Genomic DNA, 54,948 nt, shown 5'->3' with positions numbered 1-54,948 from the left:
ACGCATCCGCCCCGTCACCCTCACGCGGGTGGATCCAGGCGCGATCCGGACCGCCCACCGCGACCCCCTGGACGACCGGCCCGAGCAGCCGTGCGAGGTGTGGCTGGCCCTGGAGTTCATGCAGCACACCGGCTCGTTCAAGGCCCGTGGCGCGCAGAACTTCATCCAGGCCCACCGCGACGCGGGCACCCTGCCCGAGGCCGGAGTGACCATCGCCTCCGGCGGCAACGCCGGCCTGGCATGCGCCTGGGCCGCCCAGCAGCAGGGCGTTCGGGCCACGGTCTTCCTCCCCGAGACCGCTCCGGCGGTAAAGGTGGCCAAGCTCCGCGGCTGCGGCGCCGAGGTCCGGCTGACCGGCTCCGAGTACGCCGAGGCGCTGGCCGCGTGCGAGGAGTTCGTCGCGGCCACCGGCGCGCTCGCCTCGCATGCCTACGACCATCCGCTCATCGCCGCGGGCGCCGGCACCCTGCTGGAGGAGATCCACCAGCAGATCCCCGGGCTGGACACCGTGGTGGTCGCCGTCGGTGGCGGCGGCCTGTTCGCCGGAGTGGCCACGGCCGCCCGGCACCACGGCATCCGCACCGTCGCCGTGGAGCCGGAGAACTGCCGTGCGCTGAACGCTGCCATCGAGGCCGGCCGCCCGGTCGACGTCGCCGTGGACTCGATCGCTGCCGACTCCCTCGGTGCCCGCCGAACCTCCGCCATGGCCCTGCATGCCGCCCAGCAGGACGGCGTCCACTCCGTGCTGGTGCCGGACGGCGAGATCGCCCGGGCCAGGCAGGCGCTGTGGGACCATCGCAAGGTCGCCGTGGAGCACGGCGCCGCCACCGCGCTGGCCGGACTCACTGCTGCGGACCGGCACGGCCCCGACCGTGCTCTGCCGAACCACCCCGCCGGCCCGAGCCGCAGCTACCGGCCGGGCAATGGCGAGAAGGTCTGCGTGGTCCTCTGCGGTGCGAACACCGACCCGGCCGACCTGGTACAAGGGCCCGTCGTACCGTGACCGCATGTGGGTTCGAGGGATCGTCGACCCGGGAGTGGTGGGCAGCCGACCCTCCGAGCGCCCCCGGCAGCGCGGAACGCGCGCCGTGCCCGGGTGTCCTGGAGGACGCCCGGGCACGGCGCCGTGGGTGGGACGGCTCACCCGCCGTTTGGGCTCACCCGCCGTCGGGCTCGCGGCGCGCGGGGAGCTGCTGGGTGATGCAGTGGACGCCTGCGTCGCCGAGGGCGAGCGCCCGGGCCTCGACGCCGACGACGCGGTGGGCGGGGAAGGCCTCCTGGGCGGCGGCGAGGGCTTCCTCGTCGGCGTTCGTGCCGGCCAGCGGCATGATCACCCCGCCGTTGGCGATGTAGAAGTTCATGTAGTTCACGACGGCTTCCCGGCCGTGGACCCGGATCTTCTGCTGCGGGGGGAGTTCGAGGATCTCCAACGCGCGGCCCCTGGCGTCCGTGGACGCCTCGAGGACGGCGCGGTTGGCCTTCAAGCGGGCGTGGTCGGGGCGGCCGGGGTCCCCGCACGCCTCGACCACGACCCGCCCCGGTGCCGCGAACTGGCACACGTGGTCGACGTGTCCGTCGGTGTCACCGGCGAGGTGCCCGTACGGAAGCCAGATCACCTTGGCGGCGCCGAGCAGGGCCGCGAGCTCGCGTTCGATGTCGCCTCGGCCGAGCCGCGGGTTGCGGTTGGCGTTGAGCACGCACTGTTCGGTGGCGATGAGCGTGCCCTCGCCGTCGACGCTGACGGCGCCGCCTTCCAGGACGGTCATCGTGGCGCGGCGCTCGAGGCCCAGGGTGAGCAGGAGGCGCTCGGCGATCCTGTCGTCCTGGGCGTACGGGTGGAAGCGTTCGCCGAAGGAGTTGAACCGGAAGTCGACGCCGACCCTGCCGTCCGGGCCGTGCACGACGATCGGCCCGGAGGCACGGAGCCAGGAGTCGTCCATCGGCAGCTCGATGGTGGTGATGTCGGCTTCGCACAGGGCGCGGACCCGGTCCGCGTGGCCGGGCAGCACCAGCACCGTCACCGGTTCGAAGGCGGCGATGGCGCGCACGACCGCCGCGTACTCCCGCTCCACATCGGCGAAGCTGTCGCCCCACAGTGCCTCGTACGTCGGCCAGGCCAGCATGCAGGACTCGTGCGGTTCCCACTCGGCGGGCATCAGCAGACCGGTCACCGGGTCGCCTTCCCGGCGGGGAAGGCGCGGACGGCTTCCTCGGCTGCGTGCCAGTCGCCGCCGAACCGGCCGTCGAGGACGTGCAGCCACCGCTCGATTCCGAAGGCAACACAGGACGTGTGGGCCGTGTCGCCGGCGTGCGTGATGCCGGCGCGTTCGCCGAAGAAGTTGCGGTGGTAGTTGACCGAGGCGATCGCGAGGCCTTCCTCGCTGACGAACTCCTCCTTGGTGGGGAACAGCCGTTGCATGACGGCCCGGGAGCCGTCCGCGTCGAAGAACGGGTCCGTGGCGACCTCGGTGGTCAGCGCCAGCCCCAGATGCGCCGCGAATGTGTGGATGAGTTCCTTGTGGGTCTCCAGGTGGCTCTTCACCGTTCCGGCGTCGCCGACGGCGACGATCTCCCGCATGGTGAAGCCGTGCAGGCGGCGCAGCCCGTGGTACTCGTTCTCGCGGCGGAAGCACTGCGCGACGGTGGTGAGCCGGACCGGCCGGTCGAGCCGCGCCCCGGAGAGCGACAGGTACGCGTTGTAGCAGGCGGCCGACGGGAGGGCGAGACCGGCAGGTCCCAGCAGCTCACCGGAGAGCACGGCGTCGGGCGCCGCCGGATGTGCAGGCAGTTCGGCCGTGGCGGACGTGTCGAGGGGTGCCGCCGCGAGGGCCAGATGCGGGAAGTTGGTGAAATAGTCGAACCGGGCGAGGTCGACGACACGGATGAGCGGCGGGTAGCGGACCTCCGCCGCTCCGGCCGCGGCGGCCCAGCCGGTGAACACGGCGTCGAGCGCGGCCTTGAGGCGGACCGCCTCGGGGCCCAGGGTGACGAGGCCGTCGGTGACGACGACGGGCGGGAGGATCCGCGCTCCGGACGGTTCAGACGTGCTCACGGCCGGACCTTTCCGTGATCAGCGCGTTGATGCGGTTGAGCGTGCGGAAGTTCTCCACGTCCGTCTGTCCGAGGTCGATGGGTTCGCCGACGATTTCCTCCATCAGCAGCAGGAATTCGGCGAAGGCCAGGGAGTCGAGGATGCGGGCCTCGATGAGGTCGCTGTCCCAGTCGATGGTGTCCACGGCGGAGTTGAGCTTCCGCAGGAATTCCAGGACCGTTTCCATGGACTCGTTCTCCTCGTCCTTCCGGGGTGCTCGGCTCATTGCGGGCGACTCGTCGTGCTCAGGCGCTGACATGGTCGGCTCCCCATGCGGTGCGGAAGATGTCGCTCGCGACGAAGAACCGGTCGACACGGGCCATCACCTTGGTGTGGAAAGCCTCGCGGACGGGGTGGGACAGGGCCTTCCGGCGGACTTCGAGAGGCTTCTCCACCCCGGAGTCGCGGAAGATCTGGGGGTTGTACAGACTGCGGACCGAGTACGTCATGTAGTCCTTGATGTACTTCTCGATCTCTTCCCGGCGGCCGGGCTCGGCGGCGCACGCACGGTCGTGGAGGCGCTTGACGAGCTGCTTGCCGAAGGCGACATGGCGGCTCTCGTCGTGGTGGTGGGCCGCGTGGATCTCCCGGAGGATGTCCGGGATCATGGGGTCCTTGCCCATACGGCTGTTGTAGTAGTCGAAGATCTCTTCGAAGATGAGGATGCGCGAGAAGACGACGACGTCGTCCCAGAGGTCTCCGTAGCCCTCGCGCCGCAGCGGCGACCCGGGCTCCGGGTAGATGCCCCCGGCGTACCGGTAGCAGAACTCGGCGAAGAACCACATGTGCGCGTTCTCTTCGCCGATGAAGTGGTGCAGGTATTCGTTGTACTCGGCGAAATCGGGCGTGTGGATGCGTTTGGATACCTCGATCATCAGCTCCCGGATGCCGTGCACATGGAGACTGAAGAAGTTGACGGTCTCGTGGCGCGCGAGGGCCTTGAGCGTCTTCTCGTCCTCGATCAGTCCCGTGCCGGCGACGGTGAGGTAGTCCGGGTTCATCCACCAGGCGTCCTCGGACACCGTGTCGGGCCAGGTGAACTTGGTGTATGGGTTGTAGTGGTCGTGGCGCGACTTCTCGGAAAGCCGGGCGAGCATGACGCCGAAGCCGGATTCGTCCATGGTTCTCAGGTCTTTCGGTTGGTGCTTCTTCTGGTGCTTTTTCTTGCGGGTGTGCGTGCTGTGCGGGCGGCCGTGGGTCTCCCCGAGGCTCCGGGGCGGGGTCAGGTGAGGGTGTCGGCGAAGCGGACGAGGGAGCCTTCGAGTCCGCGGAGGAAGTGCTCCATGCCGGCTTCGGTGAAGTGCCGGGTGTCGCAGGTCAGCGAGAGTTCGAGGCGGGTGCCGTCGTCGTCGACGACCAGATAGAAGGCCTCTTCCTCGGTGACCGGAGGCCGGCTGAACTCGGTCTCGGCGAGCAGGTCCGCGAGAGCGGAATCCTCCCTGTCCGTGGGTGCGGCAGGGGTCCCCGGCAGACTGCGTTTGTCGTTGATGCAGTAGTGGAAGCGCAGCGGGTCGTCGGGGCCGTTCCCGAGGCGGGCCAGGAGCTGGTTCATGCTGTCGGCGTCGCACCCGGAGTTCTGGTAGGCGGTGATCGCGGACCGCCAGGAGCGTTTGACGGCGTCCAGCAGGTCCGCGTCCGCGACGTCGACCGAGAAGTACGTCTCCTGCATCAGGGTGGCGACCATCCGGCGGGCCTCACCGGTGAAGCGCTGTGAACTCGTCAGGTGGAAGTCCACATGGCCGCTTCCGGTCATGTCCCGGAGCATGAGCGCGGTTCCTCCGTGGAGGGCGGCCGAGGTGCTCACGCCGGCATGTGCGGCGATCCGGGCGACTGCCTCGTGGGCGGCCCGCGAGCGCAGCCTGGCCTGCCGGAAGACCGTCCCGGCGGGAATGCCGGAGACGGGTACGGGCAGTGCGAGGGGCTGCCGGTCGCGGTAGAGGGACTCGACGTGCCGCAGCGTCCGCTCGCGCCTGCGGATGCCGTCCGGCGACGCCTGGCGGGCGGCGAGGTCCGCGGGCGTGAGAGCGTCGTCGGGCAGCGGTGGCAGGTACTCCCCCTGCCTGAAGTACTCGGTCACCTCCGTGGTGAGGTGTTCCAGGCCGTACCAGTCGATGGCCATGTGCGAGAAGGCGTAGACCATCCCGAGGACCCCGTCCTCGGTGACCAGCAGGGCTGCGTGCAGTGGCAGCTCGTCCGCGAGGGAGAAGCGCCTGGTGTCGAAGGAGGCCCGGAGGGCGGCGGCGGTGGCATCGGCCTCGCTCGCCGTCGTCCTGACGACCCCGACGGGCAGTCGCCCCTCGCGCTGGACGGACTGCACGACGCGGCCGTGCCGGTCGCGCGGGAACAGCGTACGCAGGGACTCGTGGCGGCTCAGGAAGAACGACAGGGCCCTCAGGCACTGCGTCTCGGTGAGCCGGATGCCGTCGGGGACCCTGAGCTCGCCGACCACGTTGTAGACGTACTCGTGGGGCAGGGCCTTCTCGACGAGTGCCCGGATCTCCTGCTGGCTCCAGGTGAGTCCGGCCTCGATGCCGCGTGTTCCCCGGAAGGGGGCGTACGCCACCTCGGGGTGGCCGAGCTGTGCCGGGTCGTGGGAGTTCACTGCGTCACCCCTTTCCGGGCGTGCGGGCTCGCGGCGAGTGCTTCGGAGACGGCGGTCGAAAACGCCGTGACGTCGTCGTCGGTGGTGTCGAAGGAACACATCCAGCGGACCTCGCCGGTGAGCGGGTCCCTGACATAGAAGGGGAATCGTTTCTGCAAGCGTTCGGTCGCATCGGCGGGCAGGGTCGCGAAGACCGCGTTGGCCTCCACCGGGCGGACGATCCGGACCCCCGGCAGATCGCCCACGGCCTCGGCGAGGCGTCTCGCCATGGCGTTGGCGTGCCGCGCGTTGTCCAGCCAGAGCCCGGACTCCATGAGCGCGATGAACTGCGCCGATACGAAACGCATCTTGGAGGCGAGCTGGGTCGCCGCCTTGCGCAGGAAGGCCGGCCCGCGTACGGCGTCGGGATCGAGGACGACCAGGGCCTCGCCGAGCAGCAGGCCGTTCTTGGTGCCTCCGAACGTCAGGACGTCGACGCCCGCGTCGGTCGTGAAGGCGCGCAGCGGCAGGTCCAGGGCCGCCGCGGCGTTGGCGAGGCGGGCACCGTCGAGGAACACGCGCATGCCGTGTTCATGGGCGCAGGCGCAGATGTCGGCGATTTCCTGCGGTGTGTAGAGCGTGCCGAGCTCGGTGGACTGGGTGATCGCGACCACGCCGGGCTGTGCCCGGTGTTCGTCGCCCCAGCCCCAGGCCTGGCGTGCGATCGACTCGGGAGTGAGCTTGCCGTCCGGAGCGTCGACCGTGAGCAGCTTGAGGCCGGCGACCCTTTCGGGGGCTCCGCACTCGTCGGTGTGGATGTGAGAGCTTTCCGCGCAGATGACGGCGCCCCAGGGTTCGCTCATCGCTTGCAGACCGACGACGTTGGCGCCGGTGCCGTTGAGGACGGGCCAGACGGTCGCACGCTCACCGAAGTGCGAGCGGAACACCTGCTGGAGGTGGGCGGTGTAGACGTCCTCTCCGTAGGCCGGCTGGTGCCCTTGGTTGGCGACGGCGAGGGCGGCGAGGATCTCGGGGTGGACTCCGGCGTGGTTGTCACTGGCGAAGCCTCGTGACCCGGGGTCGTGCAGTCGCTGGATCAATCCTTCGTCCGTTCACGTTGTGCGGCGGGGCCGGTCATTCGGGCCCGCGAGGGGGAAGGCGGAGAAGAGGCCAATGGGTGTACGGGGCGCGGGAATCGGCACGCGTCCGCGGCCGGACCTCTTCGTTGTGCACGGGTTCCTCGTCGGCGTACGAGTCCCATGGCCACGCACACGCAAGCAGCTCACCGAAGCAGTCGGCCGGACCACGATGACGGTCCGTCGACGCATGGTCCTCATGACCATGCGTCAGGAATCACGCCGGTATCAACTCCCCCGTCGACCTTGGCAGATGTGAAGATGCTACGGGATGATCTAGTGATGAGCGCAAGCCTTCCGGCAGACTTCCTGATCAAGAAAGAACGTCCTGCCTTCGAAGTGTGACGTCACGGGCAGGCACGTGTCGCATCGAACAGGAAGACCACCATGCTGAGTTCTCCGGCAAGCTCCCTGCGGCGCGCCCACAGAGGAGTGGCCGCCACCTTCGCGCTCGTCGGGATCGTGAACGGCATTCTGGCGGCCCGGCTGCCGGGACTGGCGGCGAAGCTCGGCCTGGACACCGGTGACGTGGGGCTGGTGATCCTCTCCTGGGGCGTGGCCGCCTCGCTCACCATGCAGTGCATGCGCTGGCTGGTCGCGGTGCTCGGGAACCGCCTGCTGCTGCGCGTCGGCACTCCGCTGGTCACCGTCACGGTGGGTCTGATCGCCCTCAGCACCTCCTTCCCGATGCTGCTCGCCGCGGCCGCGGCCTTCGGCGCCGCCTCCGGTGTCGCGGAAGCGATGATGAACGCCCAGGGCAGCCTGGTCGAACGCCGTGCCGGGCGACCGCTGATGAACGGCTTCCACGCCGGGTGGAGCGCCGGCGCCGTCGCCGGCGGACTCCTCGCGGTCCTGCTCGCTGTGCTGGAAGTCCCCTACACCGCCTCCGTGTTGGCCACCGCAGCAGCAGCCTTCCCGCTCGCCGTCGGAGTGGGCTGGACCTACCTGGACGAGCCGGCCGACGACGAGGAGGAGACCACGCAGCGCCGGGACCTGCCCCGGATCGTGTATCTGGTCGGCGCCGTGGCCTTCCTGGCGCTCCTCCTCGAAGGACTGGTGGCCGACTGGAGCGGCCTCCTGCTCACCAGGGAGCTGCACGCCTCCGAGGCCCTCGCGGCGGTCGCCTACCCCGTGTACGAGCTCGCCACGTTCTGCGGAAGGCTCTTCGGTGACCGGCTGCGGCTGCGTTTCGGCAGCCGGTCGCTGCTCACCGCCGCGGGCACGGCGACCGCGCTGGGCATCCTGCTCGTGGTCACCGCACCCTCCGCGCCGTGGGCCATCGCCGGGTTCGGCCTGACAGGACTGACCGTCTGCACCGTCGTGCCCGTGTGCATGTCCCTGGCGGGCACCCTTGCGCCGGGCCGCTCGGACGCGGCGGTGGCGCAGGTGTCGGCACTGGGCTACACGGGACTGCTCGTCGGCCCCGTGGTCATCGGCTTCCTCGCCGAGGCCACGACGCTCCGCACCGGGATCGCGGCGGCGATCGGTGTGGCCCTGCTCATCGCCGTCGGGTCACGAGGTCTGCCCGCCCGGTCGGGTGAGTCGGGCGGGGACGGCGAGGCGGCCGGGGAGGGCAAGGCGGCCGGGGAGGGCAAGGCGGCCCCGGAGGCCGGCTATGCCAAGTCCCGGTGATCTGCCGGCCTTTGTCGTGATCGTGAGCCCCGAGTGTCGACGGCGCTCGTGAGCCTTACGTCCGGGCCGCCAGATCGCCGGCCCGGACGTCGACCTTCACGGAGCACGGCTTCGCCACTGCGAGCCGGCCACTCGCGGACGCTGACTGTTCGATGAGGTCGGCTACCGCTAGCGGTTGTGACACGTGGACGGTATGGCTGCCCGCCGTCCCGAGGTGGTCAAGCGGGCTCGCCCGGACATTCTGCGCTGGGCAGGCGGGGGACTCATCTTGTCGTCGGTGGCGACCATGTACCAGCCCGGTTCGGTCCGCCAAGCCGACTCGGTGACATGCCCGCCGAGGGCGGCGCCCCTTGGGTTCGCCCGGCGCAACATCTCCTGCGTTCCGCCGTAAAGGGTGACAGGCGAGGAAAACGGCGGTCGTCGAGGTCGCGGCTAGACGTCGACCGCGCCGACAGAATGAATGTCGAGCCCCGCCGGATACCCACGGTTGGACTGATTCACGGCCGTCCGCACGTGGAAGTCGTCAACATTTGGCCATCGCCCCGATAAGCGTGTTGGGCGACATCGTCACGGGTCACCCCTGTTAATCTGCGGGCGCCCCAGAAATCGTCCACGAAAGACTGAACGCGCCAGCTCGCGGACCAAATGTTTTTTAGCCGGATTCTGGCGTACCGCGGTCGGGAGGATACGGACCATGCACGATTTTTCTCGTCGCGGCCTGCTCAGGGCCACGGCGGCTGCCGGCACCGGCGCGGTCCTCGTTCCCGGCGTCGCGGCGGCAGCCGCCCCGGGTGCGAGCGCCGCGAGCCCAGTGAGCGCAACATGCGCCGCGAGCAAAGGGCCCGGTGGCGGGAAGTGCCCGACGGCGGAGCTGACCGGCCGCATCGTCCGCCCCGACGACCCGGCGTACGCGGATGCGAGCCTGGGCTGGGACGAGCTCTTCTCCCACTATCCGTTGGTCATCGTCTTCGCCCAGAACACCCAGGACGTGGTCAACGCCCTTACGTGGGCGCGGCAGAACGACGTCGCGCTGCGGGTGCGGAGCGGCCGCCACAGCCTCGAGGGCTGGTCGAACGTGGACAACGGCATCGTGATCGACATCAGCGAACTGAAGTCGGTCGACATCGACGCCGACTCACGTATCGCGACGGTCGGCGCCGGGCTCAACCAGTTGGAAGCGGTGACCGCGCTCGCCCAGCAGGACCTCGCGGTGACGACCGGAACGGAGGGCAGCGTAGGCCTGTCCGGCGCGACGCTCGGCGGCGGCTTCGGCTTCCTCACCCGCTGGCTCGGCATGGCATGTGACAGCCTCGTGGGGGCCGAGATCGTCGTCGCATCCGGTGAGGACTGCGCCAAGGTGATCAAGGCGGATCCGAAGAACAACTCGGACCTGCTCTGGGCGCTCCGCGGGGCGGGAAACGGCAACTTCGGGATCGTCACGTCACTCACGTACAAAGTGGCTCCGCTGAAGAGCGTCACTTATCTGCAGGCGACGTGGGACGGCCTCGGGGATCTGCACGAGGTCTTCGAGGCATGGCAGAGCACGGCTCCGGTCACCGACGACCGCCTGGGAACCCAGCTCGAGGTCCACAAGCCGGAGATCCTGCTGTTCGCGGTCCTCGCGGAGGGGACGCCGGAGGAGGTGGAGGAGCTGCTGGCCCCGATCCTGTCCGTCGGCAACCCCCAGGTCACGGTACAGGTGGGCAACTGGGGTGAGGTATACGCGGGATTCCAGATCCCGACCGAGGACGAGCCCGCGAACTGGAAATTCTTCTCACAGTTCACCAGAAAGCCGTTCCCGGAGGAGGCGATCAGTGTGATTGCCTCGTTCATTCAGAACGCCCCCACGGATGACAGCAACTTCTTCACCCAGGCCTTCGGCGGGGCGGTCAGGAAGAGCCCCCGCGGCGGCACTGCTTTCCCGCACCGCGACGCGCTCTTCTACTCCGAGCCCGGCGCCGGATGGGGGACTCGTGGAACTGGGGAACCAGGTATCTGCGACCCCCTCACCCCGGAGGCCCAGGCCTGGATCGCCGAGTTCAGCCAGGCGCTGCGGCCCTACGTGAACGGCGCTTACGTCAACGTGCCGAACATCGGCCAGCAGGACTGGGAGACCGCCTATTGGGCGGACAACTTCGACCGGCTGCGCGAGATCAAGGCGAAGTACGACCCCCACAACGTCTTCCAGTACGAGCAGAGCATTCCGCCCGCGTCACGCGACCACAAGCACCCCTGACGCAGGCCCGTCAGGCAGCCCCGGTCCCGACGGCCGGGGCCGATGGCGTGTCCGTCCATCACCGCGACGTCAGGACCGTCCCTCCCGTGCCTCGACGGCTTTTCCGCCAGTCCTCGGGCTCTGACTCCAATGCCCTTTCCAAGAAGGGGTGTTGGGGATAGTTGAGCATGCAGGGACAACGGGTATGAGACCGGGACCAGAGCACAGAACCCTTGATGAACCGGTCCTGTGGAGGTGTCCCGCTGTGGCGATCCGACCCGTCTCCCTCGGCATACCCCTGTCCGACGTCCTTCTCATCGGCGGCACGGTCGCGCCGGGGCCCAACGGCAAACCCGCCATCTGGAACGTGTCCAGCGGCAAACCCGCCCATCTCAACGCCATCGACCCCGCCACCGGAGCACCGTTGGTCTCGGCGCCCCTGCCGGGCGGCGATGGCGCCTGGGCGGTCACCGCCACGCCCGACGGAGCCGTCTACGCGGGTACGTACGGCAACGGCCATCTCTACCGCTGGCGTCCGGGCGGCGGCAACACCACCGAGATCCTCGGCAGGCCGGTCGAGGGGCAGACGTTCATCTGGCGGCTCGCCACGGACGCCGCCGGCAAGGTCTGGGGCGGCACCTTCCCCGGCGGCCGTGTCTTCCGGTACGACCCGGTCACCGGTGCCGTCCGCGACTACGGCCAGGTCCTGGCCGGTCAGACCTACGTGAAGTCGCTGGCCTGCGCCGACGGCAAGGTGTACTCCGGCGCGTACGCCCAGGCGCGCATCGCCGAACTCGACCCCGCCACCGGTGCCGTCACCGAACTGCCCAAGCCGCCCGGCGTGACCACGGTCGAAGGAAAGGCCGTCTACGACATCGACGCCCACGACGGCAGACTCTACGTGCGGATCGGCGGCGTCGACCCCGCGGCCCTGCACATCTACGACCTCGCGGCCCGCAGATGGACCGGTGAGATACCCCTCGCGCACGGCTTCAACGTCGCGCCGCCCGACTCCGGTGGAGGCGTCCACCTCATCCAGGACGGCGAACTGCGCCGCTTCGACCCCGCCACGGGAACGTTCACCGGCACCGGACTCACCTTCAGCGGCCGGGTGCAGAGCGCACGCTCGATGGGCTGGGGGGAACTCGGACTGAGAGGCTACCGGGGACGCAGCATCGTCGGGACGCTGTGGCGCGGTGACATGTTCCGCTACAACCCCTCCAGCCGCTCGTACGCCATCGTGCCGAGCAAGGTCCGCAAGGAGCCGACGGAGATCCTGGCGCTCGCCCCCGGGAAGCCGGGCACGATCCACACGGGCGGATTCCTCAGCGGCGGTCTCGGCTCCGTCGACAGCTCCACCGGCGCCTCCGTCTTCCGCAGCTTCACCCAGATCGAATCCATTCTGCGCACCGCCGACGGCACCGTCTGGCTGGGTGCCTACCCGGAGGCCCGTCTCTACCGCTACAACCCCGACCGGGCCTGGAACAGCTGGGAGTACTCGCCGAGCCGTACGGACAGCCCGCAGAACCCCGAGCGCGTGCTCATCCTCAAAGACCAGTTCCAGTCCCGGGCGAGATGCCTCACCGAGTCCGAGGGCAGGATCTTCGTCGGCACCCTCCCCGAGGGCGACCGCCTCGGCGGCGGACTCGCCGTGTACGACAGGGCCACCGGAACGTCGCGGTTCGTCCGGCACGTGGTGCGTGACGAATCGGTCTTCTGTCTGACATCCCGTCAGGGGATCGTGTACGGCGGCACGTCCGTCATCGGCGGGCTCACCACCACCCCGCACAGCCGGACCGAAGGGACCGTCTTCGCCTGGCACGCCCGCGAGGGCAGGAAACTCTGGGAGCTGGTGCCCGTTCCCGGCGAGGGAACCGTGCACGGCATCCTCGCCGGGCCCAGCCGGAAGATCTGGGGCATCGCCGGTCGCACCGTCTTCGCCCTCGACGCCGTGAGCCGCGCCGTCGTACGCCGGCACACCGTCGGCAAGGGCCGCAGCGGAGGCGACCTCGCCATGGCGGGCGGCATGCTGTACGCGAGCTTCGACGGCAGGTACATCTACCGGCTCGACCCCGCACGTCCCAGCCTGGCGCCCCGCCTCGTCCTCGACCACAAGCACCGCCGGCTGACCGCCGACGCGGCGGGCATCCTCTACTTCTCCTCGGGGGCCGAGCTGTTCCGTCTCGACCCGAACGGCTAGTTGGCCGGGGCGCCCCGTCCCTGCCCCTTCCGTCACCGTACGAATTGAAAGCGGCCGCCGGGAGTCCCCGCGGCCACGGGCGGGCAGCGTCTCGTGCGGCGGGTACCTCCGCCGGACGCCTCGGCCGGCGGCCCAGGCTTCGATGACGTGGCTGACCGCGTTGAGATGGTCCGGCGGAGTGACTATCTTCGTGGGGTGAGTGAGCGCGCGATGCAAGAGCCCACCTTGATGGTGCTGACAGCCCTCGCGGACGCACCTCGGCACGGATACGCCATCGCGCAGGAGGTCAAGGCGATGACCGGCGGCCGTGTCGTGCTGCGTACAGGCGCCCTCTACGGGGCCCTGGATCGTCTGCTGGCCGACGGCCTGATCGGCGTCGAGCGCGAGGAGGTCGTCGATGGCCGGGCCCGGCGGATCTTCACCTTGTCCTCGGCGGGGCGGGAGCGGCTGGCGGCGGAGGCCGAGCGCCTGGCGGTGGCAGTAAGGGAGGCTACTCGCCGCCTGTCCGTCACGCGGCCGTCGGCGGACGCCACATGATCGAGCACGTGCTGCGGCTGTATCCCGCTGCCTACCGACGGGCTCATGGCGGGGAGATCGCCGCGACCTATCGCGAAATGACCGCGGGCGAGCCGCTGAGTTCGCGGCTGCAAGAAGGTGCAGGTCTGGCGGCGCACGCGATGCGGATGCGGATGGGACTGGGGTCGGCTGCACCTGTCGCGCAGGTTCTTGCGCTGGCGTATCCCTTCGCCCTGGCCGCCTCGGCCGCTGCGTGCGGCCTGCACCTTCTGCGCTGGTACGCAGGTCTGGTCTCCTCACCCGCCCCGTTGAGGGTGCAGCTTGGAGTCGACCTGTCGGGGGCGTGGGGTGTGCTGCTCGTCTCATCGCTGATCGTGTTGGCAGGAGCGGCGTCGGCGCTGGCCGGCCGGTGGCGTGTGGGGGTGCCCTGCACGGTGGCCGGGCTGCTCTCCTTCGCGGTTGCAGCGGTGGTCAGCGGGCCGGCGTTCGGTGACCCGGTCGTCACCCCGGCCGCGGTGGCCCTGGCTGCGGCCGTGGTGCTCGCATGCCCGCCGGACCGGCGCGTGGAGAGCACTGCGGCGGGGTGGGCGGGCATGGCTGGTGCCGTGATCGCGCTCGTGGTCGTGCCACGGGCTGTCATCGGCGCGCACGCGGTGCCGTGGGTCAGCACCGACTACGGGTGCTGGCCCCTGCTCGTCCTCGCCGCGACCGGTGTCGTGCTGACCCGGCGCAGTGGATCACGAGGCGGCCGCGAGCTGGGGGCGATGGTCTTGGCATCCCCGCCCCTGCTCGCCCAGGCCTACACCACAGCGTGGGGGTGAGGCGGCCGTTGTCACGTGTCTGGCGGCCGTCTGCCGGCCACCGCGGTGACTGCCCTTCTGGCCCGCCGCCGTCTGGGGCGAACCGGACGCACCTTCCTCTGAATGGCACACCGCGGCCGAGCATCAAAACGGGCGCAGTGGCCCCGTAGTCCGTTTGACGTAGTATTCCGTTCGACGGACTATCGGGAAGAGGATGCTGATGCCATTCACCCTGTCCCACCCCGCGGCCGTACTGCCGTTGATGCGGCAGCCCTTCAGCCGGGCCGCGCTGGTTGCCGGAGCCTTCGCACCGGACATGCCCTACTTCGTTGTCGCTACAGGCCTGCCCGTCAGCGCGCAGTCCTGGTACGAACCCTTCGTCAACGCCACGACCTCGCACACCGCTCTCGGTGCCGTCACCGTCACCCTGCCGTACGCCCTCACGCTGTGGGGCCTGTCCCGAGCCGGCCATCGCCCGCTGGCGTCCCTGCTGCCGCTGTCGCTCTCCCCGTCACCGCCCCGGACGGTCGGCACGCTGATATGCCGAGCCGGGTGGATCGTCCTGTCCGCTCTGATCGGCATCGCCACGCACCTGGTCTGGGATGCCTTCACCCACCACGACGGGTTCGTGGTCACCCATGCGCCCTGGCTCGCCTCCGAACTGGCGGGCAGCCTCACCTGGGCGCGGGCGCTGCAGCATGTGAGCACGCTCGGCGGCCTGGCCGCCATCGCGGTGTATGTGTGGCGCAGGCGAGCCCGCCTCCTTGCTCATCAAGTCCGTACCGGCCCCAGTGGCGCAACGCGGCGCCTTGTCCTCCTCGCAGTGGCTCTGGCCACGGTCGTCGGAGCCGTCGCCCACGCCTGGTGGTGGCTCGCCGGCCCGGAGGCGACGACGACCGGACTGCCGCTGAGCGTCGTGGTTGAAGGGGTGCTGTCCGACGCGGCGAAAGGCGCGGGCTCCGGCCTGATCGGCACCGTGGTCCTCTACGCAGCTGTGTGGTGGATCTGGCGCGCCGTCACGGCAACCCGCCACCGCGGGAGCGGAGCCGACTCCGTGTACCACGACGCCCCGCGGGCGAACACGACCGTCTGACTCGCCACGAGCGAGGCCCGGTGCCGTGAGTGCGCCGGTCCCTGACCCGGAATCGGCTTGGTGGTCAGCCCGGTGTGGGGCGTGTGCGGCGTGCAGTGCGTGTGGGGTGCTCGGCCGCGGTGTACCAGAGCAGGGCTGCGCACACGAAGGCCGTGGCTGAGTCGATCAATGAAAGCGCGAGGGAGTCGCTCCGTACGCCGGCGGCGAGTGCGACGGCCGCGGACGGTGCCAGGATGACGGACGGCAGCGTACGGGGGCCGCGCGTGACGTCCGGTCCGGCGGCGGTGGGCAGCAGCCAGACCACGAGGCTGTAGCAGACGCAGGCCAGCAGTGTCGACCCCAGCACGTCACTGGGCCGATGGTGACCGAGAGCCTGGACGGCGGCGGCGATGCAAGCGAGCCACAGCACGCCGACCGCGGTGACGTAGGGGCGAATGCGGGGGGACGCGACAAGGATGACGCCGAGGGTCAGCGCGGCGGGGATGGCCGCGTGCCCGCTGGGAAAGCTCCCCTCGATGAGCGATTCTGGTGCGTCTACCAGGTGCGGGCGGGGCAGGACCGCCTTGAGCACCTCCTTGCCCCCGATCGTGGCCACAACGACCCCGACCGCCGCACACCCCCGCCACCAGCACCTGCGCACCAGGGTCACGACCGCTATGACGCCCAAGCCCACGATCAGGGTGCTGATGTGGCTCGATTCCATAGGTGGCAGGGGCGTCGAGCCGTAAGCCGCTCCCGACCAGGGATAGATCCATGCCTTCCTCCGGTCGCCTGCCCCGAGATCGAACAGGGCGTTCTCCGCCCTTTGCCCGACCGGCGTGCAGACAGCGAGCAGGTAGACCGCCAGGAACCCCAGGAAATACAGCAGAGCTGGGGTCCACGGCCGTGTCGTCCGCGAGGGGCTGGTGCCGGCCGGTGCTTCCGAGGCCTTGCCGGGGCCGTCCGGCCGGTGCGTGGGCAGGGTCGAGGAATCGTGCTGAGGCATCGCTTGCCTTCTTCCGTGGGGGAGTTCGTTCACGCGCTTCTTGCTGCACGCGGCGGGCCGACGGGCTCGGTCGGCGCACCAGGGATCTGCTCCTATTCGAGGAGCGCCCGGCTCCGTCGGCGCTGGGCGGTGATCGCCAGGACCGGGAGGGGTGCGATCAGGAGGAGGAGGACGACCAGGTCCGGCAGGGACTGCATGAACCCGTTCGGCTGGTTGACGATCGCCTGCGTGCGGATGAACGCGAACGCCGCGACGGGGATCAGCCACCGGTAATCCCCGGTAGCGGCCGTTGTCACCCACGCGGCGATCAGTGCGGCGACTTCGAGGGCGAACAGGCCGCGTTGGAAGGCCGGACTGATGGAGATGATGTGCAGGTTCCCCGCCACGAACATGGCGAGCACGACGGGGACCAGCCAGCGGTACGAGCGGCGCCGCAGCCGGCCAGGACGGCAGGCCGCCAGCACGGCGCATGCAGCGCACAGGGCCCCGGACAGCACCAGGTCACGGGCCGTTATCGGGGCGCCCAGCCCGTAGTAGCCCAGGCCCGCCTTGCCCTCGTCGCCGAAGAGCGTATTGCTGTTGAACGTGGCGCCGGCGCAGACCATCGCTGCTGCGGCCGGCAGGGCAATCCACGGCTTGCCGCGCAGCAGGGCGATCAGGCAGACCAGCGGAAGCAGCCCGTAGGGCAGGAGCCGTGTCCGCGTGCCGGGACCTTGCGCCCACGGGTACCAGCCGGAGAAGCGGAAGGCGATGGCATGCCGGCCGGGATCGATGTGCAGTGCCCAGTGCCACACATCCTGCAGATACGGCACCAGCGCCAGCGCGGCGAGGACGAGAGCGGTCAGATGAATGCCGTCCAGCCACCACGGCAGGGCCGTGACGTCGACGACGGCGCGGGCGCGGGCCTGCACCCCGGCGCGCGCCAAGGCGACAACCTCCCGCGGCGGGGGCCAGGAGCGGCCGGGATACGCCTCGGCCAGGCAGGCCAGCAACTCCTCACCATGCCGGGAACGGTAGGGCTCGGGATAGGCCGCAAGCAGCAAACGGTTCATGCCGGGGCCACCCCGGCATCCCGCAAGCGTCCGATGACGACGGCCGCCGCCTGCTGCATCCGCAGCGCCTCCCGGCCGAGCGTCGCGGTGCCGTCCTCGGTGAGCCGGTAGTAGCGCCGCGCCCGCCCGTCCACGATCTCCTCATGGTCGGCGGCCACCAGCCCGGCCCGCTCCAACCGCTCCAGCGCGCCATAGAGAGTGCCGACGGCGATCCGGAGCCGCCCGTCGGTGGCCTGCTCGGCGGCCTTGATGATTCCGTAGCCGTGCAACGGCCCGTCCATGAGCGCAGCGAGGATGAAGTATTGCGCTTCCGTCAAGGACGGGTTCCGTCGTGTCATCAATCGAGTATATATCGAGTTACGAAATATATCTGCCAACCCCCTGGTCACAGTGCCTCCACCCCGCGGCAATCGTCGCCCTCTCCCGACCGGCAAGCGCCGACACACCGTCGGGCTCAGCTCTTGAGATAGGCCAGAACGGCCAGCACCCTGCGGTTGTCGTCGGCCGACGCGTTGATCCGGAGCTTGGTGAAGATGCCGGCGGTGTGCTTGGCGACGGCGCTCTCGCTGATGTGCAGACCGCTCGCGATGGCGGCGTTCGACCTGCCCTCCGCCATCAGCTCCAGGACGTCGCGCTCACGTGGCGTCAGGCTGTCGATCGTCCCTCGGGCGTCGCCGCGCGTCAGCAGACGGGAGATGACCTGGGGGTCCATCACCGTGCCGCCGGCCGCGACGCGGCGGACCGCGTCGATGAACTGCTCGGTGTGGGTGACCCGGTCCTTGAGCAGGTAGCCGACGGCTCCCTCTCCGCCGGCCAGCAACTCGTTGGCGTAGAGCTGCTCGACGTACTGGGAGAGGACGAGGACGGGCAGGCCGGGCCGCCGGCGACGGGCCTCCAGGGCCGCCTGCAGGCCCTCGTCGGTGAAGGTCGGAGGCAGCCGTACGTCCACCACCGCGACATCCGGCGCTGCATCCTCCTCGTCGAGCAGCGCGCGCAGCAGGGACGGGCCGTTGTCCACCGCCACGACCTCGCAGCCGTGTTCCTGCAGCGTGCGGGTCAGCCCGTCCCTCAGCAGGAAGAGGTCTTCGGCGAGGACAACGCGCACGGAATCTCCATCGTCACGGTGGTCGGTCCGCCCCGCGGGCTGTGCAGGGCCAGGGTGCCATCGAAGGTATCCAATCGCTGCCGCACGCCGGCCAGTCCGGTGCCCCGGGACGGGTCGGCGCCGCCGTGCCCGTCGTCGGCGACGGCGATGCGCAGCACGCCGCCCTCGTGTGTCAGGGCTATGCGGACCTCGCGGGCTCCGGAGTGCTTCGCCGCGTTCGTCAGCGCCTCGCTCACCGCGAAGTAGGCCGCGGACTCGACGGGTGCCGGGAATCGGCCCGGCAGCCGTGCCTCGACGTGGACGTCGAGGAAGCTGTCGAGCGCCAGGGAGCGGACCGCGTCACCGAGGCCCCGGTCGGCGAGGACCGGCGGGTGGATGCCGTGGACCAGGTCACGCAGGTCCTGCAGGGCCCGTTCGGCTGCGCATCGGGCATCCAGCAGGAGTTCGCCTGCCGCTGACGGGTCCGCCTCCAGCAGACGGGACGCCCGGTCCAGCGTCATCCCCAGGACGACCAGCCGGGCCTGCGCGCCGTCGTGGAGGTCCCGTTCGACGCGCCGCAGCTCGGCGGCCAGGATGTCCAGGGCCCGGCTCCGGGACTCGGTGAGCCGCTCGATCCGCCGGGTGAGGCGGGTGCTCCGCGGAGCGGCGAGCAGAGTCCGGCCCAGCCGGGCGTGCAACCGGAGAACGGCGGGAGCGGCGAGCAGGCCGGCGGCCGTGAACACGAGTCCCAGCACCAGCGCGGCGAGCATGGTCGCGGTGGTGTGCACCGGGACGAACGCATACCAGTTGCCGTCGCCGACGGACCGCCAGACGAACGGCTGCACGAGGGCGCCGAACACACCGTACTCGACGAGGGCGAGGGGGACGGCGACCAGGAGCCCGCCCGTCACCGGCTCCAGCCACGCCCACGTCAGGTCGCGCCAGAACCCCTCGTCGGCCAGGATCGCGCGCGCCTCCTTACGGGCGGCTGCGTCAGGATTCGCGGGCAGCGGCTCGGGCGGGCTGATCCGGACACCCGTCCACGTCGCGGCGCGCGAGCGGGAGCGGTCGGAGAGCGCGCGCAACACCCGCGCGGCCGGCGGCAGCAGCCGGAACCCCACGCCCACCGGCAGCAGCAGCACGGCCAGCACCACCAGCGAGCCGGCCGCCGACGCCGCGAGAGCGTGCAGACTCGCCAACTGGCACCGGCCGACCGCGAGACAGGCGCGCGAGAGGGCCGTGCACGGCTTATCGAACATCTTCCATGATCGACGGGAGCTTAGCCGGGGACGATGCCGTCGCCCACCCCCGGCCCACGCTCAGCCATGTCCACAGGACTGCTGCCATCAGACACGACACACCGAACAGCACCATGGGGAGGACCGCGCCGGACTCCTCGTCCATGAACAGCAGCATGCCGAGGTTGATCAGCGCATGGAAGCTCCCCGCCCGCAACAGCCGCGAACCCCGCACACCTTCGAGGGCGAAGCCCATCACGACCGACATGGACACCGCCGCCACCAGGAACGCCACGGCATACACGGGGTGTTGCGCGAACACCTGGACGTGCCAGACGCCCCACGCCGCGCCGACCGTCATCGAGGCCGTGAGGGGACCGAAACGGGAGCGCAGCAGCGGCTGCAAGAGGCAGCGCCAGCCGATCTCCTCGCCGCACGCGCCGATCAGCTGCGCCGAGGCGATCAGCGCGAACGGGGCATCCGGACGCGTGAACCACGTATGCCCGGTGAGCACCCCGTAAGCGCCGGCAGTCACCGCGATGATGAGCAGCGCCGTCACGAGCAGGAGCGCCCCTGAGCCTCCCCGGCCCGGCAGGCCGTCGGTGAGGAGCGCCCGTACGCGCCGTGGCCACACGATCGCGGTGACGCCCACCGCGAGGGCCGGCCCGAACTGCGTCAGTTGGATGACCTCGACGGGTATCCGCGTCACGGGCTGGACCGCGCCCAGTACGCCGGCCGTCAGAAAGGTGACGACGAGGAACGAGGCCGTCACCTTGATGTCCGCAGGTGTCATTTGCATGACATCGACGATGCCGGTCCGCGAGACCGTTGCCATGGGACCTGAATGCCGGATCGGGGTGTACCTGGATGCACCCCCGGCAGGCCCGGGCCGGCCATCGGAGCCCGAGGTTCATGCATCCGTCGGGGACGAGACGGTCGTCGTCCACGTTCTCGGCGGCGTACCAGGGGCGGTCGGCGGGGAGAAGAGCGCGCGCATCCTGCGGGAGTGGGCCGATCAGTTCGGGGCAGTGCCCGCCGATCTGGAGGCGGATCTGCAGCGTGTGGTTTTCGACCGTCTGGCCGCGGCCGACCACGTTCACCACCTGAGCGGGCTCGGGACGGAAGCGTTCCACGACTGGGGTGGCGTGCACGGCGACTTCCACGAGTTCGTGGTCATCGACCGCTCGGCGGGTCGGATCACGCTGCTCGTCGCGGCCGACGACTGAGCGGCCCGTCAGCCATCTGCGGGGGGCGTCCGAGGGGTCGGTGACGGGCCCGGAGCCGGCGCACCACGGGCGCTCCGTGGCCTGCACTGGGCGCGTGGCGCGAACCCGACGCAGGGTCTCCGCTTCTCCCTGCCGCGCCACAGGTGTCCTGCCCAGCGGTTCCGCAGAGCTGTCGGGCCCCGGGACCGGATCATGACGTGGCTCGGGCTCCCGGGGGCGACCCGGTACGGCCGGGCCCAGGCCGCCCGGCGGCGCCGTGGGCAGAGCGCACGGCTGCCCGCCGCCGTTCCCGGGCGCGTGCAGCCGAGCCCCGGCGAATGGCCCGTAACCTGCGTACCGCGCCGTCCGCCGCACACACCCGAGGACGCATCCGATGGTCTTGTGCAGCATGCGCTCCGCCCCGCGCACGCCTGTGTCGCACGACCCCGCGCAAGGATGCAGACTGCACGCACCGACGTGTCCACATTCTCCACGCGGAGGGATCACGATGACCCGTGCCGGGACCGGTGGCACCGACGGCGACGGCGGAGGCAAGACGCGCTTCGAGGACATCTACGACCAGCCCGACCCCCGCGCGTACTTCCGCCGCCTCGCGCCGCTGTCGTACGAGATTCCCCACCACGCCCAGGCCGCCTTCCGTCGAGCCCTCGACGAGCGCCGGGCCGCGGGCGGCCCGGACCGGCCCTTCACCGTCCTCGACCTGTGCTGTTCCTACGGCATCAACGCCGCGCTGCTCAACCACCGACTGACCCTCGCCGACCTCTACGCGCACTACACCGGTCCCGAGGCGGCCGCACTCACCACAGCCCAGCTCGTCGAATGGGACAAAGGCTTCTACGCCTCCCGGCGCCGCTCAGACGCCGTACGGATCGCCGGCCTCGACATCGCCGCCAGCGCCGTCCACTACGCCCTTGCCGTGGGCCTGCTCGACGCCGCCCACACCGAGAACCTGGAGGAGGACCCGCCGGGACCGGCCCTGCGGCGCACCATGGCGGACGTCGGGCTCATCACCCTGACCGGCGGAGGCAGCTACATCACCCAGCGGACGTTCCAGGCGCTGCTCGACGTCGCCAGGCAACCCGTTCGGGTCAGCGCGTTCGTCCTGCGGACCGTTTCCTACGCGCCGGTCGTCCGCGCCCTCGCTGCGCACGGTCTCGCCACCCGCCAGGATCCCGCGGGACCGTATCCGCAGCGGCTGTTCTCCGACCCGGAGGAGGAGCGGCACGCGGTGGAGGCGGTGCAGCGGGCCGGCTGGGACCCCACCGGCCTGGAGACCGAAGGACGGTACTTCTCGACGCACTACGAATCCGCCCCGTGACGGATACCTGAGACCGGTCTCCCGGAAACCGGCGCCCGGAGGACGGCGACGTCCGGGTCGGCGGCATGGCCGTGGAGCTGACCGACCCGGACACCCTGGCCGGTTTCCAGGCGGAGGTGGGGCCCTGGAGCCCTTCCACCTGTCCGCGCCGGCGTGACGGAGGTGGTCCACACCCGGGTCGAGGATCCCGACCTCGTGGTCCGGTCACGGCGACCGGGCCGCCCGCCCCGCACGCTTCGCCGCGGGAACGACGCCGCACCCCGCGAGGACTGCTGAGACATGCTGAGGATACGGTTCCGTTTCGCGCCCCGGAGCAGCCCGAACGTGAGAGTTCCCGCTGCCTCCGAGGCGCACCCGACGGCACGCCCGGGCTTGCGCCGGGCAGCCCGCCGGTGCCCGATGGAGGTATGGAATCGGCGGGCCGTCCTCCCCGCCACGGCCAGGGAGAACGGCATGCCTGTGGCGCCCGATCACCACCAGCAGCTGCTGCGCGACGCGATGGAGGCCGCCCGGCCCGTGATCGGACGGGGGCAGGTCGCCGACTACATACCGGCACTGGCCGAGGCGGATCCGAAGGCCTTCGGGCTCGCCCTGGCCACCGTCGACGGCGCGATCCACGGCGTCGGGGACTGGGAACAGCCGTTCTCGATCCAGAGCGTCTCCAAACTGTTCACCCTCGCACTGGTCCTCGCCCACGGCGGGCCCGCCGGGGACGACATCTGGCAGCGGGTCGGCCGGGAACCGTCGGGCAACCCGTTCAACTCCCTCATCCAGCTGGAGTCCGAGCACGGCATTCCCCGCAATCCGTTCATCAACGCCGGCGCGGTCGTCGTCACCGACCGCCTGCTCACACTCACCGGCGACGCTTTCGGCACTGTGAGGGACTTCCTCCGGGCCGAATCGGGGAACCCCGTACTCGACGCCGACCAGCGGGTCGCGGCCTCGGAAGCGCTGCACGGCCACCGCAACGCCGCCCTGGCGCACTTCCTCGCCAGCTACGACAACCTGGAGAACCCCGTCGAGACGGTGCTCGGGCACTACTACGCCCACTGTTCGATCGCCGCCAGCTGCCGCGACCTCGCCCTCGCCGGGGGCTTCCTGGCCCGCCACGGACTGCGCACCGACGGCAGCAGGCTGTTCTCCCGCAGCGATGCCAAACGCGTCAACGCGGTGATGCTCACCTGCGGCATGTACGACGCCGCGGGCGAGTTCGCCTACCGCGTGGGACTGCCCGGCAAGAGCGGTGTGGGCGGTGGCATCCTCGCCGTGGTGCCCGGGCGCGGCGCGCTCTGCGCCTGGAGCCCCGCCCTCGACCCGGCGGGCAACTCGGTGGCCGCCGTCCAGGCGCTCGACGCGTTCACCACGATGACCGGCTGGTCCGTGTTCTGACGCCGGTCGGCCATGCCAACGGCCGGACGCCCAGGGGACTGAACGCCGTGGGCCCGGGGTAACCCTAGAACTCGGGAAAGCCGCATATCGGCCGAGGGTGGTACGAAAGGAGGTCGTCATGGCTGACACCGGGGACCACTCGGAGATCACCGGTCTCCCGGCGGGCACCACGCTCGTCGGCTACCGGGTCGAAGCGACCGACGGACACATCGGCAAGGTCGACAAGCACTCCGAGGACGTCGGACTGGCCTACATCGTGGTGGAAACCGGCCCGTGGATCCTCGGCCGGCGCATCCTGCTGCCGGCAGGAGTGATCTCCCGGGTCGACACCGACAACCGGACGGTCTACGTGGACCTGACGAAGCACAAGATCAAGGAATCGCCCGATTTCGAGAGCGGGCAGCTCGACGGGGACATCGCGACCATCCGCGTCCTCGAGCAGTACTACACGAAAGGCCACATGTGACCACGGCGCGAGGCGGCCGGTGCCACGCCGCCCCGTACAGGTGAACGCGGTGCTGTCCGTTGCCCCGGAGGGTTTTTCCGGTGCCTGGCCCGGAGTGGGGCTGCGGTTCCGTGCCACGGCACGGAAGGCGCGCTCAGGCCCAGTCCTTGGCGACCTCGAACACGTGGCTCTCCCGGGCGAGCAGTCTCTCGTCGGCGTCCACGAACGTTCCGGTGACGTGGTAGGAACCGCGGATGTTGTGCCCCATGGGCAGCTGCTCCAGCGGCAGGCACACCTCGTAGGGGCCGCCGTGCCGGTAGCTGCCGAGCATCACCTCGTTACGGGTGACCGGCACCCCCTCATGCCGCCGGACGTCGACGTACTTCAGGTGCTCGATGCCCGCCGATCCCACCTGGAAGACGACCGTGGCGCGGATCTCCGCGCCCTCCTTCAAGGGGAACGGGCAAGAGTACGGGGCCGCTGTGAGGTCGTCGGAGACCGGTAGCACGATGTCCAGATCGTCTCTGCCCTCCACGTGGAGGGTGATGCCCAGCAGCTCGAACGGGCAGGTTCCGTCCGGAGCGCGCTCCGGTCTTTCTGAATGTTCAAGTGGAATCATTGGGCAGGCCAACTTTCACCGCGGTCGGCGTGGGCACACGACCACCTCACGGGTGCATACGCGCCTCTTCCGAGCATAGTCGCGCCCGCGCGGACGGCCAGGCGGGAACGCGCCGGTCGCTCTGCACGAGTGGCCTCTCCCATGGAGAGGGGCGATAGTCGGAGCAATTCCGATGTTCGCGGGAAAACCGGGAGAGGCGCTGCATGAGGCCTGGAGAATCCGGGAAGCCGGAGCATGAGACCGCAGGATTCGGGCGTTTCGCGGTCCAGGCGCGGCAGATGTCCGGGACGGTGGTCCTGGCGCTCGGCGGCGAACTCGACCACGACACGGCCGAGGCGCTACGTGACGCGCTGACCGGAGGCCTCGAAACCGCCGCGGAGCGTGTCGTCGTCGACTGCACCGATCTGCAGTTCTGTGACTCCACCGGGCTCAACACCCTGTTGAAGGCCCGTCTCGCGGCGAAGGAAGCGGGTGTCGCGATCGAACTCGCCGGGTTGCGGCCGCAGGTGGCGCGGATGTTCGCCATCACCGGAGCCGATTCGGTGTTCCGTATCCACGCGACCCGGGACGAGGCGCTCGCGGACCAGAAGTAGCGGAGGCCGCCATGAGTGAGGGTCCCGGGCCGCAGGGCCAGACAAGGCGCCTCCTGCTGTTCGGCACCAAGGGGGTCGTGGGGCGCTGCCGTGACTTCAGCCGCCAGGCGCTGCTCGACTGGCACTGGCTGCCCGCGGAGACCGACGAACAGGAGGCAGTGGCCGAGGACGTCCTCCTCCTCGTCTCGGAGCTGGTCACCAATGCCTGTCTGCACGCCGACGGGCCCGAGGAACTCGTACTGCACTGCACCGACGAACGTCTGCGGGTCGAGGTCACCGACGGCAACCCGGACCCGCCGCGCCCCCGTCCGCCCAGCAGGGCCTCCCAGCAGGGCGGCCACGGACTCGTCGTCGTCGGAAGGCTCGCCCGGCGCTGGGGTACGAGTCCGCGTGGTGCTGTCGGCAAGGCCGTATGGGTCGAGGTCGAGGTTCCCTCGTTGCCGTGCCACCGCGCCTCCCCGCAGTACCCCTGAACGCGCTGCCCAGTACCCCTGAATCCAGGATCTGCGGCGCCCCTCAATCCGCAGCGCCGAGGCCGGAACGCCGACGGGAAGCCGGCGCCGACAGGAGTGGGAGGGCCTCCGGAGCGGCGGCGACGGATCGTTGAGTCCGTGGCGACGGACCGTCCCGTCCGTGACGGATCGTTCAGTCCCTGGGGTCGTCCACCAGACCGGCCCGCAGTGTTGCCATGGTGCGGGCGAGCAGCCGGGACACATGCATCTGGGAGACTCCCAGTCGCTCCCCGATCTCCGACTGGGTCAGCTCCTCGCCGAAACGCATCCGCAGGATGGCGCGGTCCCGCTCCGGCAGGGCGGCGATCAGGGGCTTGAGGGACTCGACCGATTCCACGATGTCGAGGGCGCGGTCCTCCCGGCCCAGACGGCGGGCCATCGGACTGAGGTCGTCCTCGTCCTGCATCGGTGTGTCCAGTGAGCGGGCCACATAGCCGTTCGCCGCGCGGCGGCCCTCCGCCGCCTCTGCCGGGCTGATGCCGAGGGTCTCGGCCAGCTCGGCGGTCGTGGGGGCCCGTCCCAGGCGCTGCTCCAGGGAGTCGAACGCCTTTGCAAGGTCGAGCCGGAGTTCCTGCAGTCGGCGCGGCACGCGCACGGCCCAGCTGGTGTCACGGAAGAAACGCTTGATCTCGCCGTGGATGGTGGGGAGCGCGAAGGAGGCGAACTCGGCTCCGTGGTCGGGGTCGTACCGGTTGATGGCCTTGATCAGGCCGATCGTGCCGACCTGGACGATGTCCTCCATCGGCTCGCTGCGCCCCCGGTACTGGGCGGCGGCGTATTTGACGAGGCTCAGGTTGAGCTCGACCAGGGTGTTGCGTACGTACGAGTACTCGGGGCTGCCTTCCTCCACCGCTCGGAGCCGCTCGAAGAGGGTGTCGGACAGCGCCCGCGCGTCCATCTTGCCGATCGTTCTGGGGTCGGGGACCTCCGGGAGGCCTCCGGGGACGGCGGGCCGTGCTCGTCGTGCGACGGATTCGTCGAGGTGGACTGGGCTGGCGGCGCTGGACATCGGATTCCTTCGACGGGGGAAGGGGAGCGGGCCGACGCCGCGTCGCAGCACAGGCCGTCGTGCGAACTCCCTTTCACTGGCCTACCCCGTCCCCGCTGCTTGATGCCTGAAATGTTCCTTTGGTGAATCTTGTGGGCCTGTGTGATATGCGCGGTCACGGGAAGGCGCGGGGATGAGAGCCGCGGATCAGTCCGACCTGACCAAGAGGAGGCGACATGCCGGCCGGCCTCCCCGCCTTCGGGGCCTCCACGTCATGCACCCGGCGATTCGCCCTGTCACCGGAGCCGGGAGCCGTGGCCGCCTGTCGTCGGCACGCACGCGACGTCCTCCGCGAATGGCTGGGAGCCTCGGTGAAGACCCACAGCGTCGTGGTCGAGGACGTCGTACTGCTGGTCTCGGAGCTCGCCACCAACGCCTGCCACTACGGCTCCGGCCCCTGCGAGCTGAGCCTGGGCCGGGCGCCGGGCAGGCTGTGGGTCCAGGTCAGCGACCACAGCCCCGTACCGCCGCGGACGCGCGGTCACCACCGGGCCGCGAAGCCCTCGGGTCATGGCCTGTATCTGGTCGAACGGATCGCCGTGCGCTGGGGCTCGGTGACCCACGGCACGGGTAAGACGGTGTGGTGCGAGATCGCCCTTCCGGTCTGAGACCCGGCCCTGGCCGGCGGCTGCCCGGGGCGCGAGGCCGGCTCTCGGCATGAGGCTGCTCATCGGGTACGGATCTGCACGGCAGCCCGCCCCGCTCCACCGCCCGCACGGCCCGGCGTGTGCCGGAGCATCGTCCGTGTCCGCCCGCCCGCCGCCCTCCGTATGCCGTCCGCGCGCCGCCCCCGCAGGCCGAACCCCCGTCCCCGTACGCGTGCCGAACCCCCGGCCGGTCCGAATGTCAGCCGCAGAACCGCGTGGGACAGTGGAGGAGCAGCAGCCGGGTGTTCCGCCCCCCGGCGATCCCGGTTGCCCGCGGCCCGCTGCAGCGGGGCTCGCACCGCAGCGGGACTCGCGCAGGACACGACCGCGCAGGTCGCCCGCAGCGCGGGAACCCCCGCCCCCACCCCGTCCGCAGGCACCACAGCTCGAGGTCAGCGATGGACACACCGACCCCCGGCGACCCACAGGCCCCCAGGCCTCCGGCCGTGCTGAGCGAGGAGGAACTGAGGCGGCTGCTGGCCGGACTGATCGCGGTGCGCGACGGGGACTTCTCGACCCGCCTCCCCGGCGACACCGAAGGCCTCATGGGCGAGATCGCCTCGATCTACAACGGCATGGTGGACCAGCTCGCGCTGGTCACCTCCGAGGTCACCAGGGTCGCCACCGAAGTCGGTGGTCAGGGCCTGCTGGGCGGTCACGCCCGGGTGCCGCGCCTCAGCGGTGTGTGGAAGGAACTCGCCGTCGGCGTCAACACGATGGCCGACAACCTCACCTCCCAGGTGCGTTCCATCGCCCAGGTCGCGACGGCGGTCGCCCGGGGTGACCTCACCCAGATGATCCGCGTCGACGCGCGCGGCGAGATCCTGGAGCTCAAGGAGACCATCAACACCATGGTGGAGCGGCTCTCCTCCTTCGCCGAGGAGGTGACCCGGGTCGCCCGCGAGGTCGGCACGGAGGGCAACCTCGGTGGCCAGGCCACCGTGCGTGGTGTCTCCGGCACCTGGAAGGACCTCACCGACAACGTCAACTCGATGGCCAACAACCTGACCAACCAGGTGCGCAACATCGCCCAGGTGACCACGGCCGTCGCCCGCGGCGACCTCACCCGGAAGATAGACGTAGACGCGCGCGGCGAGATCCTGGAGCTCAAGACCACCATCAACACCATGGTCGAGCAGCTCTCCTCGTTCGCGGCCGAGGTGACCCGCGTCGCCCGTGAGGTCGGCAAGGAGGGCCGGCTGGGAGGCCAGGCCGAGGTCGAAGGAGTCTCGGGCACCTGGAAGCGCCTGACCGAGAACGTCAACGAACTCGCCGGGAACCTCACCCGGCAGGTCCGGGCCATCGCCGAGGTGACGAGCGCGGTGGCACAGGGCGACCTCACCCGGTCCATCGCCGTCGAGGCCCCCGGCGAGGTCGGTGAGCTCAGGGACAACATCAATGCCATGGTCGAGTCGCTGCGCCGCACCACCCGCGCCAACGAGGAGCAGGACTGGCTCAAGACCAACCTGGCGCGCATCTCCGGGCTCATGCAGGGCACCCGGGACGCCATCGCCGTCGCCGAACTGATCATGAACGAGGTGCCGCCGCTGGTCTCCGCGCAGTACGGCGCGTTCTATCTGACCGAGGAGACCCCGGACGGCACCGAGCTCGTCATGATCAGCTCCTACGGAGCACCCGACGGAAACCCCCGCCGCTTCCGGCTCGGCCAGTCACTCGTGGGCCAGACCGCGGTCAGCAGGCGCACCATCATGGTGGAGCAGCTGCCGCCTGGCTACGCGACCATATCCACGGGGGTCGGCTCGGCCGACCCCACCGCCCTGATCGTGCTTCCCATCCTCGTCGAGGACCAGACCCTCGGAGCCATCGAACTGGCCTCGTTGCACCCGTTCACCCGCATCCACCGCGACTTCCTCGACCAGTTCATCGAGACGGTCGGGGTCAACGTCAATTCGCTGATAGCCAATGCCCGTACCGATGTCCTCCTCGACCGGTCCCAGCGGCTCACGGCCGAACTGAGCGCCCGCCAGGAGGAACTGCAGCGCTCCAACGCGGAACTCGAGGAGAAGGCGGCACTCCTCGCGGACCGCAACCGGGACATCGAACGCAAGAACCTGGAGATCGAGCAGGCCCGCCAGGAGCTCGAGGCCCGGGCACAGCAGCTCTCCCGCACCTCCATGTACAAGTCGGAGTTCCTGGCCAACATGAGCCACGAGCTCCGTACGCCCCTCAACAGCCTGCTGATCCTGGCCCAGTTGCTCGCCCAGAACCCCGAGGGCAACCTGACCGACAAGCAGGTCGACTACGCCGAAGTGATCCACTCCGCCGGATCCGACCTGCTCCAGCTGATCAACGACATCCTCGACCTGTCCAAGGTCGAGGCGGGGAAGATGGACATCCGCCCGGAGACCTTCCGGCTGCGGCAGCTGCTGGAGTACGTGGAGGCCACCTTCCGGCCCGTGGCGGAGGAGCGCGACCTGCAGTTCACGGTGGTCACCGGGGATGGTGTCCCCGAGGAACTCACCACGGACGAGGCACGGTTGCGCCAGGTGCTCCGCAACCTCCTGTCCAATGCGCTGAAGTTCACCGAGCACGGCCGGGTCGAACTCCGTGTGGACCATCCCTCCGATCTCGAACTGCCGCAGTCCCTGCGCGACGCTGCTCCCGTGATCGCCTTCCGGGTCGGCGACACGGGCATCGGCATCGCCAAGGAGCACCTCGACACCATCTTCGCCGCCTTCCACCAGGGTGAGGGCAGCACGGCCCGCCGCTACGGAGGCACCGGCCTCGGACTGTCCATCAGCCGCGAGGTGGCCCAACTGCTCGGCGGCGCCATCATCGCCGACAGCACCCCGGGCGAGGGCAGCACCTTCACCCTCTACCTGCCGGTCGGCGGGGCGCCACGGGGCGGCGGCACCTCCGTCGACGACGAACGGTTGCCGGGCGGCGCCACCCGTCACGACGGCGTCGACGGCCGTCCGGGCCGCGTGGTCCTGATCATCGACGACGACACCCGCAACGTCTACGCGCTCACCGAGATCCTCGAAGGGGAGGGGATGCGCGTCCTGCACGCCGACAACGGGCAGGACGGCATCGACGTGCTCAGGGCGCACCCCGAGGTGTCCATGATCCTCATGGACGTGATGATGGCCGGCATGGACGGCTACGAAGCCACCGCGGCCATCCGGAGCATGCCGCGCTACGACCATGTGCCAATCATCGCCGTGACCGCCAAGGCGATGCCCGGAGACCGTGCGAAGGCCCTCCGGGCCGGTGCCAACGACTACGTCACCAAACCCGTCGACGCACTGGACCTGCTCGCCCGGATCGACAGCTGGCCGGCCCCCTGAGCGGTCGTGTCGCCGCAGAACCGCAGGGACCGGTGCGTCCGCCGACGGGCCACTCGTGCTGCCGGCCCCGTATCCGCAACATATCGCGCGGGCCGGACCGTCAGCAGACGCGGACGACCACCAGGCTCGTGTCGTCGTCCGTGTCCCCCGTCACCGACCCCAGGAGCCGGTCCGCCTGTTCGTCGACCTCCGCCCCGCCGAGCCGTTCCACCGCCCGCAGCAGGATCGTGAGACTTTCGTCGATCCCCGTGTACCGCCGCTCGACCAGGCCGTCCGTGTACATCATGAGGGTGTCGCCCGGCTCCAGCGGCGTCACCGTGTCGTCGTACCCGGCCTCGGGAGCCGCGCCGAGCAGCATGTTCCGAGGCGGATCCAGCAGCCTCGCCCCGCCCTCGCGGAGCAGCAGCAGCGGCAGGTGCCCGGCGCTCGACCACTCCAGGGAGCGCGTTCCCGGGTCGTAGAGCGCGCACACCGCCGTCGCGGTGGGATGTCCCGGTGCGTGCAGGGTGACCTCGTTCAACCAGGTCATCAGTCTGCCGGGGGAGTGGCCGGTGTACGCCAGTCCGCGCAGGGCGTTGCGCAGCGCCACCATGCTGGTCGCGGCGTCGATGCCGTGCCCGGCGATGTCCCCCACCGCCATCAGGACCCGGCCGCCGGGCAGCGGCAGCACGTCGTACCAGTCGCCGCCCACACGGTACTCCTCGGCAGCGGGCCGGTACCGGGCCGCCACCTGCAGGCCGGGCAGCTTCTCCAGTGCGGGGACCTCGGGCACGATCGCCTTCTGCAGCTGGAGGACCAGGCCGTGCCGCACGGCTGCCTTCTCCTGGACGGTGGTCAACTGGTCGAACGTCGCGTGCAGGGCCACCTCGGTGTGGTGCTGGGCGGAGACGTCCTGGAAGACACCGGTGACACCGGTCAGCACCCCACCCGTCTGCAGGGGCTCCGCCGCGATCCGGACATGGCGCAGACCGCCGTCGTCCCGGACCACCCGCACCACCGTCTGGGCACCCTCCAGCCGCTCGGTGACGGTCGTCAGCAGACGGGCCAGAGCGCCGGTGTCCTCGGAGTGCAGTCTCGGTCCCAGCAGCCGCAGCGGCACCGGGCGCGATCCGGCGGGAAGGCCGAGGACGCGGAACGCCTGGTCGCTCCACTGCGACTCGCCGGTGGTCAGATCGTCCTCGAACGACGCCAGTCCTTCCATCCGGCCCAGGGCCCGCATCGTCGCCAGGGCCGGGTCGGTGCTGGTGTGCCACAGCACCACCGTGCGGCCCGTGGGCCCCAGCGGCAGGACCCTGACGTCCAGCAGCGGGTCGCGCGCACCGGCAGTCCCGGGGCGGGGCAGCATCCCGGCGCTGCGCTGCGGCGCCGCGTCCGCCCGCGCCCGCCGCACCATGTCCAGGAGATCCCCGTACAGCGAGGGGAACACCTCGGCCAGCGGCCGGCCGACCGGGCGCAGCACTCCACGGAAGTGGTCCATGGCCGGCCCGTTCAGGTGCTCGACGTGCGGTCCGGCACCTTCCTCGTCGACGGTGAGGGTCATCGCCGGGTCGACCAGCAGGTCCAGCAGGGCCGCGACGACGTCCGGCGCAGGCTCGTCGGTGCCGCCCAGGTCGAGGATGCGCGCCGCGGGCTCGGCCAGACCCAGCAGCGCACGGCGCGTCCGATCGTCGAACTCCACCGGTCCCGGCCACGCCGCGAGTGCCAGGCCGCACACCCGGCCGTGCCGGCGCAGGGGCAGCAGGGCGCGCCCCGAGTCGCGCGCCGGGCCCGGCAGCCGTTCTCCGGGCTCCGGTCCGTCGGTGAGCCAGTGGGGGAGACCGCCGGTCACGGCGCGGTGCAGGGTGCCGCCCGTCTCGGGAGGCACCCACCGCCAGTGGGAAGCCTCCAGCGTGTTCACTCCCGCGTGCCCGGCCAGCTCCAGGCAGCCCGTCGCGCTGCACCGCCACAGCCAGAGTGCTTCCGCCCCGAGCGGGCGCAGCCCACCGTCCAGCAGCGACCGGGCGACTTCGCCGAGCGTGTCGGCGGTCTCCGCCTCTGCGGTCGCCCGGCGCGCCCGCCTTGCGTCCTGGGCGTGAGCGCCGTCCGCTCCGCCGGTGAGGGCCGGTTCGGCGATCACCGTCCCGGAGGCGGCGTTCACGATGTCGGCCGCAAGGTCCTCGGCGGGCAGCCCCGTGGATTCGGCGAGCCGTCCGAGATGGGCGAGTGCCTCGGGCGGTGTGACCGCCAGCTGGGCGGACAGGATCCCGCAGGCCAGATCCAGCAGATGGCGGCGTCCCCGGTCGGTGCGGAGCGCCGCGACCTCGTCCATGAGGTCCTCGACCGCCCGGGACAGCTCCTGCTCACCGCGGGACGGGTTCCTGCCGTCGTGGGAGAACGCCCCGTCCTCCCACGGGGGTCCCTCGTCGGACTGGCTCATGACGGCTCCGTTCGAGGAGGCCATGGGACTGGGATCGGGATCGACGGGTGGGGATGAAACGGAGTCTACTAGGGCGTTCCGGGCGTGTCGGTCCGGGGTAACCGGAGGGTAGGAGCCACCGGAATCTTCCGGAGGGCAGTAGAGGAAGGTTGAGCCATGTCCGTCCCCGTCCCGCCGGACCCGGACGTGTCACCCGTCCCCAGGCCGGGCCCGGTGCCCGACGATCCGGCCCCAGAACCTCGCCCGGGGCCGCGCCCGGACCCGCATCCGGATCCCGGCCCCGAGCCTCGTCCCCGCCCCGGACCCCCGCGTCCACCGGACGCGGCGGTGCCCCGCTGAATCACTGATCCGGCTGACGAGACGCGACGGCCCGCTGAGGTCGCCCGCCTGCGACGCCGCGGCCGGCGGGGTGCTCTGTCCACCCGGGTGCGGCTGTCGGGGCTGTGCGGCGCTCCTGGTGTCGTGAATGCTCACGCGGAGCGGTTTGCCGTCGGGACGGGGCCCGGCGGCGGAAGGGCGCACGCCGTGGTGAGGCACACGCGCTGTCGGTTTGGTGCACGCCGTTGGCAAGGCGCACGCCGTCGGTCCGCGGGTTGCGCGTACCGCACCCGGAAAAGCCGGCGTCATCGCACCATCGGACCCGGAGCAGACCGTGTCACCCGACTGGGAACGGCGGACGTCATCGACCGGAAAAGGCCGGCGTCACCCGGCTTCCGGACCTCCGGAAGCCGGGTGACGCCTGTGTGCCTTCGCCGGCGCGGGCCTCAGGCGCCGCGCGTCGGGCCGGAGCCGCCGGACGGACCCCTGCCCGAGGCGCCACCGGGGCGTGCCCTGTCGTAGAGGCGCCGCAGTTCCTCCGCCTTGCGACGCAGTCGGGCGCGGTGCTCGGGGTCCTTCGAGCGCTCGGCGCTGCGGGTGAGCTGTTCGGCCATTTCGCGGATCTGCTCCGTGGTCCTGGCCGGCCGGTCCATGCTCGTCATGCCCGCTCCTTTGCTGTGGTGCCCCCGGGTTTCTGTCAGGCAAGCACGACGGTGTCACACGCGCATCACCTGCGGTGACGGTGTGTGATATTTCTGGCCAAAGGGGTGTGGTTCATTCGGGTGAGCAGGCCGTCCCGCCCTGACGGCCCAGCCGCGGCGGCCGTTACGCGGCCGCGCTGCGGGGAACCCGTGGTTCATGGCAGTGCAGCGCACCATCGTTCCCCGGCCGTACTGGATGGACGAGACCCCCGGCGACGGCAGTCCGCCACCGGACGGCGACGTCACGGCCGACGTCGCGGTCGTCGGCGGCGGAATCGCGGGCCTGTGCGCGGCCTTCGAACTCGTCCGCGCGGGACGCGATGTGGTGCTCCTCGAAGCGGGCCGCATCGCCTCCGCGGTCAGCGGCCGGACCACCGCCAAACTGACCTCCCTGCACGGGCTGCACTACGCGCGCCACCGCCGGGAGCACGGCGCGTCCAGCGCGGAGCGGTACGCCGGCTCCCAGCAGGACGCGCTGGCCCATGTTGCCACGCTGTGCGTCGAGTTCGGCATCGACGCCGACCTCGAGCGGGTCCCCGCGTACACCTACTGCCTGACGCCGGAGCGGGTTCCCGAGATCGAGGAGGAGGCGGACGCGGCACGCGAGGCCGGGCTCGCGGCCTCCCTGGTCACGGAGACGGACCTGCCGTTCGCCGTCGAGGCCGCGGTGCGGGTCGAGGACCAGCTGCAATTCCACCCGCGCAAGTTCCTGCTGGGTCTCGCCGACGCGTACCGGGCGCGAGGCGGCCGTCTCCACGAAGGGACCCGAGCCACCGGCCTGCACGACGGAGCCACGTGCCGGCTGACCACCGCGACCGGGGCGACCGTACGCGCCCGGGACGTCGTCGTCGCCACCCACTGGCCCGTCTTCGACCACACCACGCTCATCACCCGGCTGTCCCCGCGCCGCGACCTGGTCCTCGCCGCCCCCGTCCACGCCGATGCGGCACCGGACGGCATGTACTACACCCCCGAGGACGACGTGCGGTCCCTGCGCACCGCCCCTTACGCGTCCGACGCGCGCCTGCTGATCGTCACCGGGGAGTCGTACCCGCCGGGGGCCGGTGACGTCGCGGAGCGCTACCGGCGGCTCGACGCCTGGGCCCGCGACAGCCTTCCGGGGTTCGCCGAAGCGGACACGGTGTTCCGCTGGTCCGCGCAGGACATCGACTCCAGCGACGGTGTCCCGTTCGTGGGCCATATCGATCCCGGAACCCAGCACGTCTACGTCGCCACCGGCTTCGGCGGCTGGGGCATGAGCAACGGCGTGATGGCGGGCCGCCTCCTGGCCGCCCTCGTCACCGGTGGCCACCGTCCCGAGTGGAGCGAACTGTACGACCCCAGACGCCTGCCCGCACTGCGCGAGACCGCCGGGCTCCTCAAGGACCAGGCAGGTGTCGCGGGCCACTTCGTCGGGGACCGGCTGCATCTGCCCCACCTGCAGGACCCCTCCGAGGTACCGCCGGGCGGCGCAGCGGTCGTCCGGATCGGCGGCAGGCCCCACGCCGTCCACCGGGACGCGTCGGGCGCCGTGTCCGCTCTCTCCGCCCGCTGCACCCACCTGGGCTGTCTGGTCGCCTTCGACGACGTCGAACGCGTCTGGGAATGCCCGTGCCACGGGTCCCGCTTCGCCCTTGACGGCAGTGTGCTCCAGGGCCCGGCGATCCGGCCCCTGGAGCAGTTCGGCACATCCGGCGATGCCGCCGGCCCCGCAGACCCGGACGGTCCCGGTCCCGGTCCTGGCTCCGATGGATCGGTTCCCGGCCCCGGCGACCCCGGTCCTGGTTCCGGCCCCGGCTCCGGCGGTTCCGGCCCCGACACCCCCACCCGGCCGACCGGGCCGCGCACCGGCCGCACGAGCCCGTGCAGACCCGAGGAGCGGTGACCGTCGGGTGCGTGCGGTGCCGCCACAGGACGGGAGACATGCAGCGCCCTGGCCGGGTGCCGCACGCCTCCCGTCTCCCACCTCATGCCGGAGTCCTACTGGGGTACCCCTCACCTCATGCCGGAGTTCCTACTGCGGGTACTCCTCACGCAGGTCGCCCCCGACCGGCTCCGGCGCCTCACGCAGCGCCTTCTCGCTCCGGTCCCTCAGCTGCTCCGCCTCGTACCGCAGCCGGTCGCTCTCCTGCGGATCGGTCGACTGCCGGGCCCGGCGCAGCAGACGCTCGGCCCTGTCACGCATTTCCTCGGCGCGGATCCGGGCATCCTGCTCGGTCATCGTCCCTCCCGTCCCGCTGTCATCTGCCTGCTCAGTCGTCCCAGGTCTTGGGCTGTTTGTGCCGCGCCCGCCGGGTTCCGGAGTTGCCGAAGTCCCGGTGGTCGTGGGGGAGGACGCGGTGGTCGAAATCGTGCTGGGGAACCTCGTGGGGCTCCCGGTACTCACTGATCTCCCGGACCGGTCCCGACTTCGGGATGTGGGGCTGGGTCTCCGGGGGTGGCGGCCCAGGTTCTCGGTCACGTACCCGCATGCCCCACCAGAAGGCCGCGAGGAGGGCCCCCGCGATCGCGATGCCCACCACGAAGAACCACGCGATGTTCGCCAGCACACTGCTGACCGCGAGGTCGGGGGTCAGGGCGCTCATGCCAGTGGTCTCCATATCGCACGCATACCCGTTAAATGGCGAAATGACGCGTGAAATGTGCTCTTGCGGGAACACGCTGTGGGTGTGCCCACGGGAATCCCCGAAGGATGTGACATGCATGAGGATCGCGTTTCTCATGGCCCCCAAGGGCGTGGAGCAGATCGAGCTGACGGAACCGTGGCAGGCCGTGGTGGATGCGGGAGGGGAGCCCGAGCTGATCTCGACCCGCCCTGGGCACGTGCAGGCGTTCCGCCATCTCGACAAGGCGTCCACGTTTCCCGTCGACCGCACCGTCGCCGAGAGCGAGGTGTCGGACTACGAGGGACTCGTGCTGCCCGGCGGGCTCGCCAACCCCGACGCCCTGCGGCAGGACGCCGCCGCCGTGGCCTTCGTGAGGGACTTCTTCGACGCGGGGAAGCCGGTGGCCGCGATCTGTCACGCCCCGTGGACCCTGGTCGAGGCCGATGTCGTACGCGGGCGGACCCTGACCTCGTGGCCCAGCCTGCGGACCGATCTGCGCAACGCGGGAGCCACCTGGACCGACCGGCCGGTGGTGGTCTGCCGCACCCGGGACCCGGTGCTCGTCACCAGCCGGAAACCGGCCGATCTTCCAGCCTTCTGCGAAGCGTTCGTGGCGGAGTTCGGTATCGCCCGGCACCGGGCCGCGGCGGGCCACACAGGGAGGGAGTCCCGGTGAGCGTCCGTCCGGATGCCGGCGCCCCGAATCCCGACGGCACCGAGTCCTACGGCCCCGAGTCCTACGGTCCCGGGTACGGCCCCGAGTCCGACGGCCGGTATCCCGACGGCCCGGAGCCCGTGCCCACGACGCCCGACCCCGTCCCGCGCGATCCGCAGCCCGACGAGGAGCCGCTCCCGGACGAGCCCACGTCGCCGGATCCGACGTCGCCGGATCCGACGTCGCCGGAGCCCGCCCCCGAGACCCAACCCGTACCCGAGACGGAACCCGTTCCCGAGCCACCCGACTGACGCGGCCCGGACCGGCCCGCAGAAGCACGCCGGCCCACGGTGCACGCCACGGGCCGGCGGAACCGGAGAGGGGAGACCATGACTCAGCTCGTCAAGGACGTCATGACACCCGGAGTGGAGACGCTTCCGCCCGAGGCCTCGGTGGTCGAAGCCGCCCGGGTGATGCGCGACCGGGCCATCGGCGACGTCGTGGTGGCCGAGGGCGACCGCATGCTGGGCGTGCTCACGGACAGGGACATCACCGTCCGCTGCATCGCCCAGGGACACGATCCCCACACCGTGCCGGTGCGCGCCATCTGCACCCCCGACGTGCACACCGTCGGCCCGGACGACACCACGTCGCAGGCGGTGCGCATGATGCGCCGTTACGCCGTGCGCCGCCTCCCGGTGATCGACCGCGGCCATATGCTCGGTGTCATCACCCTCGGTGACCTGGCGCTCGCGAAGGACCCGGACTCGGCGCTCGCCGACATCAGCGAGGCCGTGCCCAACAACGCCTGAACCGCGTCCGGCAGGCCCCGCGGGGCCTGCCGGAGAACTCCTACCACCTGCCGCTGCTGCCGGCGCGGCCTCCTACGAGGCCTGCGCCTTGTCGTACACCGCCTTGGCCTCATTGCCGAAGTACGGCCCGTACATCACGCCCGGCAGGAAGACGTAGCCGAAGCTGTTCACCGAGGACTGGAGACCTGTTCCCGTCGCCTCGTCGAACGAGGTGAACCAGGGGCCGCCACTGGATCCGCCGGTCATGTTGCACCTCAGACCGTGGTCCCGGGAGAACAGGAAGTCCTTGAACGAGGTCCCGCTGCAGTAGATCAGCTTCGACCCGTCGTACGGGGCCGCCGCGGGGAATCCGAAGGCGTACATCGCCTGGTTGTAACTGCCGTTGAACTTCAGGCCCTGCGCGCCGACGGCCTCGGAGAGCTTCTTGCCGCCCAGCGGGGCCACCACGGCGGCGCCGACGTCGTAGTTGATGTCCTCGGTCGCCGCCCACTGGTCCGTCGCCAGGGTCTTGGTCGCCGACCATGTTCCGTACGGGGTCTGGCCGTCCTTGTAGCCGGGGACGAAGACCCAGTTGGTGTGCCAGCTGCCCTGGTACTTGACGCAGTGTCCGGCGGTGACGACCGTGCTGCCGTTGGCGCTGGTGACCGAGTTGCCGGAGCACGAGGCCGTGCGGCCCTGGAAGGTGAAGAAGACCCGGCCCGACGTGGCGACCACGGAACCGCCACCGGTCCACTGCCCGCCGGCCTGCGGGAAGGCGGTCGGCCCTGCGGACCCGGTCTGCGACGCGGTCGGCGCGACGACGGTCTCCGCGCCGGCCCGGCGCGGGGCCTTCAGTGCGCCGGCGCTCACGGCGGGCAGGTCGAGCGGGGTGGCGCTCCTCATCCGCTCGGCGGTCCAGAAGGTCTGGGCCCGGTGCTGTTCCGCGGCGGATGCGGTGCGCGAAGCGGGAGCCGGTGCGGGGGTCGCGGCGCCGGCCGTGCCGGCCTGCACACCTCCCGCGAGCAGTGCCGTGGCGGCGAACAGGGCTCCGGTCACGGCACGCTGATGACGTATCACGCGATGCTCCTTCTGCCGAGTCCATGCGCACACGGGCGCACGAACGGGTGGGGGGCGAGCGGTGCGGATCGACGTGCGTGCAGCAGGGTGCCATGAACCACGTGAATTGTCAGGAGCGCTTCAAGGCGAAATCGATGCAGTGTCAGGCCTTGTGTGCCTGTCGTGCGGTCCGGGTGACGGGCGTGTGTGTTCAGGTCCGGTCGGTTCCGCTTCCGGGCCCGGGCGGTTCCGTGGCGGCAGGATCCAGGATCCGGGTGAGGAAGTTCCGCGTCCGCTCCTGCTGTGGGCTGCCCACGACCCGCTCGGCGGGCCCCTCCTCGACGATCCGGCCGCCGTCCATGAAGACCACCCGGTCGGCGACCTCCCGGGCGAAGCTCATCTCATGGGTGACGACCATCATCGTCATGCCCTCCGCAGCCAGCATCCGCATGACGGAGAGCACCTCGCCCACCAGTTCCGGATCGAGGGCCGAGGTCGGCTCGTCGAAGAGCATCACCTCGGGCCCCATGGCGAGCGCACGGGCGATCGCCACCCGCTGCTGCTGCCCACCGGACAGCTGCGCGGGGTAGGCGTCGGCTTTGTCGGACAGGCCGACGCGTTCCAGGTTCTCGCGAGCCACGGCCGCGGCCTCCTCCGTACTGCGCCGTAGCACCCGCCGCTGCGGGAGGGTGAGGTTGCCGGTCACCGTCACGTGCGGAAACAGGTTGAACTGCTGGAAGACCATGCCGATCCGGCGGCGGACGGCGTCGATGTCCACGTCGGGGTCGGTCAGCTCGGTCCCCCCGACGAAGACCCGGCCCTCCGTCGGTTCCTCCAGCAGATTGACGCACCGCAGCAGTGTCGACTTGCCGGACCCCGACGGCCCGATGACGCACACCACCTCGCCGCCCGCCACGTCCAGGTCGATGCCGCGCAGGACCTCGTGGTCCCCGAACGACTTGCGCAGGCCCCGGATCACGATCTCGGTCCGCCCCGACCGGGCTCCCGTCCCCACCTTCCCCACCGTCCCCGAGTCGTCGTGCGGCATTCCCGTCCTCTCACTTGGCCCGTTCGCCTCGTGCCTCGAGCCGGCGAACCACGAAGCTCAGGGGCACCGTCACGAGGAGGTAGCAGAGTCCGGCGACGAGGATCGGCGTGGAGTTCGCCGTCTGGCTGGCGAGGTCCCTGCCGAACTTGGTCAGCTCCCGCTCGTTCAGCGTCACGCCGAGGAACAGCACCAGCGAGGAGTCCTTGAACAGCAGCACCAACTCGTTGGTCAGCGGCGGGATGACGATACGGAACGCCTGCGGGATGACCACCGACACCATCGCCCGGCCGTGCGAGAACCCCAGGGAGCGCGCCGCCTCCATCTGGCCCTTGGGCACGGCCTGGATCCCCGCCCGGATGGTCTCCGCCATGTACGCGGCGGCGACCAGTCCCAGACCGAGCGCCACCTTTCCGTACGTACCGCCGGGGATCTCCGTGCCCGGGAACGCCAAGGGCACGGCCACCCCGACGAAAATGAAGATCAGCAGGGCGGGCAGGCCACGGAACACCTCGATGTAGACGCTCGCCACCCAGCGGTAGGGGCCCACGGACGACAGCCTCATCAGCGCGATGACGAGGCCCAGCACCAGTCCGAAGAGGAACCCCGAGACCGTGTACACCACCGTGTTGCGCAGCGCGATCGTGATGATGTCGGGGAAGAGGCGACCCGCGAGGTCCTGCTGGGCGAACTGGTTCTGCAGCCTGCCCCAGTCGGCGTTGACGGCGATCAGCACCACGACCGCGAGGAACACGGCGTACTGGAGGCCCTGCGAGACACGGCGCCGCTGCCGCCGTGTGAGACGAGAGGTCACGAGGTGCCCTGGGGCAGCGGCCCGATCCACTGCTCGTAAAACTTGTCGTACGTGCCGTCGGCCTTCGCGTCGGTGATCGCCTTGTCGATCGCCGCTCGCAGCTTGTCATTGCCCTTCTTCACCGAGAAGCCGTACTGCTCACCGGTCTCGATGTTCTGGCCGAGGGTGAACGCGTCGGCGTTGGCCTTGTCCTTGAGCCAGCCCTGTACGACCGGATAGTCGATGACGACCGCGTCGACCTGGCCGGTACGCAGTCCGTTCAGCACGGCGTCGGAACTCTCGAACGCCACCGGGTCGAAGCCCTGCGACTTGGCGTAGCTCTCCCCGGTGGTGCCCGCCTGTGCGCCCAGCTTCTTCTTCCCCGACTCCACTTCGGCGAGGCTGGTCACCGTGCTGGCCTTGGTCGCCAGCAGCGCCTGGGTCGCGTCGAAGTACGGAATCGAGAAGTCGACGTTCTTCTTCCGTTCGTCGGTGATCGTCATGCCCGCAGCGGCGAGATCGCATTCGCCGGAGTTCAGGAAGGCGCCCGTCTTGAAGTTCTCGAACGGAGTGTCGAGGATCTTCTGTTCGACACCGAGGTTCTTCGCCACCAGGTCGATCAGCGCCACGTCGAATCCGACGACCTTGCCGCCCTGCTCGAACTGGAACGGCGGATACGGCAGATGCGTGCATGTGGTCAGCTTGCCCTTCTCGACCACAGGCACCCCGCCCGCGGCCTCGCCGGGCCCGTCACCGCCGGAGGAACATCCCGCCGCCAGCAGCAGTCCCACCACCCCGGCACAGGCGCTGACCAGGGTACGTGTGCGCTGGACTCGCCGGCCTCCCGAAGTGGGCACGTTGCACCTCCATGAGCACGATGGCCGCGACGCAGGGCATGGCCGTCGGCCGTGGACGTACTCACCGTTCCCCGAAGTCCCTGGGCTCACGCCTCCGTCTGCGTCCCCTCCGTCACTCCTTTGCCGCGGGCGCCGTGCGTACCCGGCCGGTGCGTGCCGTCAGGGAGCACTCCTCGGACGACTCCGCGCCGTCACCGCCCTCGCCGGGTACGCGACCGTCGCCGGGTCGGCCGGGAGGAACGCCGGGCGAGCGGCCCGGCGCCGACCGCGCCGGACGGGCCGGCGGCGGTCGTTCGCGACGCCGCCCTGGAAGCCGTCACCGACGAGAACCACGCCTGGGTGTGACGGCATGCAGACGGGAACCGCGGCCGACCGTCTGACCGCACGCAGCCACGTCGTGGTCGTGCGAGGCGATCAATGCGAGACGATCAACCTGTGCGTCAGTCGGTCACCGTGCTCGGGCTGGTTGCCGGGCTCTCGGTGGTCACGGAGTTCTGCTCGGCGGCTGGTTGCTCAGTGGTCACGGAGTTCTGCTCAGTGGAAGGTTGCTCCGTGGTCACCGTGTTCTGCTCGGTGGTTACCGTGTCCTGTTCGACGGCCGAGCTGTCATTGGTCACCGGCGCGTCGTTGACCACGTTGTTCGGCTCCGTCGCCGGGTTCTCCTCGGTGGCCGGCAGCCTCTGGTCGATGGCCGGGCTCTCGTTGGTCACCGTGTTCGGGTCGGTGACCGGGCTTTCTTTGGTCACCGTCGGGTCATTGGTCACGGTGTTGGGGTCGGTGACCGGCTTCTCCTTGATCACCGGCAGCTTCTCCTTGACGGTGTTGGGGTCGGTCACCGGTTTCTTGTTGATCACCAGTGGCTTCTCTTTGATCACCGTCTTGTGCTTGGTCAGCGGCTTCTTGAAGATCACGTGCTTCTCATGGATCACGTACTTCTTGTGGATCACCGCCTTGCAGAACACGTGCCCCCTGACCCATTTCTTCTCCCAGTGGCCCTTGACCCACCTCTTCTCCCAATGGGCCTTCACCCACTTCCACGACCATTGACCGTGGTGCCACCTCTTCTCCCAGTGGCCCTTGATCCACCTCTTCTCCCAGTGGCCCTTCACCCATTTCTTCACCCAGTGACCCTTTCCCCAGGTGCACCTCTCATGGGAGTCCGGCACTGCGGAAACCGTGGTGGTGACCTGGGGAGAGGGAGCTGCGGTGGCCGCGCCCGAAGTGCTCATGACGATTCCGCCAGTCGCGACGGTGCTCGCGGCGCCGACCGCGATCGCGCGGCGTATCCGGTCCCTCCGCTGCATGATGTGCCTCTTCTGCCGTGCTCCGATACTCACGGGGCGCACCCGGCCGTGGAAGGCTCCGCCGAGCTGCTCCCCACACGTTCATTATCACTGTATAAGAGAGAAATTGCCCCATAGGAAGCGGAGTCCGACATCGACGAATTCGCCGGACCCGGGCGATGAACAGTCCGTGCGTACGGTAAAGCAATGCGTGACCGGCGTGGGGGCGGCATCCCTCGCTTGCATCCAGGGGGTGGGCGGGAGGCTTCGTGCGGTCATGGCGGGGGAGCCCACGGGTTGGATCGGCCTTGTCCGCGATGTGGACCGATTTTCCGTCAGGTACCGAAAATCCAAGATCAACCCACGTGTTACCAGGGAGAATGACGAAGAGTGGGCCATCTCACGGCTTGCTACTCGGAGGTTCGCCTTTGTCACACCCCGGGGCCCCGTACACTCTCTGCCGCTCCCCAGCGGCCGCCGGGAAGCGGCAGACAACCGTCCTGGAAGGGCCCAATCCGTCGTGAGTTACCTGCACACCGACGCGCCGATCTACGCCTCCCTCATCGAGGAGCGCGGCGACGTCCCCGCCGAAGTGCGCCGGATCGCCGAGCAGACGCTGCGTGAGGTGGACCGCGCCATGGACTTCGGTGACGTGCGCGCTGCGGCGAACTACCGCTAGTCAGCCGCGTCATGGACCCCGGGCCTCGGCCCGGGGTCCGTGCGCCCGCCGGGATCGGACCTCGCTGCAACGGCCGAGCTTCCTGGGGCGGCTGCGCGGCATCACGTCCGAACGGGCGCCCCGGCGCGTTCTGTTGGCCCGTCGGCCGCGCTCGAAGCAATGGGTGCGACCGGCGACGGTGAACCCTCGCCGCTCGTACCGAGTGCGAGGCCGTTCCCCGACCTCCGCCGTGACAGAGCGTGCACTGCAGGCCCGCCCCTCCCTCGACGCCGTCCTTCAGCCGACGGGAACGCCGTTGCGTCGGGCTTCTGGGCGACCGCGGTGACGGCGACCGCGGCCCGGGCGGTTCCCTCGGTGGTCGAGCCGCTGAGCCGCCCGCGTGGATGACGAAGCGGCGCCCGGTGCGATAGCTCAACAGGTGCATCGGGCCGCCCTGCTTGCGTACCCGGGCCATGTCCGGCTCGGACACCGGCCGTTCACCGAGCATGCGTTTGACATCCCTGGAAGGCACGGCACTTCGGCAGGCGGGTTCACGTCAGCGGCCGCCGCGAGCTCAGTTGCGCCGCTGTGCCGGCGCTGCGGCCCGGCGGCTCCCAGGTCCAGGTACGGCTGTGGTCGAAGCCGGCCTCCCGTACCGCCGTCGTGAGTGCCGGCAGACCGCCGGGCAGCCACCGTTCGTGGGCGGAGAGCACCAGCCGACCCCCGGGAAGCAGCACGCGGTGGACCTCGGTCGGTCCGGCTGGGACATCGGGCCAGACCTGGACACCGTTGACGCAGATCACGACATCGACCGATGCGGTGGCCTGCCCCGTACGCCCCGCGGTGCCGGCGACCGGTCGCACCCGGCCGCGGGCGATCGGTCCGGCGCACCGGCGGCGGCACATGGTGAGCATGACCTCCGAGGGGTCGACCCCGCTCACCGAGGCCGACCGCTCCGCGGCCGCCTGCAGACCGACGCCCGGTCCGGGGCCGACCACGAGCACCACGTCGCGGGCCGTCGGCGCGGCGACCTCGACCGCCCTCCGCTCGGTGGCGGCATTGCCGTGAGCCATCAGCCGCCCGCCGAGCCGGCCGAGCAGTCCGCTGGGGCGGCCGAGGCCCTTCGACAGGATCAGCTCCGAGAGGCGCCTCACCTCTGCGTCGAAGCACGCCTGCCTGCCGTATGCCGTATGCCGCGCGGCGCGGCCGGGGCTCGGCACTGCGCTGATCGGGCGCTTTAACGGGGGGAGCGGTGCCCGGCCTGGCCGATACGGGTAGAGCCGCGCGCATGACAGGTATCGAGCTCAGCAGCACCGCGTTCGGCGACCACCAGCCGATCCCGCGCCGCCACAGCAAGGAGGGAGACGACGTCTCGCCGCCCCTGACCTGGTCGGCGCCGCCGGAGGGCACCACGGAACTCGTGCTGGTGTGCGAGGACCCGGACGCCCCCGGCGGGACCTTCCTGCACTGGCTGGTCTCCGGCATCGATCCGGGAACCCCCGGTGTCGAAGAGGGTACGACGCCTGCCGGTGGTCAGGAATGGCCCAACGGCTTCGGAAGCGTGGGCTGGGGCGGTCCGATGCCGCCGCCCGGGCACGGTCCCCATCGCTACTTCTTCCGGCTGTGGGCCCTGTCGGAACCGCTCTCCCTGCACGGCAGGCCGACGGCGGACTCGGTCCACCGGGCCGTCGCGGGGCGGGACCTGGCGACCGGCGCGCTCGTCGGCACCTACCAGCGCTGAGCGCCGGCCATCCACCGGGGCCCGGAGGCCCTGAGGTACCCGCCCTCGTGCAACGGGGGCGGGACCCTACGACGCGGTCCGGTGCGCCGACAGCCCGTCACGGCGCGGCGCCCGCCGGTTCTTCGGCGAGCGCCGCGTCCGGCGGCGTGCCGGACCACGGGTCGCGAGGGCCGGCCGTCCGGCCCCGGCGGTACGACCGGCGAGGCACGCGGAGCGTTCGCGTCACGTGCCGTCGGCGCCTCCGGCCCGCGGGCGCCTCCCTGCCGACGGCTCGGCGGGCGACTCGCGGGTCAGGGACCTCGATCAGCGGCGTTCCAGTACGCCGCGTACGAACGCCGCCTGGCCCGCGTGCTGGAGATCGTCGGAGATGACGCTCACCAGCCGCACGCCCAGGGTCACCGGTGGCGTCCACGAGTCGTCGACGATCCGGTTCAGCGCCGTGCTCTTGAGGTTCCCGACGAAAGCCGTCGTCTCCTCGTGGACCGCGTCGAAGTATCCGAGGAGCAGGCCGGGCGACTCGACGCGGACCGCCGCCGCTTGCTCGGCGGAGTGGCCGTAACCGGTCGCCGCCGGTGCGAACGGAAGCCCCAAACGGTCCGCCCAGCCCTGGGAGAGCCACACCTGCTCCCGGTCGGCGACGTCGGACACGTGGTCGTCCTGGATCCGGGTGAGGTGCCACACCAGCCAGGCGATGGAGTTGGCGCCGGGATCGAGCCGGGCGTGGAGGGCCTCCGTGCCGAGTCCTTCGACCGTCTCGTGCACCACCTCGTGGACCCGGCCGAAGGCGTCGGCGAGCAACTCTGCGGCGTTCATGCACCGAGTGAACCGTGGCCTTCGCCGAACCGTCGGCCGACACGCCCGGTCCCGAATGCAGGCGGCGGCTGGACCGCGACCTGGGGCGGCCGGGTCGGCGACCGGCGTCGGCAGCCGCGTGACGCGCGAACGCGTGCCGGGCGCGGTCAGCCCGGTGACCGCAGCCGGTCCAGCTCGTCGCCGATGGCCTTCCGCAGCGCGTCGTGGCGCGGGCCGAGCGCAGACCCCGGATCGCTCCAGTTGGCGCGTGGATACAGCCATACCGGCAGGCCCACCCGGTCGGCCGGCTCCCACTCGTATCTCGGCCAGACGTGTGCGTGCAGGAAGGCGTCGGCGTTTCCGAGGATCTCCAGATTCACCCGCCGGAAGGCCGGGTCCAGTCGGCGGCAGGCGCGCTCGACCGCTTCCCCGAGCCGGTCCATGTCGCTCAGGAAGGCGAGACGCCTGGACCGGGGCAGGTCCGTCAGAGTCCGCACATCCGGGTCGTCGGCCAGCAGGACCGAATAGCCCGGCAGGAACTGGACGTCCCCCACCACGGCGAACCCCGCCTTCATCCGCCGCAGCACGGTGGGGTTCTCGCCGCGCAGGGCACTGCCGATGCGGTCCTTCTGCCAAGCACTGGTCATGTCCGGAACATACAAGGAAGATCATCCGCTTGAGGATGCGGTACATGTATGCACATCGGGCATGGCGTACGGACTCGCGTCTTCGATCGGGAGGAGTTCACGGGGCCGCGGGGAAGGGCCGGAAACCGGCTACTGGCGCCTCGGCTTGCTGAACACGCTGACCGGCCGCTGCTGACGCTCCCCGTCCACGACGATGTCGACGGACTCGTTGTAGAACGCCACCAGGCCCTTGATGATCTGCACGGCCGGCAGCGGGTCGGGATAGCTCCATGCGATGTCGCGCCGCAGATCGCCGCCGCCCGCCCATGACCAGTACTCGTCCGCGACGCCCTTGTACGGGCAACGCGTGCGCGCGGTGAGCGGGGTGAACAGGTCCAGACGGACGTCCTCGCGCGGGAAGTAGTAACGAACGGGCAGATCGGTCTCGAACAGCAGCACGGGACGCTGTGAGTCCGCGACGGTGGTGCCCTCGATCTCGACCCGGACGTGCCGGGTGCTGGGCAGCGCGTCCACCCGTTTGTGAGGGTCACGCGGGTGGACGAAGATCTCCTCGTCCTCTTCGTACCAGTGGTCCAGCACCTCGGGGCCGAACCACTCGAAGCAGATGTGACCGGTCAGATCCGGGCCCGGACAGACCCAGGCGGCCGACCGGACGAGCTGGTCGCCGACCACCAGGTCGTAGAACACCGTCGCGCCCTGGTGACGCCCGGCCGCGGGCCGCTCGGCAGGGCGCAGGAGGTCCATCCGGACGTCCTCGGCGGGGAATGCGTACAGCGGCACGGGCCGGCCGGGTTCCCACACGAGAACCGGGCGACGGCTGTCGACCACCGTCACATCGCCCTTCGTTCCGCGTACCCAGCGTTCGCTGGGCTCCCACATCGTCGCGTCGGACGGATCGGGGGGACGTCGGAAGACGGGAGCGGCTGCCGGGTTCCCACGGGGTGTGCTCATGAGTCACTCCTCCTCCCGCGTCGTCACGCGCGGGGAACGGCGGGCGGAAACGTGCGGCCACGGGAGAACGGATCCCGACTCCACCCTGCTCGGCATCGCCGCTCCCCGCAACGCACTTGCCGTGTTCATGGACGACGGGCCTCCCGGGTGCGGGTGCAGCCGCGAACGACACGGGGAACGGGCCGACGGATACGGGTGTGTACTGGAAGGAGAGTCCGGGAGGCGGCCTGATGGGACGGATCCTCAGGGCGCGGAACGCGCCGGTGCTCATCGGAGCGCTGGTCCTGGCCGTGGCACTGGTCGCGGCGGGACTGTACTGGTTCCAGCCCTGGAAGCTGTGGGTGGACGAGACCGTACGGGAATCAGCACCCGCGGTGGGTGCCGGCGCCACGACGCTGGCCACGGGAAACCTGATCAGCCAGGAGCACAAGACGTCCGGCACCGTGAAGATCGTCCGCGCGGCCGATGGCACGCGCGTGGTGCGGCTGGAGAACCTCGACACCAGCAACGGTCCGGACCTGCACGTCTGGCTTACCGACGCGCCCGTTCTGGAGGGCAAGGACGGCTGGCACGTCTTCGACGACGGCAAGTACGTCGATCTGGGCTCGCTCAAGGGCAATCGGGGTGATCAGAACTACGGGGTGCCCCCTGGACTGGATCTCGGCCGCTACACGAGCCTCAGCATCTGGTGCGACCGCTTCGACGTGTCGTTCGGAGCGGCGGAACTGACGGCCGCGGGCACCTGACCCGGGCACCTGAGGGGCGGCATGCCACCGGGCGGCGACGGTCTGGGAGGCCACCGGGCCCGGCAGGCCGGAGCATGCCCCGTACGGCGTCCGGATCGGCCCCACCATGTGCCGATCGCTCAGGGCACGCGTTCGATCGCCACCATCGCCGCGTCGTCGCCCAGATGCCCACCGGCGAAGTGCAGCAGGTCGCGGCGCAGATGACGCAGCAGGGCCTGCGGGCTGCCGCCGGAGAACACGGCCAGCCGTTCGGCCAGGGGATAGAAGCCGCCCGCCTCGTCGCGGGCCTCGATCACCCCGTCGGTGTGCAGCAGGACGATGTCCCCGGCCTTGAACGCGAACTTCTCCGCCTCGATCGCCGTTCCGACGAGACCGGTGAGTCCCAGCGGCGGTGCCGGACGGCTCACCTCGAGCGGGCTGACGTGGCCGGCGCGCAGCAACAGGGGAGGCGGGTGCCCGCAGTTGATCACCTGGAGGTCCGAGTCGTCGTCGGGCAGGTGCAGGACGGCCGCGGTGACGAACCCCTCGCTGTACTCCTCCGCCTCCTCGTGGGCCAGTGCCGGATCGTCCAGGTCCGAGGAGACGGTCCCCTCGAGATAGGCCACCAGAGCAGGCAGCTCGGCCTGCCGGTGGGCGGCCGCCCGGAAGGCGCCGAGGACCAGCGCCGCCTCACCGATCGCCGCCAGTCCCTTGCCCCGCACGTCCCCGATGATGAACCGCGTCCCGCGGGCCGTGCGGGCCGCGGCGTACAGATCACCGCCGATCTGCGCTTCCGCCTCGGCGGCCAGATAGACCGACGCGATGCGCAGCGAGCCGATGCGGTGCGGGATCGGACGGAGCAGCACCTCCTGAGCCGCCTGTGCCACGGAACGCAGTTGCGTCAGCTGCTTCTCGTGCCGCTCCCTCAGATGGGCGAAGAACGTCACGATCACCGAGATCAGGATCAGGGCGATGATCTGGAACATGTGGTTCAGGTCGGTGAGGCTGGTGCGTGTCACAGCCACCAGCGCCTGGGCCAGTACGGCCACCGCACCGACGGCCGCCGTGGTGCTGGCGCCGGCGAACGTCGCCGTGACGGCTGGAGCGGCGACGAGGAACGGGCCGAGGTGGACTTCCGGCGGGGCCAGGACGTCGACCACGGTGACGACCGCGATCAGCGCGAGGGGCACGGCGAGCAGCGCATGACCCGGCTCCCATGCCTGGCGGGGACCTCCGCCGAACCGTCGAGAACCCATGAAACCTGCATACACCGCAACGGGCCCCGACGCCGCGCCGACGCCCTGCGCCCGCGGCGCGGTCCACCGCCGTACGGCGTTCTCCGGGACCGTAGCCGTCCGCAGCGCGTACGGCCGCCCCTCCACGGCACAGGGCGCCCACGCGCCGGACGAGGACAAGCCGCTCGAGGTGCCGCGAGATGCGGTCAATCCGTCATCCCCGGTGCGCACTGGGGCCTTTCGGTCCCAGATCTGGATCCGATCCAGGTGTGGGTCGGACCCTGGTGCGGGTCGGATCAGCCGGTGGGTCGGATCAGCCGGCCGCCAGCGCGGCCACACCGCCTCCGCGCCTCAGGCACGTCCGGTCTGCCGGCCGGGCCGGAGCGCTGGGCGCCGCGGCGGCCGCGATCCGCAGCTCGATGATGTCGCGGACCGCGGGCCACTCGTCGTCCAGGATCGAGTAGAAGGCCGTGCTGCGGACGACGCCGTCCAGTCCCCGTGAGTGGGCCCGGCGTATGCCTTCCAGGGTGGCGCCGAGCCGCTCGATGGCGGCACGCGACCGGACGTTGCGGGCGTCGGCACGGAGCGAGATCCGCCGGACGCCCCAGGCCTCGAACGCGTGGCGGAACATCAGGAGCTTCGCTTCGGTGTTGATGCCGCTGCCCTGTGCGTGGGCCGCGAGCCAGGTGTTGCCGACCTCCGCGGCGTCGGGCACCGCCGTCACCGGATCGCCGTCGGGGACTCCGGGTGTGGCCGGCCACACCAGCGGCCCCTGCCAGTAGTCGAGTTCCAGGAACCGGGTGGAGCCGACCACCTGTCCGTCCGCGACACGGATCACGGCGAAGGGCAGGATCCGGCCCAGGGCCTGTTCGTCGAGGGCGCGGGCGATATAGCTCCGGGCCGCCTCCAGCCCGTGAGGGACCGGGGTGAAGGCATAGGTCGTACGGTCCTCGCCGCCTGCCCGGGCCAGGGCCTCGGCGTGGTGCATGGCGAGGGGCTCCAGCCGCGTCGTGCGGCCGGTGAGGACTACGGGAACTGGCACGGGCCCTTCGGTCCTTCGCAGGTCGGAGTGCTGCCCCGCACGGTGTCGCGGTGCGGAGTGGTGGTCCAGGATGCGGCCGAGCCGCGCCTGCGCGGGAGAAGCAAAGATGAACAGAAGGGGACGCCAGGGTGAAATACCCCAGGATGTTGACGCAGCCGTCCACCGGTGGGCACGGAGCGCGACCGGCCTCGCGCAGGCGTCCGACCGGCCTCGCGCGGGCGTCGCTGACATCGGCGGGCGGGGCCGTGGCCTCCGTGGCCCGGAGGGTTCCGCCCCGCGGCGCACCGCCCCCAGGCCGGCCGGCTCTGTCCCTGACGCGGCGCACCCACCCGGGCCCGGTGTCGTCCACGGCGTGGCGTGCCCTCTCCGCGGGCCGGCCGCCCGGGTGCCTCCCTGACGTGGCGTACCGGCGCTGCGGCATATCCGGCGTGACGCCCCGGCGCGGTACGCGCGACCGGTCGATGTGGTCGGTGCCTTCTAGTCCTGGGGGTAGATGTCCCCGGCCGCCATGGCGCTTTCCTGCTCGCTGTCGTCCCTGAGCCTGCCGGCTTCCTCTTTCAGCCGCTGCCGTTCCTTGGGGTCGACGGCGCGTTCGGCCTCCCGGCTCAGCTCCTCGGCCTTTGCGCGCATCTCCTTGGCGTGGCTGCCGGGTCCGCCCGTGACGTTCATGGCCACTCCCGTGTGACTCGCTGTGGGCCCCGCCCCACCAGCGAATCAGTGCTTCCGGCCCCGTGCATCCCGAGCGGCGGGCCGTCGCTTCAGGAGGCCGGTTCGAGGCGGGCGAGGCAGTGGCCGGGAGGGGGCGCCGGGCCGCGGGCCCACGCCGCGATGGATCGTGACCGCCTCGGTGGGCCCGGCGGGACACGACCGCGACCATCCGCCCCGCGGACCGGCCCCGTCATGGAGGTGGCCGCGATGCGAGCGGCCCGACTTCCGGTCGATGCCGCCGAATGGATCGTCACCGTCGTGTCACAGCTGATCAGCACAGGCAACCCGGGTCAGGCGCACCACCATGTACCCGCGTGAGAGCCGGCACGGAAACCGGCCACCTGACCACATGAATCACCACACGAATCGGGGGATGTCATGCAGTACGAGAAGACCATTCGCAGAGCCACCAGCCGCAGAGCCACCATTCGCAGAGCCGGAGCCATGATGGCCGCCTCGGCCGTCACCCTGCTCATGACCGGCTGCCAGTCCGTCGGCACCAAGACCGGCGTGGCCGGTACACCGTCGACGCCGGCAGCTGCCGCGGACCTGGCGAGCCCCGACGCCTCCGGAAGCCTCAAGGGCAACGCCCCGGGGGCACCGTCGGCCACCGCCACACCCGCAGCGGCGGGCAAGGCGGCCGGCTCACCGGGCACGGCGGCAGCGGCGTGCACCGCGACCGGACTGACGGCGCAGGTGCAGCAGGCAGCGGTCCGCCCCGCGGGCACCGGGACGGGGGCCGCCGTGGTCGGATTCACCAACACCTCCGGCCGCCCGTGCACCGTGCAGGGCTTCCCCACGGTGGCGGGTGCGGGCAACGGTTCACCCGACCGCAATGCCCCGCTCACGGTGACGCGCACGGGCTCGGCGTCGCCGGTACGGCTCGCGCCAGGCGCAAAGGCGTGGGCGAAGCTCACCTTCGTCCAGGTCCAGGGAGAGGCCGACGGCTACTGCGAGTCCGGTGCCACCCCCGTCGTGTATCCGACGATCGTCGTCGGCCTGCAGGGTGCGGGAGCACATCAGGTCGCCCTGGAGGACGGTCAGTTCGCGCTGTGCGACAACAAGGTGACCGTCACGGCACTGTCGGCGGCCAAGCCTTCCTGAGCCGACGATCGACAGCATCCCCGGCCGTCGGGCCGGGGATTCGCCGGTCACCCCTTGCCGCCGCGCCCGCTCGCCTGGTTGGGTACCGCGGAGCGGTCCCGAGCAGTTCCGGCTGCCGGGCCGTGCGATCCGCAGTGCCGTGAGGTCGAGATGGGGCGGCGTGGACTCGGTGACGGGGGCAGGACGTTTGGGACGACACCCTGCCCGAAGGGCTCGATCACGCGATACGCGCCACCGCCCGGGAGATAGCCGCCCTGCTCCGAGGATGCGCCGACACGAGCGCACCGGTCCACGGGTCGGAGTGGACCATCGGGAAGGCGGCGGCCCACCTGGCGCAGGCCAATGAGCTGATGGCCGCTCTCACGGCCGGCGAGGAGCGCCCCTACGGGGACCGGACGCCGCAGGGCCTGGCCGCCGCCAATGAACGGGCGCTCGCCGGGTTCCGCGAGCGGCACGCCGGCCCACTGGCCGCGATGATCGTGGAACAGGCCGACGCCTTCCTCGACGCGGTGACGCGGCAGTCACCCGCACCGGAACCGGTGACGCCGGTGGGTTCGATGAGCCGTGCCGTACTCGGCTCGTACCTCCTGACGCACATGCTCGGCCACGGTTACGATCTCGCCCGTGCGCTTGGCCGACCGCACATGATCGACCGCGCCGCGGTCGGGCTGTGCCTGCCCTTCCTGATTACCGCCATGCCGCGGGTCGTGGATCCCGCGGCCGCCGCCGGGCTCACGGCCCGCTACACCCTCAGGCTCAAGGGAGGCGGCTCCCTCGGTGTCGTCTTCACGGACGGCAAGGCTGTCGTCCACCCCGAACCGCCCGGCCGCCCGGACTGCACCATCCTCACCGAGCCGGTCACGTTCCTGCTCATGGCGCTCGGGCGCCGCGACCCGTGGCGGGCCATCACCCGCGGACGTGTCCTCGCCCGGGGCCGCAGGCCATGGCTGGCCCCGCGCTTCCCCACACTCTTCAAGGCTCCCTGATACGCGTGCCTTTCCTGCCAGGCGCGCTGAAACGCTGCGGGGGATGCCCGCCGCCCGCTTCACGGCTGCCGGCGGCCTCCGCGAGTCGCCTGGAGGGGCCTCCGGCAGGGGAGCATCCAGCCCGGACGAGCATCCAGCCCGGACGAGCGTCCGGCCGGAGGAGCGCCCGGACACGGCACGGGTTCCGGCTTCGCGGTGAAGTGCGGTGTGCGGCGACAGCGACAGGGCAGTATCGGTGGTGGGAAAGCCGCAAGCCGGCCGTGTCTGCGCCGCGGCTCCTCGTGAGGCGATGCCGGAGCGGATTCGGTCCGCTCCCCGTGTACCAGTCCGCCCCGCTGGCCATCAGGGGCGTGCCACGCTCCGCACGCACGCGGAGCACCTGGCCTCCACAACTTGCCGCAACAACTCCTCCCGGCCCCGACCGGCAGTACGGACGGGTTCCGGTCGCAGGAGGTGAATCCCGATGCAACAGCCGACCGAGCATGCTCATCGCTCCACCACCGCCACCGAAGCAGGAAACGTACTGCTGTCGGTGGGCGCCGCCGACGCCGGCCTGCTCCTGCTCCGGCTGACCGTCGGCCTGATCATGGCCGGCCACGGCGCTCAGAAACTCTTCGGTCTCTTCGGGGGACCGGGCCTGGACGCCACCGGGAAGGCGTTCTCCGAGCTGGGGTACGACCCCGGAGTCTTCTTCGCGGGCCTGGCGGGAACCTCCGAGTTCCTCGGCGGCCTCGGCCTCGCCCTCGGGCTGCTCACCCCGCTCGCCGCCGCCGCCGTCGTAGGGGTCATGATCAACGCCATGGCGGTCGGCGCCGAGAAGGGCCTCTGGGCCGCGGTCGGCGGTATCGAATACCCCATGACGATCACCGTCGTCGCGCTCGCCCTCGCAGCCGTGGGACCGGGCCGGCTCTCGTTCGACGTGTTCTTCCCCTGGCGCGACGGAGGCTGGCTGTCGGCAGGGTTCGCCCTCGTCGCCGGTGGCGTCGGCGCCATTGTCGTTCTGGCGTTGTGAACGGGACCGGGGTGGCACGAGCGGATCGTTCCCGGCTCGGCCCCCGTCCCGGCCCGATCCCAGCCCCGTCCCGGCCCGGTCGCCATCGTCCCGGTCTC

Annotated in this window: 56 protein-coding genes (2 of these 56 running past the window's edge); 25 read left to right on the top strand and 31 right to left on the bottom strand. The window is 70.7% G+C overall.

The features are described 5' to 3' along the window. Positions 1-1,003: the 3' portion of a threonine/serine dehydratase gene (locus ACZ4Z5_RS07415; RefSeq protein ID WP_468258016.1), read on the top strand. Its footprint begins 53 nt before the window's first position; only the last 1,003 of its 1,056 coding nucleotides appear in the window; its start codon lies beyond the left edge, outside the window; the stop codon is at positions 1,001-1,003. Between the two features lie 154 nt (positions 1,004-1,157). On the opposite strand, the gene ACZ4Z5_RS07410 is transcribed toward ACZ4Z5_RS07415, so the two are convergent. From ACZ4Z5_RS07410 to ACZ4Z5_RS07385, 6 genes are all read right to left on the bottom strand, one after another. Continuing rightward, complete coding sequence (locus ACZ4Z5_RS07410) at positions 1,158-2,171, bottom strand: agmatine deiminase family protein (protein ID WP_468258013.1); 1,014 nt, start codon at positions 2,169-2,171, stop codon at positions 1,158-1,160. Beyond that, the gene (locus ACZ4Z5_RS07405; protein ID WP_468258010.1) at positions 2,168-3,052 is read right to left on the bottom strand and encodes an aminoacyl--tRNA ligase-related protein; all 885 of its coding nucleotides are present in this window, start codon (positions 3,050-3,052) and stop codon (positions 2,168-2,170) included. The genes ACZ4Z5_RS07410 and ACZ4Z5_RS07405 overlap by 4 nt, the downstream gene beginning before the upstream one ends. After that, positions 3,039-3,350 (bottom strand): acyl carrier protein, encoded by a 312-nt coding sequence (locus ACZ4Z5_RS07400; protein ID WP_468258007.1) that lies wholly within the window; start codon positions 3,348-3,350, stop codon positions 3,039-3,041. Before ACZ4Z5_RS07400 ends, ACZ4Z5_RS07405 begins: the two co-directional genes overlap by 14 nt. Beyond that, on the bottom strand, positions 3,337-4,212 hold the full coding sequence (locus ACZ4Z5_RS07395; protein ID WP_468258004.1) for a diiron oxygenase: 876 nt from the start codon (positions 4,210-4,212) through the stop codon (positions 3,337-3,339). Before ACZ4Z5_RS07395 ends, ACZ4Z5_RS07400 begins: the two co-directional genes overlap by 14 nt. A 101-nt stretch (positions 4,213-4,313) precedes the next feature. Further along, the gene (locus tag ACZ4Z5_RS07390) at positions 4,314-5,693 is read right to left on the bottom strand and encodes a condensation domain-containing protein (RefSeq protein WP_468258001.1); all 1,380 of its coding nucleotides are present in this window, start codon (positions 5,691-5,693) and stop codon (positions 4,314-4,316) included. Next, positions 5,690-6,772, bottom strand: coding sequence for a threonine aldolase family protein (locus tag ACZ4Z5_RS07385; protein WP_468257999.1), 1,083 nt, complete (start codon positions 6,770-6,772; stop codon positions 5,690-5,692). The genes ACZ4Z5_RS07390 and ACZ4Z5_RS07385 overlap by 4 nt, the downstream gene beginning before the upstream one ends. 423 nt (positions 6,773-7,195) lie before the next feature. Between ACZ4Z5_RS07385 and ACZ4Z5_RS07380 the strand changes: the two genes are divergently transcribed. The 6 genes from ACZ4Z5_RS07380 (at position 7,196) to ACZ4Z5_RS07355 (ending at position 15,264) form a co-directional block, all read left to right on the top strand. Then, positions 7,196-8,440, top strand: coding sequence for an MFS transporter (locus tag ACZ4Z5_RS07380; RefSeq protein WP_468257996.1), 1,245 nt, complete (start codon positions 7,196-7,198; stop codon positions 8,438-8,440). 694 nt (positions 8,441-9,134) lie between these two features. Then, complete coding sequence (locus ACZ4Z5_RS07375; RefSeq protein WP_468257993.1) at positions 9,135-10,676, top strand: FAD-binding oxidoreductase; 1,542 nt, start codon at positions 9,135-9,137, stop codon at positions 10,674-10,676. Positions 10,677-10,920: 244 nt separating this feature from the next. Beyond that, positions 10,921-12,855, top strand: a complete 1,935-nt coding sequence (locus ACZ4Z5_RS07370; RefSeq protein WP_468257990.1) for a hypothetical protein — start codon at positions 10,921-10,923, stop codon at positions 12,853-12,855. A gap of 210 nt (positions 12,856-13,065) precedes the next feature. Next, on the top strand, positions 13,066-13,392 hold the full coding sequence (locus ACZ4Z5_RS07365) for a PadR family transcriptional regulator (protein WP_468257988.1): 327 nt from the start codon (positions 13,066-13,068) through the stop codon (positions 13,390-13,392). Then, a complete protein-coding gene (locus ACZ4Z5_RS07360) occupies positions 13,389-14,192 on the top strand; it encodes a hypothetical protein (RefSeq protein ID WP_468257985.1) in 804 nt (267 codons plus the stop codon). The genes ACZ4Z5_RS07365 and ACZ4Z5_RS07360 overlap by 4 nt, the downstream gene beginning before the upstream one ends. Positions 14,193-14,391: 199 nt before the next feature. Beyond that, positions 14,392-15,264 (top strand): DUF4184 family protein, encoded by an 873-nt coding sequence (locus ACZ4Z5_RS07355; RefSeq protein ID WP_468257982.1) that lies wholly within the window; start codon positions 14,392-14,394, stop codon positions 15,262-15,264. Between the two features lie 64 nt (positions 15,265-15,328). On the opposite strand, the gene ACZ4Z5_RS07350 is transcribed toward ACZ4Z5_RS07355, so the two are convergent. From ACZ4Z5_RS07350 to ACZ4Z5_RS07325, 6 genes are all read right to left on the bottom strand, one after another. Further along, complete coding sequence (locus tag ACZ4Z5_RS07350) at positions 15,329-16,249, bottom strand: phosphatase PAP2 family protein (protein WP_468257979.1); 921 nt, start codon at positions 16,247-16,249, stop codon at positions 15,329-15,331. A gap of 92 nt (positions 16,250-16,341) precedes the next feature. Next, complete coding sequence (locus ACZ4Z5_RS07345; protein ID WP_468257976.1) at positions 16,342-17,301, bottom strand: hypothetical protein; 960 nt, start codon at positions 17,299-17,301, stop codon at positions 16,342-16,344. Continuing rightward, entirely contained in the window at positions 17,298-17,639 is a 342-nt protein-coding gene (locus tag ACZ4Z5_RS07340; RefSeq protein ID WP_468257973.1) for a PadR family transcriptional regulator, read from the bottom strand. Before ACZ4Z5_RS07340 ends, ACZ4Z5_RS07345 begins: the two co-directional genes overlap by 4 nt. 116 nt (positions 17,640-17,755) lie before the next feature. Next, the gene (locus ACZ4Z5_RS07335) at positions 17,756-18,406 is read right to left on the bottom strand and encodes a response regulator transcription factor (RefSeq protein WP_468257969.1); all 651 of its coding nucleotides are present in this window, start codon (positions 18,404-18,406) and stop codon (positions 17,756-17,758) included. Then, the gene (locus tag ACZ4Z5_RS07330; protein WP_468257966.1) at positions 18,370-19,644 is read right to left on the bottom strand and encodes a sensor histidine kinase; all 1,275 of its coding nucleotides are present in this window, start codon (positions 19,642-19,644) and stop codon (positions 18,370-18,372) included. The genes ACZ4Z5_RS07335 and ACZ4Z5_RS07330 overlap by 37 nt, the downstream gene beginning before the upstream one ends. Next, a complete protein-coding gene (locus ACZ4Z5_RS07325; protein WP_468257963.1) occupies positions 19,634-20,422 on the bottom strand; it encodes a CPBP family intramembrane glutamic endopeptidase in 789 nt (262 codons plus the stop codon). Before ACZ4Z5_RS07325 ends, ACZ4Z5_RS07330 begins: the two co-directional genes overlap by 11 nt. Here ACZ4Z5_RS07325 and ACZ4Z5_RS07320 point away from each other — a divergent pair. The 4 genes from ACZ4Z5_RS07320 (at position 20,421) to ACZ4Z5_RS07305 (ending at position 24,022) form a co-directional block, all read left to right on the top strand. Beyond that, positions 20,421-20,849 (top strand): hypothetical protein, encoded by a 429-nt coding sequence (locus tag ACZ4Z5_RS07320; RefSeq protein ID WP_468257961.1) that lies wholly within the window; start codon positions 20,421-20,423, stop codon positions 20,847-20,849. The two genes, ACZ4Z5_RS07325 and ACZ4Z5_RS07320, sit on opposite strands and share 2 nt — an antisense overlap. A gap of 487 nt (positions 20,850-21,336) precedes the next feature. Further along, positions 21,337-22,167, top strand: a complete 831-nt coding sequence (locus tag ACZ4Z5_RS07315) for a hypothetical protein (protein ID WP_468257958.1) — start codon at positions 21,337-21,339, stop codon at positions 22,165-22,167. Between the two features lie 453 nt (positions 22,168-22,620). Further along, the gene (locus tag ACZ4Z5_RS07310) at positions 22,621-23,556 is read left to right on the top strand and encodes a glutaminase (RefSeq protein WP_468257955.1); all 936 of its coding nucleotides are present in this window, start codon (positions 22,621-22,623) and stop codon (positions 23,554-23,556) included. Positions 23,557-23,674: 118 nt separating this feature from the next. Beyond that, the gene (locus ACZ4Z5_RS07305; RefSeq protein ID WP_468257952.1) at positions 23,675-24,022 is read left to right on the top strand and encodes a PRC-barrel domain containing protein; all 348 of its coding nucleotides are present in this window, start codon (positions 23,675-23,677) and stop codon (positions 24,020-24,022) included. A gap of 133 nt (positions 24,023-24,155) precedes the next feature. Here the strand turns inward: ACZ4Z5_RS07305 and ACZ4Z5_RS07300 are convergent, their stop codons facing one another. Then, entirely contained in the window at positions 24,156-24,620 is a 465-nt protein-coding gene (locus ACZ4Z5_RS07300; protein ID WP_468257949.1) for a rho GDP-dissociation inhibitor, read from the bottom strand. Between the two features lie 203 nt (positions 24,621-24,823). Here ACZ4Z5_RS07300 and ACZ4Z5_RS07295 point away from each other — a divergent pair, with 203 nt between their 5' ends. Both ACZ4Z5_RS07295 and ACZ4Z5_RS07290 read left to right on the top strand, forming a co-directional pair. Further along, on the top strand, positions 24,824-25,213 hold the full coding sequence (locus ACZ4Z5_RS07295) for an STAS domain-containing protein (protein ID WP_468257947.1): 390 nt from the start codon (positions 24,824-24,826) through the stop codon (positions 25,211-25,213). An 11-nt stretch (positions 25,214-25,224) separates the two neighbouring features. Beyond that, complete coding sequence (locus tag ACZ4Z5_RS07290) at positions 25,225-25,686, top strand: ATP-binding protein (protein ID WP_468257944.1); 462 nt, start codon at positions 25,225-25,227, stop codon at positions 25,684-25,686. Between the two features lie 172 nt (positions 25,687-25,858). Here ACZ4Z5_RS07290 and ACZ4Z5_RS07285 read toward each other — a convergent pair whose 3' ends face one another. After that, positions 25,859-26,734 carry a SigB/SigF/SigG family RNA polymerase sigma factor gene (locus ACZ4Z5_RS07285; protein ID WP_468257942.1) on the bottom strand — a complete coding sequence of 292 codons (876 nt, stop codon included), beginning with the start codon at positions 26,732-26,734 and terminating at the stop codon, positions 25,859-25,861. A gap of 215 nt (positions 26,735-26,949) precedes the next feature. Here ACZ4Z5_RS07285 and ACZ4Z5_RS07280 point away from each other — a divergent pair, with 215 nt between their 5' ends. Further along, positions 26,950-27,381 (top strand): ATP-binding protein, encoded by a 432-nt coding sequence (locus ACZ4Z5_RS07280; RefSeq protein WP_468257939.1) that lies wholly within the window; start codon positions 26,950-26,952, stop codon positions 27,379-27,381. Positions 27,382-27,818: 437 nt separating this feature from the next. Continuing rightward, positions 27,819-30,728, top strand: a complete 2,910-nt coding sequence (locus tag ACZ4Z5_RS07275) for a HAMP domain-containing protein (protein WP_468257936.1) — start codon at positions 27,819-27,821, stop codon at positions 30,726-30,728. 100 nt (positions 30,729-30,828) lie between these two features. Here ACZ4Z5_RS07275 and ACZ4Z5_RS07270 read toward each other — a convergent pair whose 3' ends face one another. Together ACZ4Z5_RS07270 and ACZ4Z5_RS07265 are read right to left on the bottom strand one after the other, a co-directional pair. Next, positions 30,829-33,144 carry a SpoIIE family protein phosphatase gene (locus tag ACZ4Z5_RS07270; protein WP_468257934.1) on the bottom strand — a complete coding sequence of 772 codons (2,316 nt, stop codon included), beginning with the start codon at positions 33,142-33,144 and terminating at the stop codon, positions 30,829-30,831. A gap of 764 nt (positions 33,145-33,908) precedes the next feature. Continuing rightward, entirely contained in the window at positions 33,909-34,124 is a 216-nt protein-coding gene (locus ACZ4Z5_RS07265; RefSeq protein WP_468257932.1) for a DUF6381 family protein, read from the bottom strand. A gap of 196 nt (positions 34,125-34,320) precedes the next feature. Between ACZ4Z5_RS07265 and ACZ4Z5_RS07260 the strand changes: the two genes are divergently transcribed. Beyond that, positions 34,321-36,048 carry an FAD-dependent oxidoreductase gene (locus tag ACZ4Z5_RS07260; RefSeq protein ID WP_468257930.1) on the top strand — a complete coding sequence of 576 codons (1,728 nt, stop codon included), beginning with the start codon at positions 34,321-34,323 and terminating at the stop codon, positions 36,046-36,048. 129 nt (positions 36,049-36,177) lie between these two features. Here ACZ4Z5_RS07260 and ACZ4Z5_RS07255 read toward each other — a convergent pair whose 3' ends face one another. Both ACZ4Z5_RS07255 and ACZ4Z5_RS07250 read right to left on the bottom strand, forming a co-directional pair. Continuing rightward, the gene (locus ACZ4Z5_RS07255; RefSeq protein ID WP_468257927.1) at positions 36,178-36,384 is read right to left on the bottom strand and encodes a DUF6381 family protein; all 207 of its coding nucleotides are present in this window, start codon (positions 36,382-36,384) and stop codon (positions 36,178-36,180) included. A 31-nt stretch (positions 36,385-36,415) separates the two neighbouring features. Continuing rightward, positions 36,416-36,763 (bottom strand): DUF6479 family protein, encoded by a 348-nt coding sequence (locus tag ACZ4Z5_RS07250; RefSeq protein WP_468257924.1) that lies wholly within the window; start codon positions 36,761-36,763, stop codon positions 36,416-36,418. 103 nt (positions 36,764-36,866) lie between these two features. Between ACZ4Z5_RS07250 and ACZ4Z5_RS07245 the strand changes: the two genes are divergently transcribed. From ACZ4Z5_RS07245 to ACZ4Z5_RS07235, 3 genes are all read left to right on the top strand, one after another. Next, positions 36,867-37,445: a type 1 glutamine amidotransferase domain-containing protein gene (locus ACZ4Z5_RS07245; protein ID WP_468257921.1), complete on the top strand. Its 579-nt coding sequence runs from the start codon at positions 36,867-36,869 to the stop codon at positions 37,443-37,445. Beyond that, the gene (locus tag ACZ4Z5_RS07240) at positions 37,442-37,735 is read left to right on the top strand and encodes a hypothetical protein (RefSeq protein ID WP_468257918.1); all 294 of its coding nucleotides are present in this window, start codon (positions 37,442-37,444) and stop codon (positions 37,733-37,735) included. Before ACZ4Z5_RS07245 ends, ACZ4Z5_RS07240 begins: the two co-directional genes overlap by 4 nt. Positions 37,736-37,813: 78 nt before the next feature. Then, positions 37,814-38,236 (top strand): CBS domain-containing protein, encoded by a 423-nt coding sequence (locus ACZ4Z5_RS07235; RefSeq protein ID WP_468257915.1) that lies wholly within the window; start codon positions 37,814-37,816, stop codon positions 38,234-38,236. Between the two features lie 72 nt (positions 38,237-38,308). Here the strand turns inward: ACZ4Z5_RS07235 and ACZ4Z5_RS07230 are convergent, their stop codons facing one another. From ACZ4Z5_RS07230 to ACZ4Z5_RS07210, 5 genes are all read right to left on the bottom strand, one after another. After that, a complete protein-coding gene (locus ACZ4Z5_RS07230; RefSeq protein WP_468258726.1) occupies positions 38,309-39,289 on the bottom strand; it encodes a trypsin-like serine peptidase in 981 nt (326 codons plus the stop codon). Positions 39,290-39,482: 193 nt separating this feature from the next. Continuing rightward, on the bottom strand, positions 39,483-40,319 hold the full coding sequence (locus tag ACZ4Z5_RS07225) for an amino acid ABC transporter ATP-binding protein (RefSeq protein WP_468257912.1): 837 nt from the start codon (positions 40,317-40,319) through the stop codon (positions 39,483-39,485). A gap of 10 nt (positions 40,320-40,329) precedes the next feature. After that, complete coding sequence (locus tag ACZ4Z5_RS07220) at positions 40,330-41,160, bottom strand: amino acid ABC transporter permease (protein ID WP_468257909.1); 831 nt, start codon at positions 41,158-41,160, stop codon at positions 40,330-40,332. After that, positions 41,127-41,966, bottom strand: a complete 840-nt coding sequence (locus ACZ4Z5_RS07215; RefSeq protein WP_468257906.1) for an ABC transporter substrate-binding protein — start codon at positions 41,964-41,966, stop codon at positions 41,127-41,129. The genes ACZ4Z5_RS07220 and ACZ4Z5_RS07215 overlap by 34 nt, the downstream gene beginning before the upstream one ends. 440 nt (positions 41,967-42,406) lie before the next feature. Further along, on the bottom strand, positions 42,407-43,303 hold the full coding sequence (locus tag ACZ4Z5_RS07210) for a hypothetical protein (RefSeq protein WP_468257903.1): 897 nt from the start codon (positions 43,301-43,303) through the stop codon (positions 42,407-42,409). A 466-nt stretch (positions 43,304-43,769) separates the two neighbouring features. Between ACZ4Z5_RS07210 and ACZ4Z5_RS07205 the strand changes: the two genes are divergently transcribed. Further along, positions 43,770-43,928, top strand: coding sequence for a hypothetical protein (locus ACZ4Z5_RS07205; RefSeq protein ID WP_468257900.1), 159 nt, complete (start codon positions 43,770-43,772; stop codon positions 43,926-43,928). Positions 43,929-44,458: 530 nt separating this feature from the next. Here ACZ4Z5_RS07205 and ACZ4Z5_RS07200 read toward each other — a convergent pair. After that, positions 44,459-45,061, bottom strand: a complete 603-nt coding sequence (locus ACZ4Z5_RS07200) for a class I SAM-dependent methyltransferase (RefSeq protein WP_468257898.1) — start codon at positions 45,059-45,061, stop codon at positions 44,459-44,461. A 134-nt stretch (positions 45,062-45,195) separates the two neighbouring features. Here ACZ4Z5_RS07200 and ACZ4Z5_RS07195 point away from each other — a divergent pair, with 134 nt between their 5' ends. Continuing rightward, positions 45,196-45,648: a YbhB/YbcL family Raf kinase inhibitor-like protein gene (locus tag ACZ4Z5_RS07195; RefSeq protein WP_468257895.1), complete on the top strand. Its 453-nt coding sequence runs from the start codon at positions 45,196-45,198 to the stop codon at positions 45,646-45,648. A gap of 303 nt (positions 45,649-45,951) precedes the next feature. Here ACZ4Z5_RS07195 and ACZ4Z5_RS07190 read toward each other — a convergent pair whose 3' ends face one another. From ACZ4Z5_RS07190 to ACZ4Z5_RS07180, 3 genes are all read right to left on the bottom strand, one after another. Beyond that, positions 45,952-46,461 (bottom strand): mycothiol transferase, encoded by a 510-nt coding sequence (locus ACZ4Z5_RS07190; protein WP_468257893.1) that lies wholly within the window; start codon positions 46,459-46,461, stop codon positions 45,952-45,954. A gap of 146 nt (positions 46,462-46,607) precedes the next feature. Next, a complete protein-coding gene (locus ACZ4Z5_RS07185) occupies positions 46,608-47,087 on the bottom strand; it encodes an HIT family protein (protein ID WP_468257890.1) in 480 nt (159 codons plus the stop codon). 129 nt (positions 47,088-47,216) lie between these two features. Further along, positions 47,217-48,038, bottom strand: coding sequence for a DUF427 domain-containing protein (locus ACZ4Z5_RS07180; protein ID WP_468257887.1), 822 nt, complete (start codon positions 48,036-48,038; stop codon positions 47,217-47,219). A 230-nt stretch (positions 48,039-48,268) separates the two neighbouring features. Between ACZ4Z5_RS07180 and ACZ4Z5_RS07175 the strand changes: the two genes are divergently transcribed. Continuing rightward, positions 48,269-48,784: a DM13 domain-containing protein gene (locus ACZ4Z5_RS07175; protein ID WP_468257884.1), complete on the top strand. Its 516-nt coding sequence runs from the start codon at positions 48,269-48,271 to the stop codon at positions 48,782-48,784. Positions 48,785-48,903: 119 nt separating this feature from the next. Here ACZ4Z5_RS07175 and ACZ4Z5_RS07170 read toward each other — a convergent pair whose 3' ends face one another. The 3 genes from ACZ4Z5_RS07170 to ACZ4Z5_RS07160 all read right to left on the bottom strand — a co-directional run bounded on the left by ACZ4Z5_RS07170 (position 48,904) and on the right by ACZ4Z5_RS07160 (position 51,709). Beyond that, entirely contained in the window at positions 48,904-50,019 is a 1,116-nt protein-coding gene (locus tag ACZ4Z5_RS07170) for a PP2C family protein-serine/threonine phosphatase (protein WP_468257881.1), read from the bottom strand. A 292-nt stretch (positions 50,020-50,311) separates the two neighbouring features. Beyond that, the gene (locus ACZ4Z5_RS07165; protein ID WP_468257878.1) at positions 50,312-51,040 is read right to left on the bottom strand and encodes a GNAT family N-acetyltransferase; all 729 of its coding nucleotides are present in this window, start codon (positions 51,038-51,040) and stop codon (positions 50,312-50,314) included. A gap of 477 nt (positions 51,041-51,517) precedes the next feature. Then, on the bottom strand, positions 51,518-51,709 hold the full coding sequence (locus ACZ4Z5_RS07160; protein WP_468257875.1) for a DUF6381 family protein: 192 nt from the start codon (positions 51,707-51,709) through the stop codon (positions 51,518-51,520). A 417-nt stretch (positions 51,710-52,126) separates the two neighbouring features. On the opposite strand from ACZ4Z5_RS07160, the gene ACZ4Z5_RS07155 reads away from it, so the two are divergent. The 3 genes from ACZ4Z5_RS07155 to ACZ4Z5_RS07145 all read left to right on the top strand — a co-directional run bounded on the left by ACZ4Z5_RS07155 (position 52,127) and on the right by ACZ4Z5_RS07145 (position 54,850). Then, entirely contained in the window at positions 52,127-52,852 is a 726-nt protein-coding gene (locus ACZ4Z5_RS07155; RefSeq protein WP_468257872.1) for a DUF4232 domain-containing protein, read from the top strand. 200 nt (positions 52,853-53,052) lie between these two features. Next, positions 53,053-53,838: a maleylpyruvate isomerase family mycothiol-dependent enzyme gene (locus ACZ4Z5_RS07150; RefSeq protein WP_468258723.1), complete on the top strand. Its 786-nt coding sequence runs from the start codon at positions 53,053-53,055 to the stop codon at positions 53,836-53,838. A 463-nt stretch (positions 53,839-54,301) separates the two neighbouring features. Continuing rightward, entirely contained in the window at positions 54,302-54,850 is a 549-nt protein-coding gene (locus ACZ4Z5_RS07145) for a DoxX family protein (RefSeq protein WP_468257869.1), read from the top strand. Positions 54,851-54,946: 96 nt separating this feature from the next. Here ACZ4Z5_RS07145 and ACZ4Z5_RS07140 read toward each other — a convergent pair whose 3' ends face one another. After that, positions 54,947-54,948, bottom strand: a 2-nt sliver of a protein-coding gene (locus ACZ4Z5_RS07140; RefSeq protein WP_468257866.1) for a cupin domain-containing protein. The gene runs 436 nt beyond the window's last position; a 2-nt sliver of its 438-nt coding sequence is all that appears in the window; its start codon lies off the right edge, out of view; the stop codon is cut by the window's right edge — 2 of its three bases fall inside, at positions 54,947-54,948.

This window comes from Streptomyces sp. NPDC030222, assembly GCF_055573115.1.
This window is presented reverse-complemented; position numbering and strand designations above follow the sequence as displayed.

Coding starts and splice junctions, on each gene's coding strand:
- ACZ4Z5_RS07375 (WP_468257993.1), top strand. CDS start 9,135: ATGCACGATTTTTCTCGTCGCGGCCTGCTCAGGGCCACGGCGGCTGCC.
- ACZ4Z5_RS07250 (WP_468257924.1), bottom strand. CDS start 36,763: ATGGAGACCACTGGCATGAGCGCCCTGACCCCCGACCTCGCGGTCAGC.
- ACZ4Z5_RS07350 (WP_468257979.1), bottom strand. CDS start 16,249: ATGCCTCAGCACGATTCCTCGACCCTGCCCACGCACCGGCCGGACGGC.
- ACZ4Z5_RS07225 (WP_468257912.1), bottom strand. CDS start 40,319: ATGCCGCACGACGACTCGGGGACGGTGGGGAAGGTGGGGACGGGAGCC.
- ACZ4Z5_RS07285 (WP_468257942.1), bottom strand. CDS start 26,734: ATGTCCAGCGCCGCCAGCCCAGTCCACCTCGACGAATCCGTCGCACGA.
- ACZ4Z5_RS07160 (WP_468257875.1), bottom strand. CDS start 51,709: ATGAACGTCACGGGCGGACCCGGCAGCCACGCCAAGGAGATGCGCGCA.
- ACZ4Z5_RS07380 (WP_468257996.1), top strand. CDS start 7,196: ATGCTGAGTTCTCCGGCAAGCTCCCTGCGGCGCGCCCACAGAGGAGTG.
- ACZ4Z5_RS07360 (WP_468257985.1), top strand. CDS start 13,389: ATGATCGAGCACGTGCTGCGGCTGTATCCCGCTGCCTACCGACGGGCT.
- ACZ4Z5_RS07275 (WP_468257936.1), top strand. CDS start 27,819: ATGGACACACCGACCCCCGGCGACCCACAGGCCCCCAGGCCTCCGGCC.
- ACZ4Z5_RS07400 (WP_468258007.1), bottom strand. CDS start 3,350: ATGTCAGCGCCTGAGCACGACGAGTCGCCCGCAATGAGCCGAGCACCC.
- ACZ4Z5_RS07170 (WP_468257881.1), bottom strand. CDS start 50,019: ATGGGTTCTCGACGGTTCGGCGGAGGTCCCCGCCAGGCATGGGAGCCG.
- ACZ4Z5_RS07175 (WP_468257884.1), top strand. CDS start 48,269: ATGGGACGGATCCTCAGGGCGCGGAACGCGCCGGTGCTCATCGGAGCG.
- ACZ4Z5_RS07300 (WP_468257949.1), bottom strand. CDS start 24,620: ATGATTCCACTTGAACATTCAGAAAGACCGGAGCGCGCTCCGGACGGA.
- ACZ4Z5_RS07195 (WP_468257895.1), top strand. CDS start 45,196: ATGACAGGTATCGAGCTCAGCAGCACCGCGTTCGGCGACCACCAGCCG.
- ACZ4Z5_RS07235 (WP_468257915.1), top strand. CDS start 37,814: ATGACTCAGCTCGTCAAGGACGTCATGACACCCGGAGTGGAGACGCTT.
- ACZ4Z5_RS07260 (WP_468257930.1), top strand. CDS start 34,321: ATGGCAGTGCAGCGCACCATCGTTCCCCGGCCGTACTGGATGGACGAG.
- ACZ4Z5_RS07330 (WP_468257966.1), bottom strand. CDS start 19,644: ATGTTCGATAAGCCGTGCACGGCCCTCTCGCGCGCCTGTCTCGCGGTC.
- ACZ4Z5_RS07280 (WP_468257939.1), top strand. CDS start 26,950: ATGCCGGCCGGCCTCCCCGCCTTCGGGGCCTCCACGTCATGCACCCGG.
- ACZ4Z5_RS07345 (WP_468257976.1), bottom strand. CDS start 17,301: ATGAACCGTTTGCTGCTTGCGGCCTATCCCGAGCCCTACCGTTCCCGG.
- ACZ4Z5_RS07325 (WP_468257963.1), bottom strand. CDS start 20,422: ATGCAAATGACACCTGCGGACATCAAGGTGACGGCCTCGTTCCTCGTC.
- ACZ4Z5_RS07180 (WP_468257887.1), bottom strand. CDS start 48,038: ATGAGCACACCCCGTGGGAACCCGGCAGCCGCTCCCGTCTTCCGACGT.
- ACZ4Z5_RS07305 (WP_468257952.1), top strand. CDS start 23,675: ATGGCTGACACCGGGGACCACTCGGAGATCACCGGTCTCCCGGCGGGC.
- ACZ4Z5_RS07270 (WP_468257934.1), bottom strand. CDS start 33,144: ATGAGCCAGTCCGACGAGGGACCCCCGTGGGAGGACGGGGCGTTCTCC.
- ACZ4Z5_RS07155 (WP_468257872.1), top strand. CDS start 52,127: ATGCAGTACGAGAAGACCATTCGCAGAGCCACCAGCCGCAGAGCCACC.
- ACZ4Z5_RS07365 (WP_468257988.1), top strand. CDS start 13,066: ATGCAAGAGCCCACCTTGATGGTGCTGACAGCCCTCGCGGACGCACCT.
- ACZ4Z5_RS07310 (WP_468257955.1), top strand. CDS start 22,621: ATGCCTGTGGCGCCCGATCACCACCAGCAGCTGCTGCGCGACGCGATG.
- ACZ4Z5_RS07355 (WP_468257982.1), top strand. CDS start 14,392: ATGCCATTCACCCTGTCCCACCCCGCGGCCGTACTGCCGTTGATGCGG.
- ACZ4Z5_RS07340 (WP_468257973.1), bottom strand. CDS start 17,639: ATGACACGACGGAACCCGTCCTTGACGGAAGCGCAATACTTCATCCTC.
- ACZ4Z5_RS07255 (WP_468257927.1), bottom strand. CDS start 36,384: ATGACCGAGCAGGATGCCCGGATCCGCGCCGAGGAAATGCGTGACAGG.
- ACZ4Z5_RS07185 (WP_468257890.1), bottom strand. CDS start 47,087: ATGACCAGTGCTTGGCAGAAGGACCGCATCGGCAGTGCCCTGCGCGGC.
- ACZ4Z5_RS07320 (WP_468257961.1), top strand. CDS start 20,421: ATGACATCGACGATGCCGGTCCGCGAGACCGTTGCCATGGGACCTGAA.
- ACZ4Z5_RS07265 (WP_468257932.1), bottom strand. CDS start 34,124: ATGACGAGCATGGACCGGCCGGCCAGGACCACGGAGCAGATCCGCGAA.
- ACZ4Z5_RS07190 (WP_468257893.1), bottom strand. CDS start 46,461: ATGAACGCCGCAGAGTTGCTCGCCGACGCCTTCGGCCGGGTCCACGAG.
- ACZ4Z5_RS07145 (WP_468257869.1), top strand. CDS start 54,302: ATGCAACAGCCGACCGAGCATGCTCATCGCTCCACCACCGCCACCGAA.
- ACZ4Z5_RS07295 (WP_468257947.1), top strand. CDS start 24,824: ATGAGGCCTGGAGAATCCGGGAAGCCGGAGCATGAGACCGCAGGATTC.
- ACZ4Z5_RS07290 (WP_468257944.1), top strand. CDS start 25,225: ATGAGTGAGGGTCCCGGGCCGCAGGGCCAGACAAGGCGCCTCCTGCTG.
- ACZ4Z5_RS07395 (WP_468258004.1), bottom strand. CDS start 4,212: ATGGACGAATCCGGCTTCGGCGTCATGCTCGCCCGGCTTTCCGAGAAG.
- ACZ4Z5_RS07245 (WP_468257921.1), top strand. CDS start 36,867: ATGAGGATCGCGTTTCTCATGGCCCCCAAGGGCGTGGAGCAGATCGAG.
- ACZ4Z5_RS07315 (WP_468257958.1), top strand. CDS start 21,337: ATGACCCGTGCCGGGACCGGTGGCACCGACGGCGACGGCGGAGGCAAG.